At 69.7% G+C, this 57181-nt stretch carries 44 protein-coding genes and 5 pseudogenes; 23 read left to right on the forward strand and 26 right to left on the reverse strand.

Annotated features, from left to right (window positions below; translation table 11 throughout):
• Positions 1-423 precede the first annotated feature (423 nt).
• Positions 424-1299 (reverse strand): LysR family transcriptional regulator, encoded by an 876-nt coding sequence (locus GAS53_RS43380; RefSeq protein WP_151483292.1) that lies wholly within the window; start codon positions 1297-1299, stop codon positions 424-426.
• A 122-nt stretch (positions 1300-1421) separates the two neighbouring features.
• On the opposite strand from GAS53_RS43380, the gene GAS53_RS43385 reads away from it, so the two are divergent.
• Both GAS53_RS43385 and GAS53_RS43390 read left to right on the forward strand, forming a co-directional pair.
• Complete coding sequence (locus GAS53_RS43385) at positions 1422-2420, forward strand: NADP-dependent oxidoreductase (RefSeq protein WP_151483293.1); 999 nt, start codon at positions 1422-1424, stop codon at positions 2418-2420.
• Positions 2417-2818 (forward strand): nuclear transport factor 2 family protein, encoded by a 402-nt coding sequence (locus GAS53_RS43390; protein WP_151483294.1) that lies wholly within the window; start codon positions 2417-2419, stop codon positions 2816-2818. Before GAS53_RS43385 ends, GAS53_RS43390 begins: the two co-directional genes overlap by 4 nt.
• A 124-nt stretch (positions 2819-2942) precedes the next feature.
• Here GAS53_RS43390 and GAS53_RS43395 read toward each other — a convergent pair whose 3' ends face one another.
• Positions 2943-3782: an IS5 family transposase gene (locus GAS53_RS43395; protein WP_151483295.1), complete on the reverse strand. Its 840-nt coding sequence runs from the start codon at positions 3780-3782 to the stop codon at positions 2943-2945.
• Between the two features lie 506 nt (positions 3783-4288).
• On the opposite strand from GAS53_RS43395, the gene GAS53_RS43400 reads away from it, so the two are divergent.
• A complete protein-coding gene (locus GAS53_RS43400; RefSeq protein ID WP_151483296.1) occupies positions 4289-4822 on the forward strand; it encodes a hypothetical protein in 534 nt (177 codons plus the stop codon).
• A 65-nt stretch (positions 4823-4887) separates the two neighbouring features.
• Here GAS53_RS43400 and GAS53_RS43405 read toward each other — a convergent pair.
• Positions 4888-5088, reverse strand: a pseudogene (locus GAS53_RS43405) (IS701 family transposase); the annotation flags it as partial.
• 1064 nt (positions 5089-6152) lie between these two features.
• Here GAS53_RS43405 and GAS53_RS58580 point away from each other — a divergent pair.
• Positions 6153-6884, forward strand: a complete 732-nt coding sequence (locus GAS53_RS58580) for an endonuclease domain-containing protein (RefSeq protein ID WP_151483297.1) — start codon at positions 6153-6155, stop codon at positions 6882-6884.
• 591 nt (positions 6885-7475) lie between these two features.
• On the opposite strand, the pseudogene GAS53_RS58585 reads toward GAS53_RS58580, so the two are convergent.
• Together GAS53_RS58585 and GAS53_RS43420 are read right to left on the reverse strand one after the other, a co-directional pair.
• Positions 7476-7562, reverse strand: a pseudogene (locus GAS53_RS58585) (shikimate dehydrogenase); the annotation flags it as partial.
• The gene (locus GAS53_RS43420; RefSeq protein WP_151483298.1) at positions 7559-7756 is read right to left on the reverse strand and encodes a hypothetical protein; all 198 of its coding nucleotides are present in this window, start codon (positions 7754-7756) and stop codon (positions 7559-7561) included. The gene GAS53_RS43420 and the pseudogene GAS53_RS58585, both read right to left, overlap by 4 nt.
• 508 nt (positions 7757-8264) lie before the next feature.
• Here GAS53_RS43420 and GAS53_RS43425 point away from each other — a divergent pair.
• Positions 8265-8639, forward strand: a complete 375-nt coding sequence (locus GAS53_RS43425; RefSeq protein ID WP_151483299.1) for a hypothetical protein — start codon at positions 8265-8267, stop codon at positions 8637-8639.
• Here GAS53_RS43425 and GAS53_RS58130 read toward each other — a convergent pair.
• Together GAS53_RS58130 and GAS53_RS43435 are read right to left on the reverse strand one after the other, a co-directional pair.
• Positions 8636-8809, reverse strand: a complete 174-nt coding sequence (locus GAS53_RS58130; RefSeq protein WP_318723687.1) for an Rmf/CrpP fold protein — start codon at positions 8807-8809, stop codon at positions 8636-8638. The genes GAS53_RS43425 and GAS53_RS58130 overlap by 4 nt on opposite strands.
• Before the next feature lie 446 nt (positions 8810-9255).
• Positions 9256-9927: a Mu transposase domain-containing protein gene (locus GAS53_RS43435; RefSeq protein ID WP_225859448.1), complete on the reverse strand. Its 672-nt coding sequence runs from the start codon at positions 9925-9927 to the stop codon at positions 9256-9258.
• Between the two features lie 183 nt (positions 9928-10110).
• On the opposite strand from GAS53_RS43435, the gene GAS53_RS43440 reads away from it, so the two are divergent.
• Both GAS53_RS43440 and GAS53_RS43450 read left to right on the forward strand, forming a co-directional pair.
• Positions 10111-10845, forward strand: a complete 735-nt coding sequence (locus GAS53_RS43440; RefSeq protein WP_151483301.1) for an ASCH domain-containing protein — start codon at positions 10111-10113, stop codon at positions 10843-10845.
• Positions 10846-11168: 323 nt separating this feature from the next.
• Positions 11169-12083: pseudogene (locus tag GAS53_RS43450) on the forward strand (transposase family protein).
• Between the two features lie 54 nt (positions 12084-12137).
• Here the strand turns inward: GAS53_RS43450 and GAS53_RS43455 are convergent.
• The 7 genes from GAS53_RS43455 to GAS53_RS43485 are packed head-to-tail and all read right to left on the reverse strand — an operon-like array spanning position 12138 to position 21100.
• A complete protein-coding gene (locus tag GAS53_RS43455; protein ID WP_151483303.1) occupies positions 12138-12992 on the reverse strand; it encodes a shikimate dehydrogenase in 855 nt (284 codons plus the stop codon).
• Positions 12993-13017: 25 nt separating this feature from the next.
• Positions 13018-13764 (reverse strand): ABC transporter ATP-binding protein, encoded by a 747-nt coding sequence (locus GAS53_RS43460; protein WP_151483330.1) that lies wholly within the window; start codon positions 13762-13764, stop codon positions 13018-13020.
• 2 nt (positions 13765-13766) lie between these two features.
• The gene (locus tag GAS53_RS43465) at positions 13767-15620 is read right to left on the reverse strand and encodes a branched-chain amino acid ABC transporter ATP-binding protein/permease (protein WP_225859451.1); all 1854 of its coding nucleotides are present in this window, start codon (positions 15618-15620) and stop codon (positions 13767-13769) included.
• A 56-nt stretch (positions 15621-15676) separates the two neighbouring features.
• Entirely contained in the window at positions 15677-16546 is an 870-nt protein-coding gene (locus tag GAS53_RS43470; RefSeq protein ID WP_151483305.1) for a branched-chain amino acid ABC transporter permease, read from the reverse strand.
• 17 nt (positions 16547-16563) lie between these two features.
• Complete coding sequence (locus GAS53_RS43475; protein ID WP_151483306.1) at positions 16564-17745, reverse strand: ABC transporter substrate-binding protein; 1182 nt, start codon at positions 17743-17745, stop codon at positions 16564-16566.
• A 53-nt stretch (positions 17746-17798) separates the two neighbouring features.
• Positions 17799-19553 carry a thiamine pyrophosphate-binding protein gene (locus GAS53_RS43480; protein ID WP_151483307.1) on the reverse strand — a complete coding sequence of 585 codons (1755 nt, stop codon included), beginning with the start codon at positions 19551-19553 and terminating at the stop codon, positions 17799-17801.
• Complete coding sequence (locus GAS53_RS43485) at positions 19550-21100, reverse strand: aldehyde dehydrogenase family protein (RefSeq protein ID WP_192583533.1); 1551 nt, start codon at positions 21098-21100, stop codon at positions 19550-19552. Before GAS53_RS43485 ends, GAS53_RS43480 begins: the two co-directional genes overlap by 4 nt.
• 129 nt (positions 21101-21229) lie before the next feature.
• Here GAS53_RS43485 and GAS53_RS43490 point away from each other — a divergent pair, with 129 nt between their 5' ends.
• The 6 genes from GAS53_RS43490 (at position 21230) to GAS53_RS57100 (ending at position 29304) form a co-directional block, all read left to right on the forward strand.
• Positions 21230-22012, forward strand: coding sequence for an IclR family transcriptional regulator (locus tag GAS53_RS43490; RefSeq protein WP_225859449.1), 783 nt, complete (start codon positions 21230-21232; stop codon positions 22010-22012).
• Positions 22013-22081: 69 nt separating this feature from the next.
• A complete protein-coding gene (locus GAS53_RS43495) occupies positions 22082-23284 on the forward strand; it encodes a CaiB/BaiF CoA transferase family protein (RefSeq protein WP_151483309.1) in 1203 nt (400 codons plus the stop codon).
• On the forward strand, positions 23281-24111 hold the full coding sequence (locus GAS53_RS43500) for a citryl-CoA lyase (RefSeq protein ID WP_151483310.1): 831 nt from the start codon (positions 23281-23283) through the stop codon (positions 24109-24111). The genes GAS53_RS43495 and GAS53_RS43500 overlap by 4 nt, the downstream gene beginning before the upstream one ends.
• 153 nt (positions 24112-24264) lie before the next feature.
• A complete protein-coding gene (locus GAS53_RS43505) occupies positions 24265-26424 on the forward strand; it encodes an outer membrane protein assembly factor BamB family protein (protein WP_151483311.1) in 2160 nt (719 codons plus the stop codon).
• A 14-nt stretch (positions 26425-26438) separates the two neighbouring features.
• Positions 26439-27437, forward strand: coding sequence for a ThuA domain-containing protein (locus GAS53_RS43510; RefSeq protein WP_151483312.1), 999 nt, complete (start codon positions 26439-26441; stop codon positions 27435-27437).
• Positions 27438-28806: 1369 nt separating this feature from the next.
• Complete coding sequence (locus GAS53_RS57100) at positions 28807-29304, forward strand: DUF2637 domain-containing protein (RefSeq protein WP_263974221.1); 498 nt, start codon at positions 28807-28809, stop codon at positions 29302-29304.
• 257 nt (positions 29305-29561) lie between these two features.
• On the opposite strand, the gene GAS53_RS43530 is transcribed toward GAS53_RS57100, so the two are convergent.
• Positions 29562-30626, reverse strand: coding sequence for a recombinase family protein (locus GAS53_RS43530; RefSeq protein WP_192583534.1), 1065 nt, complete (start codon positions 30624-30626; stop codon positions 29562-29564).
• Between the two features lie 137 nt (positions 30627-30763).
• Positions 30764-31372: a hypothetical protein gene (locus GAS53_RS55610; protein ID WP_192583535.1), complete on the reverse strand. Its 609-nt coding sequence runs from the start codon at positions 31370-31372 to the stop codon at positions 30764-30766.
• A gap of 276 nt (positions 31373-31648) precedes the next feature.
• Here GAS53_RS55610 and GAS53_RS43540 point away from each other — a divergent pair, with 276 nt between their 5' ends.
• From GAS53_RS43540 to GAS53_RS43560, 6 genes are all read left to right on the forward strand, one after another.
• Positions 31649-38527: a type I polyketide synthase gene (locus GAS53_RS43540; RefSeq protein ID WP_151483316.1), complete on the forward strand. Its 6879-nt coding sequence runs from the start codon at positions 31649-31651 to the stop codon at positions 38525-38527.
• Between the two features lie 8 nt (positions 38528-38535).
• Positions 38536-43071 carry a type I polyketide synthase gene (locus GAS53_RS43545; RefSeq protein ID WP_151483317.1) on the forward strand — a complete coding sequence of 1512 codons (4536 nt, stop codon included), beginning with the start codon at positions 38536-38538 and terminating at the stop codon, positions 43069-43071.
• Positions 43068-43367: an acyl carrier protein gene (locus GAS53_RS55615; RefSeq protein ID WP_192583536.1), complete on the forward strand. Its 300-nt coding sequence runs from the start codon at positions 43068-43070 to the stop codon at positions 43365-43367. Before GAS53_RS43545 ends, GAS53_RS55615 begins: the two co-directional genes overlap by 4 nt.
• Positions 43364-44173 (forward strand): alpha/beta fold hydrolase, encoded by an 810-nt coding sequence (locus GAS53_RS43550; RefSeq protein ID WP_192583537.1) that lies wholly within the window; start codon positions 43364-43366, stop codon positions 44171-44173. The genes GAS53_RS55615 and GAS53_RS43550 overlap by 4 nt, the downstream gene beginning before the upstream one ends.
• On the forward strand, positions 44170-45327 hold the full coding sequence (locus GAS53_RS43555) for a glycosyltransferase (protein ID WP_151483319.1): 1158 nt from the start codon (positions 44170-44172) through the stop codon (positions 45325-45327). The genes GAS53_RS43550 and GAS53_RS43555 overlap by 4 nt, the downstream gene beginning before the upstream one ends.
• Positions 45328-45388: 61 nt before the next feature.
• Positions 45389-46495, forward strand: coding sequence for a class I SAM-dependent methyltransferase (locus tag GAS53_RS43560; protein ID WP_151483320.1), 1107 nt, complete (start codon positions 45389-45391; stop codon positions 46493-46495).
• Here the strand turns inward: GAS53_RS43560 and GAS53_RS57105 are convergent, their stop codons facing one another.
• Positions 46496-46837, reverse strand: a complete 342-nt coding sequence (locus tag GAS53_RS57105) for a hypothetical protein (RefSeq protein WP_225859454.1) — start codon at positions 46835-46837, stop codon at positions 46496-46498.
• Between GAS53_RS57105 and GAS53_RS58590 the strand changes: the two genes are divergently transcribed.
• The gene (locus GAS53_RS58590; RefSeq protein ID WP_404829409.1) at positions 46727-47281 is read left to right on the forward strand and encodes a nuclear transport factor 2 family protein; all 555 of its coding nucleotides are present in this window, start codon (positions 46727-46729) and stop codon (positions 47279-47281) included. The genes GAS53_RS57105 and GAS53_RS58590 overlap by 111 nt on opposite strands.
• 333 nt (positions 47282-47614) lie before the next feature.
• Here GAS53_RS58590 and GAS53_RS43570 read toward each other — a convergent pair whose 3' ends face one another.
• A complete protein-coding gene (locus GAS53_RS43570; RefSeq protein WP_151483322.1) occupies positions 47615-48139 on the reverse strand; it encodes a VOC family protein in 525 nt (174 codons plus the stop codon).
• Between the two features lie 77 nt (positions 48140-48216).
• Between GAS53_RS43570 and GAS53_RS43575 the strand changes: the two genes are divergently transcribed.
• Positions 48217-48651, forward strand: a complete 435-nt coding sequence (locus tag GAS53_RS43575; protein WP_151483323.1) for a winged helix-turn-helix transcriptional regulator — start codon at positions 48217-48219, stop codon at positions 48649-48651.
• 39 nt (positions 48652-48690) lie between these two features.
• Here the strand turns inward: GAS53_RS43575 and GAS53_RS43580 are convergent.
• Positions 48691-49349 (reverse strand): annotated as a pseudogene (locus tag GAS53_RS43580) (DUF4158 domain-containing protein); the annotation flags it as partial.
• Between the two features lie 309 nt (positions 49350-49658).
• On the opposite strand from GAS53_RS43580, the gene GAS53_RS55625 reads away from it, so the two are divergent.
• On the forward strand, positions 49659-49862 hold the full coding sequence (locus GAS53_RS55625) for a hypothetical protein (RefSeq protein WP_192583540.1): 204 nt from the start codon (positions 49659-49661) through the stop codon (positions 49860-49862).
• Here GAS53_RS55625 and GAS53_RS58595 read toward each other — a convergent pair.
• The 6 genes from GAS53_RS58595 to GAS53_RS43610 form a co-directional block, all read right to left on the reverse strand.
• Positions 49851-50102 (reverse strand): transposase, encoded by a 252-nt coding sequence (locus GAS53_RS58595; protein ID WP_151483324.1) that lies wholly within the window; start codon positions 50100-50102, stop codon positions 49851-49853. The genes GAS53_RS55625 and GAS53_RS58595 overlap by 12 nt on opposite strands.
• Before the next feature lie 272 nt (positions 50103-50374).
• Positions 50375-51016 (reverse strand): M24 family metallopeptidase, encoded by a 642-nt coding sequence (locus tag GAS53_RS43590; protein WP_151483325.1) that lies wholly within the window; start codon positions 51014-51016, stop codon positions 50375-50377.
• 64 nt (positions 51017-51080) lie between these two features.
• Positions 51081-51395 carry a hypothetical protein gene (locus GAS53_RS43595; protein WP_225859450.1) on the reverse strand — a complete coding sequence of 105 codons (315 nt, stop codon included), beginning with the start codon at positions 51393-51395 and terminating at the stop codon, positions 51081-51083.
• A gap of 84 nt (positions 51396-51479) precedes the next feature.
• Positions 51480-52103 (reverse strand): TetR/AcrR family transcriptional regulator, encoded by a 624-nt coding sequence (locus GAS53_RS43600; protein WP_151483326.1) that lies wholly within the window; start codon positions 52101-52103, stop codon positions 51480-51482.
• A gap of 4 nt (positions 52104-52107) precedes the next feature.
• Positions 52108-53235: a hypothetical protein gene (locus tag GAS53_RS43605; RefSeq protein ID WP_151483327.1), complete on the reverse strand. Its 1128-nt coding sequence runs from the start codon at positions 53233-53235 to the stop codon at positions 52108-52110.
• 15 nt (positions 53236-53250) lie between these two features.
• The gene (locus GAS53_RS43610; protein ID WP_151483328.1) at positions 53251-54759 is read right to left on the reverse strand and encodes an FAD-dependent oxidoreductase; all 1509 of its coding nucleotides are present in this window, start codon (positions 54757-54759) and stop codon (positions 53251-53253) included.
• Positions 54760-55073: 314 nt separating this feature from the next.
• On the opposite strand from GAS53_RS43610, the gene GAS53_RS58600 reads away from it, so the two are divergent.
• A complete protein-coding gene (locus GAS53_RS58600) occupies positions 55074-55850 on the forward strand; it encodes a transposase (RefSeq protein ID WP_404829408.1) in 777 nt (258 codons plus the stop codon).
• 213 nt (positions 55851-56063) lie between these two features.
• Here the strand turns inward: GAS53_RS58600 and GAS53_RS58840 are convergent.
• Positions 56064-57118: pseudogene (locus tag GAS53_RS58840) on the reverse strand (IS630 family transposase); the annotation flags it as partial.
• Positions 57119-57181 lie beyond the last annotated feature (63 nt).

The following is a 57181-nucleotide window of genomic DNA, read 5'->3' on the forward strand; positions in this document are numbered from 1 at the left end:
AGAAACGCGCCTACATCTACCTCGGCACCCTCACCCTCGCAACCCTCCTCATCTGGCTCCGCACATGATCCGAGAAACAGTGCCTAGGGCGCCCGGGAGCTTCCAGCGAAAAACAACGCTAGAGAGTTGATCTAGGCGTTGCCGGGCTGCCAATCGCGACAAGCAGCGCTCCGGAGCTCATCTCAACGACGACCCTGAACAATACGTGTGTGTTGACCTGGTCGGATCTGAAGCTTCCCTGCACCATCACGCGATACGGCAACGGTTCCTGGTCGAGACGGCGTGCTTGATCTCCGTTCCATAGGGTCGGACGCTGAGCCGGCACAACCTAACCCCGAGCGATACCGGCAGATGCGCGACGAACACGGCACGCGTGAGCGCCGCTTGATGCAGTTCAGCGCCAAGCGGGTCGGCTGGTCCCGGTCAGGCTGCCGGGGCGGTCAGGAGGGCCTTGGCCGCCAGCCGGAGATTCCTGATCATCGGATTCGGGTCGCCCTTGCGGCTGACCAGGACGACCTGGCTGGGGGGAGCGCCCTCGATCGGGACGGTGACGAGGCTGGGACGCAGTGAGCTACGCCGATCGCCGACCGGTAGCACGGCGATCGCCCTGCCACTCGCGACGAGTTCGAGCTTGTCCTCGTAGCTCTCGATCGGTGGCATGCCGACCCCGAGGATCCGGTAGGAAGTCCAGTCCGCGGTCTGCAACGCGCACGGCGCCGCCTCCTCGCCTGCCAGTTCTTCCGCGGTCACCGACGCGCGGTCGGCCAAGGGATGGCCGCGCGGGACCACGAGCATCCGGGGCTCCTCGTACAGCGGGGTGGTGAACACGTCGTCGGCGGCGAGCGGCAGCGGGGCCCGCGCGATCAGGGCGTCGACGCGCTTGTCGGACAGCGCCCCGACGTCGCGGCAGCTCAGGTACCGGGTGGCGATCTCGGCGTCCGGGTAACGGCGGCGCAGTTCCCGTACGGCGGCAGTGATCACCAGGTCTTCCACGTAGCCGATGGCGATTCGATTGGTCTCGGCTTGTTCACGCGCGGCCAACTCGGCCTGGCGGGCGGCCTGCAGCAGGGCTTGGGCCCGGGGGAGGAACCTCTGGCCGGCGGGAGTGAGCCGGGTGCCCTGGGGTACGCGGTCCAGCAGTCGTGTGCCGAGATACTTCTCAAGCCGTTGGATCTGGCGGCTCAGCGCCGGCTGGGCCACGTGCAAGTCGGCGGCGGCCCGGCCGAAGTGCTGGTGCGCCGCCACCACGGTGAAGTAGCGCACCAGCCGCAGTTCCAGGTCCTGTCCGAGATCGTTCACCCTTCCAGCGTACGCGTCATGCCGTTTCGGAATGATCAGGTTGCCGAACCGGTCTTGGACGGCCATGTCGTCCTGGGCCTTGACTGAAGGAGCAACGTTTCCCCAAGAAAGCGACAGGCGCGATGAAGGCGATCCAGTTCCACGAAGCGGGCGGGCCGGAAGTTCTGCAGTATGACGAGGTGCCGGTTCCCGAGATCGGCCCGGGCGAGGTGCTCGTCCGGGTGCACGCGGCGGGCATCAACCCACCGGACTGGTACCTGCGTGAGGGGATGAAGGTCATGCCGACCGAGATGAGGCCGGCGCTGGAGTTTCCCCTGATCCCCGGAACGGACATGTCGGGCGTGGTCCAGGCGGTCGCTCCGGACGTGCTGGGGTTCGCCGTCGGTGACGAGGTCTTCGGCATGCTGCGGTTCCCCGGATTCGACGGCCGGACGTACGCCGAGTACGTGGCCGCGCCGGCTTCGGACCTGGCTCACAAGCCGGCCGGCATCGACCACGTGCAGGCGGCTGGGGCGCCGATGGCCGTGCTTACGGCCTGGCAGTACCTGGTTGATCTCGGCCACGACGTGCCATCTCCATTCACCGGCCAGGTGCACCAGCCGGTGCCGATCACGCCAGGGATGACCGTGCTGGTCAACGGGGCCGCCGGTGGAGTGGGCCACTTCGCGATGCAGCTGGCGAAATGGAAGGGGGCACACGTAATCGCGGTGGCCTCGGGCCGGCACGAGCAGTTCCTGCGCAAGCTCGGCGCCGATGAGTTCATCGACTACACCAGGACGCAGGCCGCGGACGTGGTCAGCGGTGTCGATCTGGTGATCGACACCGTCGGTGGCCCGGACAGCTCACGCTTCCTGACAGTGCTCAAGCGCGGCGGCACCATGCTTCCGGTGTTCTTCGCTCAGTACGACCCGGAAGAGACGGCGAGTCTGGGCATCACAGTCTCGAACATTCAGGTGCGTTCCAACGGCCCCCAGCTCGCCGAGATCGGGCGCCTGCTCGACGAGGGCAAACTCCAGGTCGGGGTGGACAGCACCTACCCGCTGTCCGAGGCGGGCAGCGCACACTCGCGAGCCGCACAGGGCCACATCCAAGGCAAGATCGTGCTGACGGTGGTCTCGTGATCGCCGAACTCCAGCAGACGGTGGCGAACTACGCCCACGCCCTGGATGAGCTGAATGTGCCCGAGCTGGCAGCGGTCCTGACCGAAGACACCACCTGGACCTTCACGGTGCCCGGACAGGGAGTGCTCGGCCCGATCGCCGGACGCGTGGCGGTGCTCGACTTCATCCGTGACGGGCACACGGCCCAGACCGGAAGGGTGCGACACCACCTGGGCAATGTCGTGGTCACGACGACAGACGCCGCCACCGCTGAGGTGCGGGCCTATCTGGTGCAGACGAGGAACACCGGCGAGAGCATCCAGATGATCTCGACCGGGGTCTACACGTTCGGCCTGCGCCGGTCCGACGGTGGGTGGCGGATCGCCGAGCTCACCCTGACGCTGGACAACGCCTTTTAGAGGGCGTTTGGTGTGGGTGAAATGCCGTTTATTTCCTAGTAGGTTCCTCGCCAGGTGGGTGTGGTCTCGTCCGTTATGCGCTTGGCNAGAGGGCGTTTGGTGTGGGTGAAATGCCGTTTATTTCCTAGTAGGTTCCTCGCCAGGTGGGTGTGGTCTCGTCCGTTATGCGCTTGGCGAGGTTGTCGATCGAGGCGATGTGGATCATGGCCTCGGAGCTGCCGGGCAGGGTCTCATAGTCGCGGGCGAGACGGCGATGCGTCATGATCCATCCGATACTCCGCTCTACTACCCAGCGCCTTTTCACGACGTGAAAGCCACGGGATTCAGGGTTTCTGTTGACGACCTCGACGTCGATTCCAAGCTTCGCCCCGTGCTCGATGACGGAGTTCTTGAAGCCGGTGTCGACCCAGCTCTTGGAAATGGTCGGGTAGGTCTTCTTGGCCTGGTCGAGGAGTTGTATTCCTACGGCGTTTTCCGACAGGCTTGCGGCGGTGACGGTTACGGCGAGAAGTAGGCCGAGCGTGTCTGTGATGATGCCCCGCTTCCGGCCGACGATCTTCTTTGCGGCATCGGATCCCTGGCTGGTCAGGGGCACGTTCGTGGAGGTCTTCACGCTCTGGGTGTCGATCACGGAGGCGGTCGGTTCGGGCTTGCGCCCTTCCTTTGCGCGGGCCAGGCCCGTCAGGTCGTAGTTGAGCTGGGCGAGGATTTCTTCGTCGCGCCAGGCGGCGTAGTAGGCGTAGACGGTGCCGTGGTTCGGGAAGTCGTGCGGCAGGTATTTCCACGGGATTCCCGTGCGGTTGACGTACAGGAGTGCGTCGAAGACATCGCGCAGTTCAACCTGGGCCGGCTGGCCGGTGGGTCTGCGATCGAGTCGGGCTTTCCTCCAGGCGGATAAGGTCGGTTCGATCAACGCCCATCGGGCGTCGGACAGGTCGCTGGGGTACGGCTTCCGCTGGCTCACGAAAGGCTCCTACACGAACAGCGCCACCGACAGCGTTACTTGACCAGCTGGGCGTTTCCGTGACGTCCATAGACCAGACGGAATCTGGGTGCGAGACACGGAGTAAATGGGCGCCGAGGCCGGAGCCTGGAACGCCGTGAAGCTGCATGCAGGACGTAAAACACCACAAAGAGCACCAGCCGCAAGAGCGACGTAACGCCGCAAGNGGCCGGAGCCTGGAACGCCGTGAAGCTGCATGCAGGACGTAAAACACCACAAAGAGCACCAGCCGCAAGAGCGACGTAACGCCGCAAGGCATACCTAAATGCCCACTTAGGGCGGAGCCAGTACTCCAGCTGTAGATCGTGACCACCATCGACGAGTGGCTTGTCGTCGCTGGTGGTGGCAGTGGAGAGCGCACGATTGTTGGCGGCACTGCCCACTTGTCCCCGGCGTAGATAGCATCACCTGGCCAGTGCAAGACGTCCGCAACTGCGCCAGGCGTCCCGGGCCGGCAAGGAGGCCACATGAGCGAGGCGTACTCGCCAATCCCGGAGCTGAACCTACTCAAGGAGTTCGAGGACCGGATCGGTCCGGTCTACTACTCGGAGGGTTTCGAGCTGCGCGAGTACGGCGCAGACGCTGGCCTCCACACCTGGTCGGAGCATCCGGAGTTCCTGAGCCGGTTCATCCCCTTCGCGCAGGCCAACGGCTCCGGCTCCGACTACGCGCTGTGGCGGTGCGACGATCGGACCAATCTTGCCACTCTGCCCGTCGTCTTGGTCGGCGATGAAGGGCATCTCTATGTGATTGCGCGAAACCTGATGGAGCTGTTCCAGCTTCTGGCCATCGACAGCCAGCCTGTCGCTGACTTCGGGTTTCTTGCCTCTGGAGACGTTGAGGAACACAGCGATGGCCACCATGAGTTCCTCACCTGGTTGAACCAGAATTTCGGCCTTGAGCCACCGGAGGACCTGCACGCGCTCTGGACCGGGCGGAAGAAGTCTGACGATCGGTTCAGGGCATGGGTGAGCCAGTTCGTTGAGTTGGACGAACACTGACAGCCCATCGCAGTTCGTGATCTTCATGGCTGTGCGGCTTGTCGCCGGTAGTGGCTTACCTGGGCTCAGGCCTGGTGGCGGCGTCGCCAGTCGGACCAGCTGAGCCGGTGGGCCGTGTCGTGGACGGGCTGGACGACGAGGGTGATGAACAGGCGCTGGAATTCGTTGCAAGTGAGAGGTACGAGGGTACGGGGCGCGGGGCGGCGGGTGCGTTCATCGGCGCGGACGACGGCGAGGAAGGCATGGGCGAGCATGGCCAGGGTGAGGACCGGCGCATCGAGAGGCAGACCCGGCGAGTGGAGACCTCCCCGCACCACCGCGACCTGGAACTCGGAGCACACTACTTCCGGGGCGTTGGCGCCGGTTACGTTCTGCGCGTCGCCTCGGAACGGGGCTGGAACCTCCATCCCGTGCTGCGCTCGCACCTCCGGCGTCGGTTTCCACTGCGCCACATCGGGCGGCCGCGATCGGATTTGAGGAACTGACCGGCCCCGGACGATCCTCGGACCCTGTTGGCGAATCTGGGGGCGGCGCACTTCCAGGCATGCACTTCGCGAAAAACGGAAAACTTTCCGGGAAAGTGTTCACACTCTTCGCAGCTGGTGCCCTGGCAGAGGGGGTGTGGACTGTTGCCGAAGCGCCGAGCGTTAGTGAGTCCTCGTGAGCGTGAGTGAGCGCTGGGTTGGGCTGGTTTTCAGTCTGGCCGTACGGGCCGGTCGTCTCTGGATGTGATGTGCTCTGGGCCCCGCCGCGGGACGGGAACGAGAGTTCTTGGGTCGAATGGGTGACCTTTGCCGATGGTCCTCGTTGACTGCCGTGACGGGGGTCTTCGGCCAGGCGGGGGTGAACGAGTGGGCGGGCTGCGCGAGTTGGCGGTGTTGTTCGTGGTGCCCGGTCCCGCCGGGGTGGCCATCCGGGACCGACTGCGGGTGTCGGAGACAGATGCGGCGGTGCTGGCCGAGGTCGGAGTCTTCCTAGGGTCGCTGGCGGCCGGTGATCTCGCGGAACGCTCCCGGCCGGGTGCGTGCCTGGCGCCGCGCGAACCGGCGATCTCGCATCCCTGTCGGCCCCGGAACCGATCGCCATGTTCAAAGCCAAAGGCGCCCTACCTTCGCAGTGGCTTCCCCGGCTACGTACCCAGTCACGACATTGGTGCCACGGCGCCGTCGGCTTAAGGGCCAACGACCTCGACCGGCGACGAAGAAGAGCGGCGTTCGCGAATCGGGCACAGTAACGGAACACTGCACGAAATCTTTGAGGTGCGTCCCGCTGACCTGCGGCAACGGCGGGATCGGACGCCGCTGTCGGTGACGGCTGATAGATGTAAGGCATGCCTGATGCCGTGCCCAGCGCCCTCGAACCGGCATGTCACCGATGGAAGTCACCGACCCAACTGGACCCGAAATTACCGTCACTGGGGAAGCTGATCGCGTGGCAGCGTGACCGGTGCGCGATATGCGGGGGATCCGCCACCGTGTGTGTGGTGGACCATGACCACGCCACGGGGCTCGTGCGAGGGTTGCTGTGCTCCACCTGCAACATGACGGAGGGCATGATGGGGCCTGGAACGGAGCCGTTCGTCTCCTATCGCCGTCGGCCGCCCACGGCGATCGTCGGTGTCACGCTTCCGTACCGCTCGGGCGATCGTGCGTACTCCTACCGATGCGATCGCCACCTCGGCTACCTGAGCATTCCCTCCGCCTGGTGTCCCGGGGTCAGCGACCTCATCCTGCTTGACGATCCGTCGGATCCCACGGCCATGACGCGTGCCGTGGACGAACACGAGCGTCAGAACCCGGGAATGGGAGACATGGCTCGGATCGAGCTGATCGCGTTCGAATGCGTGGGCGATCTCCGGCCGGATGGCATCTGCCGCGATCAGAGGATGCACCTGGAAGGTGAGCCTCCGCCGGGCGCGCCGGTCTTTGCGCCTACTCGCGCCGCCCGGGCACAGAGTCTGACTGGGACTCTGGCTGCTGGTCGGGTCTTGGATATGCGTAACCGGCCGCGCGGGCTGCCGCGCCGCGGATCAGCCCCTTTATGGAGGCGCGTCGACCGTTGAGACGGAGTGATCACTAATTCTCCGATGCTCCCAGGGGGTCGGCTGACCCGCTTCCTCAGCCGTCTGTGGCAGGTGCAGCGCAGGTTGCAGGCCGGGAATGCATGCCGCAGGTTCCTCATTGGCCGGCCGCCGGTACTGCGAGACCCCACAGATGGCACCGGACAGTTCGCGTGCGGTAGACAGGAAAGATCTCGAAAGGACTGGCCCCAGGAATCGGCCCGGGCCCCGGGGCCTCGCGCATGCCTCGTTGTGTGAGCGTCGGTTGGCGTGCGCTGCAGCTTTGCTAGCGCCGCGGTCAGGAATTGCCAGGGGCGGCAGAGCGGGTTGTGAGTGCGGCTGCGGCGGCGCTCAGCATTTCTGTGACGGGCACGTGGGAGTGCCCCGTCTGGAGGACGATTTGTTGGGCGGCTTGGTGTATCAGCATCGGTAGCCCTCCCACGACACGCCGTCCGGCTTCCTTGGCAGCCTGAGCGAAACAGTTTGGCCACGGACGGTAGACGACATCCATGAGCGCTCCAGCGCCACGCGGTCAGAGCGGTGCGAGGGCGTCAGCTGCGTGCGGCGGAAGAGCGGACACGACGAGTTCCAGGCCAGTCCCATCGCCGCGTAGGCCGCCCGGTGCAGGACGGGTGACAGCGCGCCGTCGACGGGTGATCCGAGCAACGCCAGCCGGTTCATGGAGTGTGGTGAAGCATCGCGGCCACGCCTTCGTCGCTGTGCTCGTACGCGATTCCGCGCAGCACGGCCACGGGAGCGCCGCGCCCGCGCTGTCCGAGGATCAGCCCGGCTGCCGCGGCCACCAGGTCGGTCAGCGTTTCCTCCTGCCGCTTGGTCTTCCCGCCCTGCGGGTCGATGTACAGCCCTCGGTCCATGTCGGCCTGTACCTTCGCAGCGAACCGGTCTGCGTCCACCTTCCGGCGGAAGCTCTTGCTGGGCTGCTTCGCGCCCTCGTGCCAGCGTGCGCGCCACTGGATGCCCTTGCCGTGGTCGGCGGCCGGGTACGGCAGGGCACCCGCCTCGGCATCTACCGGTGGGTGGTCGAGCGCACCTTGTGCGCCACGAGGCGCTCTGTTTGTATCCCCGGTTCAACCGGGAGGAACTCGGAAGGAGGTTCCTGGGCCCGATGACTTACCTGGATCCGAAAGGTGAAGGGGACAAAAGCATGTCAGAAAACCAGTGACCGGGTCCAGTTGTCAGGGTGAGCTGGGTGGCCCGCGCGATATGGCGAAGACGGAGAGTGCGGCTTGCCAGGGCGTATTCTTCGCGGGCATGGTCATCCTTCGATCGCGGTGAGGACGACAGCAGTCACTTCCACATCACCGACAACCTACCGACGCCCGACGGGACCGGTCCCGGCCCAGCGCCAATATTCTCCGTGACATGCCTTCAGGTGAGATGCACAGACCACCGGCGCCGATCATCGCAGCGGTTGCCCTCAATGGGTTGCTGGCCGCCTTCCCGCTCGTCGGGGCGATCTTGTTTGTCACAGGCGGAGAACCGGCCGGTGCCGTGGTTGCCCTCTTCGCTCTCCTGCCTGGCCTGGCGGCCTACGGACTGTGGCAAGGCAACCGCGGCGCCCGGGTCGTGGCGATCGGCGAGGGCGTAGTGATTGGCTTGCTAGGGCTCCGCGCCGCTGACGTGGCTGGGCTGGGCGCGTTGCTGTTCGGGGCGGTGGTCATCGTGCTGCTTGCAGGAACGGACTCATCTCGCGCGTGGTTTACCCCAGGCCCTTCCTCCGATGAAGAACTAATTTAGTCGGCGCGCTCCGGCTGCGCGGATACGGGGCGGGTCTCGGCGTAGCCGCGAATCCACGCGGTACGCAGCGTTGACGTGCTCGGGTACGGGCATGACTTCGGCGGGTCTCCCCGCTCGCCTGGCTGGAGATCCGGCGCTGCAAGACCGTCCGCATCCGTCGGCGTACGCAGGGATCACAAACCGTCACGACCCGCGAGACACCGCGGATTCAACTGAGTAACGTACAGACCCGTACGGGGAAGTTAAGCGACGGGCGCCCGAGCGGAGGTATGGATAGATGGGGATATGGTGGAGATTCATTGGACGACCTCTTCTTGAGCGTTGCCCAAGGTGCAAAGGAAGGAGGCAGATTGGCAGTTATCAGTCCCGGGTTGTCATCCGCGAGGAACGTCGTGCTGATGGCCTCTATCGGACCTCCAAGATGGTCACCTTCTACAGCTGTGGAAAGTGCGGGGAATCCTTCGACAAGTACGGCGATCCGAGGGAGAAGAGGCACTACTGGCTGGACAGCGCGGGAAATCCTATGCGGCATCCGTGGGGGAACGATGATGACCGGTAGTTGGTTAAACCCGGCAGTACTCAGGTTGAATCCGCGTTGTCCGGTGTCTCGATCAGGCTATTGAGGCTCAGGCCCGTGGGTGGCAGGCAGCCGGTGATCAGGTGCGGCCGGTACTGGATCTTCTTGAGCTTCCGCTTGATGACCTGGGTCAGGTACGCCAGGTCGGCGGGGCGAAGTCGGCCAGGCCCGCTCGGGCTCCACATCTAACAACCGGGCACCGGCAGCGGCGAGATGAGCCGCTTCCTGGTCGTTGGCGATCAGCCTCTCGTGCCGGGCCACTTCCACGTTCTGGTCGTAAACCACCAGGTGAGAAGCATGCAAGACGACCCGCACCCGCTTGCCGATCAACCGGATCGGCACCGAGTAGCGGTTGGTGCGGACCGGGATCTGGCCGTAGCGGTCGACACGCGGGGTGAACAGCCGGCCCGTCTCGAACGGTTCCTCAGGCAGCGGCATTAGCAGCGGCTGCTCGAGTGCAAAGTACCCGGCGACGGTCTTGGGCCGGGTGCCGATGCGGCGTGCGTCGTCCTGCCGGTCCCACTGCTCGACCATCTCGTTCAGTTCGGCGAGCGAGGAGACCTCAGGGACGGGAACGAAGTGGTTGCGGCGGAAGTAGCCGATCTGCCCTTCGACGCCGCCCTTCTCGTGGGCGCCTTCGATGCCCGGACGGCAGTAGAAGCTCTCAATGCCGAAGTGCGACTCGAAGGCAATCCACCGTTCGGCTTCCACCCTGGCCCGACTGAGTCCCAGCACCCGCGCGACGGCGGCCTTGAGGTTGTCGTAGCGGACCTTGCTCCGCGGGACGCCTCTAATATGCGGGTCTCGATGTCAAGCCGCCGACCTCGCTGAGGGCGAGGTTCATGAGAACAATTGTGTCGAGGAGTCCGGCTGGGCCGATCTAGGGTCGGCGCCATGGTCTCCATGAAGCTCTTCGACTCCGAGCGCCGCGTCATCGAGGCTGCGGAACGGCTCGCTGCTGCCCTCGGAAGCGACCCGAACCACACCGTGGCCGCAGCGGCGATGGACACGGCCGGCAGGATCCATGAGGCGGTCAACGTCTACCACTTCACCGGCGGACCGTGCGCCGAGCTCGCCGTGCTCGGTGCTGCCGCAGCAGCGGGAGCCGGACCGCTCGTCACAATCGCTGCCGCGGGAGATCGGGGTCGCGGCCTGATCCCGCCGTGCGGCCGCTGCCGCCAAGCGCTTCTCGACCTCCATCCCGACGTCTTCCGCACCGTACCGACCGACGACGGACCGGCACTGCGCCCGATCCGGAGGCTTCTGCCGGATACCTACTTCTACCCCGATGCGGATGCGCGTCGAATTGTTCGGTTCAACAAGCGCTACTACGAAGACATTGCTACCGCACGGAAGACCTCCACCGTCCGCTATGAAGATCCGATCGCGCCGGGTCCCGCAATCTTCCTCTTCGAGGACGACGAAGCCCCCCGCACGTTGGAGGGCACCGTCACCGGCGTCGAACGCCACCGGCTCGATCGCCTCACCGCCGAACAGGCTCGGCTCGATGGCTTCACGAGCATCGACCAGCTCAAGAAGGGCCTCCAGGGCCACTATCCCGGCCTGCCCTCTGATGCCGAAATCGAATTTGTGACGTTTACGGTCGAAGCGCCTGACGCCGTGGAGTGATGCAGCGTGGATAACTCCATGCCCGATGGGATCGCAGTGCGGACGCCTTGCGATCCCATCGGGCGCCCTTTTGTTGATATCGGCGTCACATCACATCTGGCCGGATCGTTCAGCTTGAATGGGGCCGTCAGGACGCTTCTCCATCGAGTCTGCTGAGGAGTCCGTCGAAGATCTGCTCGCGTGTGACTTGTCCCTTCGCTGCCGCGTCGTCTCGCTGGCGTTCGAGGGTGGGCCGGAACTCGATCGTGGTGACTAACGAGTTGGTGCGTGGTAGCGGGTGAGGTGTCGTTGCTGGTAGGTGGCATGATCCGGCTGTGGCGATCATGGTCAATCGGGCGGTTCTTGCGCATCGGCTGTTCACGGGGATCTCGCGGCGTCATCTGGCTTGTCTGATAGAGGAGTTGGCCGTGCCGTGGCAGGCCGGAGTCGAAGGCCGCCGCCATGCTGCGCGAGGCGGGGCCAGAAAGCGGGCCGAAGGAGCCGGGGCCCGCCACCAACTGGTCTTCGTCGACCGGCTGACGGCCACGCTCATTCATCTGCGGCACGATCTTCCGCACGCCACCCTGGGGTTGCTGTTCGGTGTCGACCGCTCCACCATCACCCGCGCGATCGGGGAGGTACGCACCCTGCTGGCCGAGCGGGGGTGTGCGGTCCCCAGCAGTCCTGGCCTGCGTCTTCGGACCCTGGCGGACGTGTTCGCCTATGCCCAGGCCGAAGGCATCGAGCTGCGGCTGGACGCCACCGAGATCCAGGTCCGCAGGCCACCGGCTGGCCGCGGCGGACGGCGCGCGTTCGTCTCCGGGAAGAAGAAACAGAACACCATGAAGGCCACCGTCATCGCGGACTGGCGTGGCCGCACGTTATGGACCGATGCCCTGCGGCCCGGACGCATGCACGACGCCACCGCCGCCCGCAATGAAGGCATCGCCATCTGCTTCCAGCACTTCCCTGAAGTGGAAGTCCTCCTGGACGACGGCTACCTGGGCCTCAGTCGTGACCATCCCGGCCAGGCCATCACCCCGCCGAGAAAGCCGCGTCCCGGAGCTCTGCCCGGGAGAGTCGAACAGTGAGAACGTGACCGTCACGGGCACTCGTCCGACCGCATCACCGTCGAACACGCCCTGGCAGATCACGAACGCTGGAAGCAGCTGACCCGCTTCACCCACCGCCGCGACCGCCTGCCCGATACCTACCGGGTCATCGCCGGCCTTGTCTCCGACCGCACCGCCCAAACCTGAACCACAGTCCTCAAGCGGGCCAGCACACCTCACCCGCTATCACGCACCAACTCGTTAGACGAGCTCGCCGGCATCGGCGAGCATCCGTGCGCTGTCCGGTTCCCGGCCGGTGAACAGTCGAAAGGCGTCGGCGGCCTGGAAGACGATCATGCCGAGACCGTTGAGGACGGTGCAACCGCGTGCGCTTGCGGTGCGCAGCAGCGCGGTTTCCAGCGGCCGGTAGACCACGTCGGCGACCCATAGGCGGGGGTGCAGCAGTTCGTCGGGAAGGGGCATTCCGGGGTGGGCGGCCATTCCGGTGGGGGTGGCGTGCAGGAGGCCGTCCGCACGGGCCAGTAACGCGGGGAGGAGGTCCGCGGTTTCCGCGGATGCGCGCCCTGCGCCGTAGTGCCGGTTCAGGGAGGCCGAGAGATGGGCTGCGCGGTGGGGGAGCACGTCGAGGACCGTGAGGTGTCCGGCGCCGCGGGCGAGTACCGCGTGGGCGACGGCTGCCCCGGCTCCTCCGGCGCCGAGCAACACCACCTGCTCCAGGCGGGCCTCGGGCAGTGTGCGGGCGAACGAGGCCGCGAACCCGGTGACGTCCGTGTTGTGGCCGGTCGCCCGCCCTTCCCCGAAGACGACGGTGTTGACCGCGCCGACCGCCTCGGCCTGCTCGGAGAGGGCATCGAGATGCTCGATGACGAGCTGCTTGCAAGGGTGGGTGATGTTGAGGCCGGTGAAGCCCGTGTCCTGGGCGGCGTCCAACAGTTCACCCACCTTCTCGGGAGCGGTACCGAGAGTGTCGAGGTCGATCAGGCGGTAGAGGTAGCGCAGGCCGTGCCGGTCCGCCTCGCGTTCGTGGAGTGCGGGGCTGAGCGAGGTGCCTATGCCGGAGCCGATCAGGCCGATCAGATACGAGTCCTGGTCCATCGCCGCACTCCCTTCCGTAGACCATTCACAGCCCGAGGTAGATCTGGCGCACCCGGATATCCCGGCTCAGCGCGTCGGAGGTGCCGGTCATGGCGACGCTGCCGTTCTCCATGACCAGGCAGTGGCTGGTCGCGCCGAAGGTGAGTTTGGCGTTCTGCTCCACGAGGAGCAGGCTCATCCCCTCTTCGCGCAGCCGTTTCAGCGCGCTCAGGATCTCGCCGACGAGCTTGGGCGAGAGTCCCATGGACGGTTCGTCGAGCAGCAGGATGCGCGGCTTGGCCATCAGGGCGCGGCCGATGGAGAGCATCTGCTGCTGTCCGCCGGAGAGCGCGCCGGCCAGTCGCTGGCTCATCTCGCCCAGTACCGGGAAAAGTTCGTGCACCTCGACCAGGGTGCCTCGGGTCTCGGCGTCCCAGCGGCGGGCGTACGCGCCGAGCAGCAGGTTCTTCTCCACGGTCAGGCCGGGGAACACATGCCGGCCCTCCGGTACGTAACCGATGCCGTGCCGCACCATGTCGCGGGCCCGCACGCGGGTCAGGTCGCGTTCGCCGAGCATGATGCGTCCGCCGCCGCGCGGGACCAGGCCCATCAGGGCCTTGAGCGTGGAGGTCTTGCCCGCACCGTTGGCGCCGATGATGCCCACCGATGCCCCGGGCTGCACGCTGAAGCTGATCGAACGGACCGCGCGGACTCCGCCGTAGTGCACGGACAGGTCGTCGACGGCGAGTGTGGCGGCGGTTTCGGTACGAGCGACACGGGGAGCGGGGAGCATCCTCACCGGGTTGCCTCCTTCGAAGCAGGTGCCTCGGTTGAAGCGGGTTCCTCGGCCGGAGCCGCAGGGGCCTGGGTCGGCGTCGGCGGCGGGGCCGGTTCCGGGCGCGGAACGTCGGCCATCGCGGAATCCCCGAGATACGCCTCGATCACCTCGGGAGCGGCGACCACCTCGGCGGGCGTGCCCTCCGCGATGACCCCGCCGCTGGAGAGCACCGTGACGTGCTCGCACAGCGACATGACCAGGCCCATGTTGTGCTCGATCAGGACGACCGTGGTGCCGCTGTCGCGGATGGAGCGCACGATGCGGGCGAGTTGCTGCACCTCTTCGCCGTTCAGCCCGGCGGCGGGCTCGTCGAGCAGCAGCAGCCGGGGCCGGGCGGCCATGGCGCGGGCGATCTCGATGCGCCGCTGGATGCCGTACGGGAGGGAGCCGGGGGAGGCCTCGGCGAAGTCGGCGAGGCCGAAGCGCTCCAGAAGGTCCTGGGCCTGGCGGCGCAGCTGCCGCTCGCGGCGTACGACACCGGGCTGCCACACCGCATACTGCCAGATGGTGTACGTCCGGGTGCGGTCGAGCGCGACGAGGATGTTCTCGCGGACCGTCAACTGGCCGAACAAACGCAGGTTCTGGAAGGTGCGGGCCACGCCGAGAAGGGAGAGCGCGTACGGCCGGGCGGTGGTGGTGTCGCGGCCGGCGAACCGCACCTGACCCGAACTGGCCCGGTAGAAGCCGCTGATCACGTTGAACAGGGTGGTCTTGCCTGAGCCGTTGGGCCCGACGATGCCGCGGATCTCGCCGGGCTCGACCGTGAGGGAGACATCATCCAGGGCACGCAACCCGCGGAAGTCCTTGGTGACGGACCGGATTTCAAGGAGGGGCTCGCCCGCGGCATCGGGTACCTCGACCGCCTCGTACGGCTGGAAGGGACGCAGCCGCGCACGGTCTTCCCCCTTCCCCCGTCGCCGACGGTTCACGAAGTCCCGTACCCGGCAGGGAATTCCGGCGAGTCCGGTCGGTGCGAAGACGACCATGAGGACGACCACCACGCCGTATCCGAGCTGTGCGTACGTCGAGAAGTCGGAGAGCCACTCGCGGATCAGGGTCAGCCCGATCGCGCCGACCACACAGCCGACGAGGGAGCGCCGGCCACCGATGATGACCATGGCGAGCAGGATGAACATGTTGCCGATGGAGAAGGTCTCCGGGGCGACATAACGGATGAGGCCCGCGTACAGCACCCCGGCGAGGCCTCCGTACAGGCTGGCGAGCAGGAACGCGGTCATCCGCAGCAGCGGGATCTCCGCGCCCATCGCGCCCGCGGCCAGGGAGTCGTCGCGCATCGCGCGCAACCGTCGGCCCAGGGACGTACGGACGACGAAGAGTCCGAAGCCGAGGCCGAGCGCGCAGACCACCAACTCCAGGTAGTAGTAGAGGTATTCGCTGGACAGGTCGATGCCGGGCAGGGTGGGCAGCGGGATTCCGGAGATGCCGTCGGCGCCTCCGGTGATCGAGGCGTTGGTGATCCAGTTGATGAAGCCGAGTGCCAGGCCGAGCGTGACGATCCCCAGGTAGTGGGACTGCATGCGCAGGGCCGGTATGCCGACGAACAGGCCTGTGGCCACGGTCGCGAGCAGGGCGAGGATCGCCGCCGCCCAGAACCCGTAGCCGGAGTCGGTGGTCAGGATGGCGAGGGTGTACGCGCCGACGCCGAAGAACGCGACCTGGGCGAGGTTGATCTGCCCGGAGATGCCCATGGCCAGGCCCATGCCGATGGCCAACAGGGCATAGATGATCGCGATGTTGACGACATGGATGGAGTAGCTGCCCAGGCCGTACGGCAGCAGCCAGGCGGCCACTGCCAAGGCACCGAGTCCTCCGACACGGGTGACTGAGTGCCCTCCGACACGGAACTTCACGCGCGGCTCACCGTCCTCTCGCCGAAGACGCCCATCGGGCGGATCATGATGGCGGCGGTGAAGACCAGGAAGGTCACGAGCACCGAGTAGCCCTGGAAGTGGCCGGCCGCGTAGGAGTCGAGGACGCCGATCGCGAGTCCGCCGACGACCGCTCCGGGGATGGAGCCGAAGCCGCCGAGCATCGCCGCGGCGAAGCCCTTGATGCCGAGTGCGCCGCCGAGTGAGGCGTCGACGTACAGCATGGGTCCGACGAGACCGCCGGCCAGGGCGGCGAGGCCCGCTCCGATGGAGAAGGCCAGGGCGTTGCTGCGGCCGACGTTGATGCCGACGGCGGTGGCCGCCTCGTGGTCCATGGCGACGGCCTGCATGGCCGCCCCGCGCTTGGTGCGCGCGAGGAACCAGGCGAGGCCGGTCACGGCGAGGGCCGCGACGGCCATCACCAGCAGGTCGTACGTGCGCACGCGCACCCCGAACAGGTCGAGCGGGGCCGCCTGGACGGGGGAGCGGACCGCCCGTCCGGTGGTGCCCCAGATCAGGATGGCGACGGCCTGGAGGACGATGCCGAAGCCGATCGTGCCGATCAGCATCAGGTCGAAGTCCTTGTTCTCCAGCGGCCGCAGCACCCGCTCGATGACCAGACCGATCGCGGCGGTGACCGCGATGGCCACGAGCATGGCCACGGCGAAGGGCAGCTTGGAGGTCAGGTAGAAGGTGGAGGCCGCATACGCGCCGATCATGGCGATGTCGGCGTGGGCGAAGTTGACCAGGCCCATGGTGCGGTAGACCAGGGAGAACCCCATGGCGACCAGGGCGTAGACCGCTCCGAGGCTCAGGCCTCCGACGAGTGTCTGCAGTGTCTCTTGCACGTCAGCGCTCCTGTGGCCTACTGCTGCGGGACGAGTTTGCCGTCGCGGATGACGCCGATGGTGGTCTTGGTGATCCCGACCCCGGTCTCGTCGTACTGGAAGTCACCGAGCAGGCCCTGGTACCGGGTGGCGCGGATCGCGTCGGCGAGTTCCTCGCCGGTCGCACCGTTGCTGGTCTTGAGCGCGGTCAGCAGGATGTTCGCGCCGTCGTAGGCCTTGGCTCCGTGCAGCTCCGCCTCCTTGCCGTACGCGGCCTCGTAGGCGGCGGCGAACTTCTTCGTGGCGTCGCTGACGTCGTTGCTCAGATAGGGCGAGCTGACGATGGTGCCCTCGGCGGCGGCCTTGCCGGCGGTGTCGATAAAGACGGGGGTGCCCTGCGGCGCGGCGCCCGCGAAGGGGGCGGTGATGCCCAGGTCCCGGGCCTGCTTGACGATCAGCCCGGCCTCGACCTCCTCCGAGCCGATGAAGATCACCTCGGGCTTCTGGGCCCGGATCTTCGTCAGCGCGGCGCTGAAGTCCTTCTGGTCGGTGGTGACGACCTGGTCGGTGGAGGGGGCCACGCCGAGCCCCTTCACGGCCTTGAGGAAGGCGTCGTGCTCGCCCTTCCCGAAGGAGCCGTTGTTCGTGATCATGGCGATCTTCTTGTAGCCCTTGTCGTTCACCAGGTGCTGGGCGAGCGTCGAGTCGTAGGTGGTGCTGGTCGGCCCGTTGAGGAAGAGGTACGGGCTCTTCAGCGCGACCAGGCCGTCGGACTGGCCGGAGGTGATGTTCGGGATCTTCGCCTGCTGGAGCACCGGACCCATGGCGATGGTCACCGCGCTCTCCGCCGTGCCGATCATGGCGACGTACTTGTCACTGACCAGCCTGCGGGCGATGTTGGTGCCGGTGGTCGGGTCGCCCTGGTCGTCGAAGAGCTTCAGCTGGATCTTGCGGCCGTCGATGCCGCCCTTCTTGTTCCACTCGTCGACGGCGAGCTTGGCGCCCTTGTACTCCCAGTCGCCCAGTGAACTGAGCTGTCCGCTCTGCGCGTTGACCACGGCGACCTTGATGGGTCCGGATGACGCCTTGGCATCGGAGTCCGCGGATTCGCCGGGTGCGCTGCACGCGGTGAGGGCGGCGGCGAGCGCGGCGGCCGTGCAGAGAGCGGCGCGAGTGGTGGTGCGGGTGGTGGCGCGTGGTCGTGGGGTGCTGCGGGTCATGAGGTCACCTCGTTGTGAGCGGAAGGCGGGGAGTCGTAGGACGTCCGGAACGGTCAGTCGGCGAAGGACCCGCGGTAGATGTCCGTGATGTTCCAGTGGCCCGGTGTCGGCACGGGTTCGTTGACCATCGGTACGTCGATGACGGCGGGCCTGCGCCGCGCGACCGCGTCGGCGAGGGCCTTGGACAGGTCGGCGGGGGCGGCGATGGTGTACCCGTCGGCGCCGCAGGACTGTCCGAGGGCCGCGAAGTCCGGGCTGTACGGCCGTCCTTCGGCGTCCGTGAACTCGCAGCCGTAGGACCGGCCGAACGACGAGGTCTGGAGGTCGGCGATGGTGCCGTGGGCCCGGTTGTTCATCACCACGAAGATGACGGGCAGGCCCTGTTCGACGGCCATCGGCACGGCGGGCAGCTGCGCGCTCATTCCGCCGTCGCCGACCAGCGCAACTACCGCGCGGTCCGGCTGGGCCATCTGCACACCGACTGCGGCGGCCGGGCCGAAGCCCATGGTGGAGGCTCCGCCGGGGGTGATGAACCGCCCGCCTTCGGGGAGTTCGTAGCACTGGGCGACGCCGTTCTTGTTCCAGCCGACGTCGGTGACGAGCACCGCATCGTTGGGCAGCGCCTCACGCAGGTCGGCGAGGATGCGCTGCGGGCGCAGCGGGAAGTTGTCGCTGCGGCCGTCCTCGCGGGCGGTGTCGAATACGGTCCGGCGGGCGGCGGCGATGGTCTCGCGCAGCCCGGTGCGCACCAGCGGCTCGGGGTGGGCGAACCGTACGGACCGGCCGATGGCCCGTACCGCGTCGCCGACGTCCGCGACGGCACCGATCTCGACGGGGTAGTTGCGGCCGATCTCGGCGGGGTCGATGTCGATCTGGATGAGCTTGCTGGGCGGGCTGTGCTTGTCACCGAAGGTCCAGGTGTACGCCGGATTCCACGAACTGGCGTCGGTCTCCGCGAATCGGGTGGCCAGCGCGAGGACCACATCGGCGCCCCTGGTGTACTCGTGGGTGGTCTCCAGGCCCCAGAAGCCGGGCATGCCGAGCAGCAGCGGGTGGCTGTCGGGCAGGACGCCCTTGCCCATCAGGGAGTGGGCGAGCGGGATGTCGAGGTGCTCGGCGAGGGCCAACAGCGCCCGGCGGGCGGCCGGTTCACGCAGTCCGCCGCCGAAGTAGATCAGCGGTCGCTCGGCGCGCAGCAACGTCTCGGCGATGCGCTCGGCGGTGGCCCGGTCGAGACCAGGGGGCGTGGCGCAGCCGGGAAGCGGGTACTCACCGGCGTACTCCTCGACCCGCCGGTTGAACAGGTCCATCGGTACGCTGACGAGCACGGCCCCCGGCCGCCCGGAGGTGGCAGTCCAGAACGCCCGCTCTGTCGTACGGGCCAGATCCTGGACGCGGTGCACGGTCCAGGCGCGCTTGGTGAACGGCCGGTAGATCGCGCTCTGGTCGGCGTCCGCGTGGAGGTTGACCTCCTGGTGCGGGTGGCGGCCGGCGTAGTAGGAGGGGATGTCGCCGGAGATGACGATCAGCGGGATCGAGTCGAGGGCGGCGGTGGCCACCCCGGTGACCGCGTTCATCATGCCGGGGCCGACGTGGGTGAGCAGGACGCCGGGCTTTCCGGAGGCGCGGGCGTAGCCGTCGGCGGCGTGTGCGGCGGCCTGCTCGTGGCGGGCGATCACGAAGTCGATCGAGCTGGGGCCGAGTGCGTCGAGCAGGGCGATGTTGGTGTGGCCGCAGGTGCCGAAGACGTACTCGATTCCATACGACTCCAGTTGGCCGACCAGGGCTTCGGCGGCGGTCACGGTCATGCGTCGGTCTCCCTGTCGGTGGAGGTCGTATCGGTGGACGTCGTATCCATGGCGGCTGCGTCGATGGCGGTCGTGTCGCCCCACACGGACAGCCCGCGCAGCATGAGGGTCTTGACGACCGTGTAGTCGTCGATCATCGAGCGAGGTGTCTCGCGTCCGAAGCCGGAGTCCTTGACCCCGCCGAAGGGGACATGGTCGAGGCGGTAGTTGGAGCTGCCGCCGGCGATCAGCGCGCCGGTCTCCAGCTCGCGCCAGGCGGTCATGATGCGACCCATGTCGCGGGTGAACAGGCCGGCCTGCAAGCCGTAGCGGCTGGTGTTGCAGGCGTCGATGACCGCGGCGAAGTCGTCGTACGGGAGCACCGCGACCAGCGCCCCGAAGACCTCGTGGACCACGACCGAGGCGTCCGGCGCCGGGTCCGCCACCACGGTGGGGGCGGCGGTGGCGCCGTCCCGGGTGCCACCGCGCAGCACCCGGGCGCCGGAGCCGGCGGCCTCGGCCGACCAGCGCACCACGCGTTCGGCGGCCTCCTCGTCGACCATCGCGCCCACGTCGGTGGCCGGGTCGAGCGGGTCGCCGACCTTCAGGGTGTCGACGGCGGCGGTGAAGGCATCGAGGAAGGCGTCGTAGCGGGAGCGGTGGACGTAGACGCGCTGGACGGAGATGCAGCTCTGGCCGGAGTTGCTGTATCCGGTGCGGGCGCACTCCTTCGCGGCCTGCGCGATGTCGGCGTCCTCGCAGACGATCGTGGCGGCGTTCCCGCCCAGTTCGAGGACCAGGCGCTTGGCCCCGGCCGCGCGGGCGACGGCCTGACCGGTCGCCGCACTGCCGGTGAAGCTGATGACGGCTACCTCGTCGGCCGCGCACAACAGCGCGCCCACCTCGGCGCCACCGTGCAGCAACTGCACCGCCTGCGGGGGCATGCCCGCCTCCAGGAGCAGCGCCACGATCGCGGCGGTGGCGGCCGGGGCCTGCGGTGGGGCCTTGACGAGTGTGGTGTTGCCCGCGGCGAAGGAGGCCCCGAGCTTGTGCGCCAGGAGGTTCGCAGGGGCGTTGAAGGGGGTGATGGCGAGGGCCACCCCGGCCGGTGCGCGGTAGGTGAAGGCGGTGTTGCCGATGCCGCGTTGCCAGCCCGCGACGGGCAGTGTCTCGCCGCCGATGTGACGCGCCTCCGAGGCGCACACCGCGAAGGTGTCCGCCACCCGGTCGATCTCGCCGAGGCCGTCCTTGAGCGGTTTGCCCAATTCCAGGGCGAGGAGGCGGGCCAGCCCCTCGCGGTGGGCCGAGGCGGCGCGGGATGCTCGGTCCAGGATGTCCGCGCGCAGAGCGGGGGCGAGCCCGGCCACTGTGCGGGCAGAGGAACGGGCGTAGGCGAGAGCACTGGCGATCTCGTCCCCGGTCGCCGTGGTCGTCCGACTGACAACTCGGCGCAGGTACGGGCCTGTTCGGGTCACCGCGGGACCGTTGCCACCCCACTGGCCGGCGACGTAGGGAGGCGCTTCGGCCACTGCCGCGTCCGCTCCGGCCTTGAGAAGGGAATCGAGCATGAGATCTCCCAGGAAACCGCTAAGTGGTACTGGTGGACTGCTCTGTGGGTCGGCGTGTAACGTACGGGCGCCAACTCGCGGTGGCAAGAGGGCCGTTCGAGGAAGTTTCGAAGCGGAGGGAGAAGGCGCGTGAGCGAGACCGACCATGAGCGGGCGGCCGAGGCGACCGGGGTGCGCAGTGTGCGCAGGGCTCTGGACATCCTGGGACTGCTGACCGAGGATCAGCCGACGGTCACGCTGAGGGAGATCGTCGACGCCACCGGCCTGGCCAAGACCACCGTGGTCCGCCTGGTGCAGACCCTTGAGCAGTGCGGTCTGCTCTGGGACACCCCGGCCGGCTACACCGCGGGTCCCGGTCTGTGGCGCTGGGCGCATCTCGCGCACACCAGCTGGGAACTGCCCCGTGAAACCCGTAAGTTGATGCGTGAGCTGGCCGAGGAGCAGCAAGAGACGGTCAACCTCTTCATGCTGCGCGGTCTGTCCCGCGTCTGCGTGGCCCAGCAGGAGAGCCCGCAGCCGCTGCGCCATGTCGTACGGGTCGGCGATGAACTCCCGCTGTGGGCGGGCGCCTCGTCCAAGATCCTGCTGCGGACGGCCCCCGACGCCCTGCTGCGCCGGATCGCCGCGGGCTCCCCGCACGGCGAGGGACATGCCAGGCAGCTGCGGGTGTGGGCGGACCTGGCGGCGGAGCGTGGCTTCGCGGTCAGCCGGGGCGAGCGCGACGAGGGGCTGACGGCCGTGGCCGTACCCGTCGTCGGCCGCAGCGGGGCCGTCGTCGCCTCGCTCTCGCTCAGCGGACCCAGCCACCGCTTCCCCGAGTCCGTCATCGAGCGGTTCGCCACCGCGCTCAAGGACGTTGCCCGGCAGATGTCGGAACAGGGCTTCGACCACCCGCTCAGCCCGACGAAATGAGCCCACCGCAGCAGCCACACATGCCAGAGCAGTAACTGAAGCCGCAGGAACCGCAGAAGGAGCCGGTGCATGCCCGAACGACCGCTCTCAGGAATCCGCGTACTCGATCTCACCAATGTGCTGGCAGGGCCGTACTGCAGTTACCACCTCATGCTCCTCGGCGCCGAGGTCGTCAAGGTCGAACAGCCGGGCAGGGGCGATCTCGCGCGGAGTCTCGGCCCTGATCCGGAGCTCAACCGGGCCGGCATCGGCGCCTCCTTCCTCGCCCAGAACGCCGGCAAGAAATCCCTCGTCCTCGACCTCAAGGACCCCGGCGACCGGGCCGACTTCGAGGAGCTGGTGCGTGGCGCGGACGTCCTCCTGGAGAACTTCCGGGCCGGGGTGCTGGCCCGGATGGGATACAGCGCCGACCGGCTGCGGGAGCTCAATCCGCGCCTGGTCAGCTGCGCGATCACCGGCTTCGGGCAGTCGGGACCGATGAGCGCCGCCCCCGCCTACGACCAGATCATCCAGGGCCTGTCCGGCATGATGAGCATCACCGGCACCACCGACACCGCACCGCTCAGGGTGGGCTTCCCCGTGTGTGACTCGCTCGGCGGTCTCGGCGCAGCCCTCGCGATCAGCGCGGCCCTGCTGGGACGGGAGAAGACCGGGCGAGGGGCGCGCCTCGACGTCTCCATGCTGGAGGTCTCCCTCTCCGCGATGGGCTGGGCCGTCTCCAACTACCTGATCAGCGGCGTCGATCCGGAACCGATGGGTGACCAGAACGCCACTGCGGCCCCGTCCGGGACCTTCGAGACCGCCGACGGAGGGCTGAACATCGCGGCCAACCGCCAGGAGCAGTTCATCACGCTCTGCCGCCTCGCCGGGCTGCCCCACCTGATCGACGACCCGAGGTTCGCCGAGCGCGAGGCACGCAAACTGCACCGCGCGGAACTCAATACCGAGCTGAACGCGGCACTGCGCCAGAAGACCGCTCTGGAGTGGGAGGCGACACTGTCCGCGGCCGGGGTCCCGGCGGCCCGCGTCCTCACGGTCCCCGAAGCCGTGGAGCTGGAACAGCTGGCGCACCGCGGCTTCTTCACCGACCTGCCCTACCCGGACGGCTCCGGCCGCACGCTGCGGGCCAGCGGCAACGGCGTGCTGGTGGACGGCGAACCCCTCTCCCCGGACTCCCCGCCCCCGCTTCTCGACCAGCACGGCGAGGAGCGAGAGCGGCTGATCGCCCGCTGGCGGGCGCACCGCCAGGCCGCCGAGGCGCCGGCCTCATGACGGCCGGGCCGCAGGACGGCCTCGTCGCCCAGTGGTGGGCGACCGCCGTCAGCCGGGTCGAACCCGGCATTATCGAACTGCGTGAGCATCCCGTACAGGATCTGATCGGCCACGCGACCTTCGTCGAGACGATCTGGCTGATGCTCCGGGGGGAACTGCCCCGTCCCGAGCAGGCCAGGCTCCTGGAGGCGGCCCTGGTGGCAGGCGTCGACCACGGGCCGCAGGCCCCGTCGATCGCTGCCGCCCGGATGGCAGCCACCTGCGGGATCGGGCTCAACAGCGCCGTCGCCACCGGGGTGAACATGCTCGGCGATGTGCACGGCGGGGCGGGTCAGCAGTGCGTGCAGCTACTGAGCGACATCATCGAACGAGTCGAACGGCACGACCAGGGCCGGGAGTTCGACCTCGCCGTGGCGGAGGTCGTCGCCGAGTGGCGGGCCCGCTCGCGCTATCTGCCCGGCTTCGGCCACCGCTTCCACCCCCGCGACCCGCGCCGCGACCCGCTGCTCGCCCTGGTGGACCGGGCTGTGGCGGACGGCCTGGTGACGGGCGCTCACCTGCAGGCGGCCCGCGCCGTGGAGACGTACCTCAACCGGGGGCGCGAGGGAAGGAAACCCGTGCCCATGAACATCGACGGTGCCACCGCCGTCATCTACGCCGAGTTGGGCTTCGCCGCCCCGCTGGCCCGGGGCCTGTTCGTGCTCAGCCGCAGCGTCGGCATCCTCGCGCACGCGTGGGAGGAGACCGGGCAGGGGCGCCGCAACAAGAGTCCCATGCCGCCCTCCATGGTGCCGGTCCACCTGGCGGCACCAACACCGCGCTCCTGACGCACGGTTGACGCCCGTCGCTCGAAAATCCCCTGCCGCGTGTCTTGTCACGGACGCACAGCCGTCCCTAACGTGACCCTCCATCACGCGAACCCATTCTGTGGATTGCGCAGACCATCTAGCGGACCTTGATCGAATCGAGGGAACTGAACGATGGAAAGACGCACCTTCCTCCTGACAGCCGCGGCGGGCAGCGCGGCCACCGTCTCCATCCTGGCGCCCACCGCCGAGGCGGCCCCCAACGCCGCGCCAGGCCTCGCGCTCCCGGTGCCCCCGCAGTCGGCCGCACTCGGCACCACCGGCGCCAACTGGCCCAAGGTCGGCGGCAATTACGGCAACCAGAACCACTCCACGCTGCGTGACATCACCCCGCAGAACATCAAGAGGCTCGGCGGGGCCTGGCACATCAACCTGGAGGGCGGCTCCACCAGCGCGTACCAGCAGTGCACGATCGTCGTGCAGAACGGTGTGCTGTACGTCGAGACCACCCAGCAGAACGTCTTCGCCGTCAACGGCCGGACCGGCGAGGTGATCTGGAAGACCAACCTCGGCACCGAGAGCACCAACATGCGCGGCGTCGCCGTGGCGGAGGGCAAGGTCTTCACCATCTCGGGCGCCAACATCGTCTACGCCCTCGACCAGAAGACCGGGGCGATCGTCTGGCAGAAGCCGTTGATCGTCGACGACAACGGCGGCGACGACGGCTGCGACAACGACAGCGGCCAATGCGGCGGCAACAGTGGGGGACTGGCGGGCGCGGTCGTGCACTGGGACGGCCTGATCTACGTCGGCACGGAGGGCTCGACCGCCGGCGCACGCGGCCGCGGATACGCGCTCGACGCCACGAGCGGCGATGTCGTGTGGACCTTCTGGGGCCCGCCGGGACCCGGAGAGTTCGGCCACGACACCTGGGAGGGTGACTCCTGGAAGACCGGTGGCGCGGTCCCCTGGATCCACCCGGCTGTCGATCCCGAACTCGGCCTGGTCTACTGGACGTTCGGCAACCCGTATCCCCGTACGGACGGATCCTCGCGAGGCGGCGACAACCTCTTCGCCAACTCGATCGTCGCCATCGACGCCAAGACCGGCAAGCGGCGCTGGCACTTCCAGTCGGTCCATCACGACATCTGGGACGCGGACAACGTCATGGCACCGGTGCTCGCCGACCTCCTCATCGACGGCAAGCGGCGCAAGGTCGTCGTCTACGGCTCGAAGACCTGCTGGTACTACATCCTCGACCGCCGCACCGGCGAGGCCGTCCACGGCATGGAAGAGCGACCGGTCCCGCAGCACGCCCTGCAGAAGACCTCGCCCACCCAGCCGTTCCCCGGCGGCGAGCCGTTCGTATCCCCGTATCCGGAGTACGACAAGACGACCCGGCCCGTGCCCTTCTACCCGGCCGGCGGCCTCTACACCGTCTTCTGGGACCGGGCCACCATCATCTTCCCGGGCGCGGGCGGCGGAGCCGACTGGGGCTTCCCCTCCTTCAGCCCCAAGACCGGACACATCTACGTCGGCTACGGCCTCGTCAACTCCTCCTACTCCAACACCCGCGGCGGCCGCGTCAACACCGCCCGGCCCCTCGGTGAACTGTTCGGCGGAGGTCTGGTCGCGGTGGACCCCCGCACCAACACGGTCGCCTGGCGCAAGGAGGGCCCCTGGTCACTGGCCCACGGCAACGGCATCCTCACCACCGCGGGCCGCGTCCTCTTCCAGGGCCGCCCGGACGGCGTCCTCGAAGCGATGGACGACACCGACGGAAAGAGCCTGTGGACCTGGCAGTGCGGCGCCGGGGTCAACACCATCCCCGTCTCGTACGAGATCGATGGCGAGCAGTACGTCGCCGTGCTCGCCGGCGGGAACGGGCTCCCCTTCCCCGACATCCCGCGGGGCGACCACCTCTGGGCGTTCAAGCTCGGCGGCAAGGTGGAACAGGCCCCCGCACCCATCCCGCCGTCCCGCCGCAACCAGATCCGTACCGCCGCCGTCACCGGTGCGACAGCGGGGAACACCGTCACCCTCGGCCGCGTCTGGAACGCTGCCACGGGCGCTCCCGGCGCGACCGAGAACACCGTTGCCCAGAACGCCATGGCCCCCCAGCACCTGACGGTCCCGGCCGGCACGACCGTGACCTTCACCAATCCCACCGACAACAAGCAGGCACACGGCGCGGTGGCCTTCTTCGACGCGGAGTTCGACACCGGGCTGCTGATGCCGGGCCAGTCGTACACGCACACCTTCGGCAAGCCCGGCGAGTACTTCTACAACGACCCGGTCTTCCCCCAGTCCACCGGCAAGATCGTCGTCCAGTGAGAGGGTCGGCCGCCATGACGTCCACAGCACGTACAACCCGTACGACGGTGTCCGTACTGGCCGCGGTCAGCGCCACACTCCTGATCGCCCTGGCGGCCTTCTTCGGCCTCCAGTATCAGGCAGCCGCAGGAGGCGACGGCAGACCCACCGGAGCCCAGGAGTTGGGCGACCCCGACTACGGTGTCTGCCGCGGCACCAGCGCCAGGTGCTACCACGACTGGGGCAACTTCTCCCCGGCCGCCGACGGCTACCGAGTGCTCCTCTACACGCGCACCGCGGGCCCCCGCCACGCGAACCTCGGTCCCACACTCGGCGCCGGGCTCAACCCCACGCTCGCCGACACCAACGTCGTACAGAACGCGTTGGTCAAGATGGGCACGAAGAACGGTTTCACCGTCGACTGGACCGAAGACGTCACGCAACTCTCCTCCCCTGCACGGCTCTTCCGGTACAACGCGGTCGTCTTCTACTCCACCAGCCGCGACACCCTCGACGACGCCGCGCAGACCTCCCTGCGCCAGTACATCCGCGGCGGCGGAGGCTTCGTCGGCATCCACAACGCCTTCGGCACGGAGTACAACTGGCCTTGGTACGAGGGCCTGTTGGGGCGCGCGAACTTCTACGACCACGGCCCCAACCAGCGTGGCACGGTCATTGTGCAGGACCGCCACGACTCCTCCACCTCGGATCTCCCGACGCGCTGGGACTTCACCGACGAGTGGTACAACCTCGTCCCGGCGCCCTCGAAGGTCCGTGTCCTGGCCTCCGTCGACGCGTCCACGCTCGCCGAGGGCGTCACGGGCAACCAAGGCCACCCCGGACACGGCAGGCACCACCCGGTCGCCTGGTGCCAGTACTACGACGGCGGACGCGCCTGGCTCACCACACTCGGCCACGACGCAAAGGCCTTCTCGACCGACGGCTCGTTCCCCGGGGCCGAACAGTTCCAGAACCTGATCCTCGGCGGCATCGAGTCCGCCATGGGCAGGGCTCCGTTCTGCCGGGCAAGCTGAACCGCTCCACGGGGCGGACTGAATCGCGCAGGCCGGCAGGCCAAGGGGCCCTTGTCGGTGCTGCGCTGGGCGCGCGAGCCTCCTCAACACCGGGCAGAAAGGTTGCCTTGCCCGCAAGGAGAAGGCAGCCGGGATGAGATCGCCGCGTGTGTGTCCCGGGCCAGGACACCCCGGATTGTGGTCGAACTGTGAGCCGTGCGACATCCCTGTCCGCTCTGGTGACCCGGCCGGCCAAGGCGAGCTGAGCGCGGGCGACGCGATCGTCGGCGCGCCGAGGCGGCTCGACCGTGTGGCGCTGGACGTACGGGCATGGGCACGGGGTGACCGGGACGGCGCCGTCTGTGCCGCCCGGGTGGCCGATGCGGCGCCGACGCACGGGCCACTGCGCGGTGGCCCGTTCGGGGCAAGGACATCATTGATGTACGCGGTCTGCCCACCGAGTGCGGATCACGGCTGCGGCGGGGCCGGATCGCCGAATCCGACGCGCCACTGGTCGCCCGGCTCCGGCAAGACCTGTCCCTCCCGCTGGAGGCGGGCCGCGAACTGGCCATCTGGAGTTGCGCTTCGAGCGCCGAGATGAGGTACCAGCGGAGCCGCCCGGTCGGTGACCTGGACCGACAGGACGGAAGCCATGGATCACTCGTTACCCACCAACCCGGCAGATCCAGCCGAGATGTTCGCCGGCCTGGACTGGGACAAGGTCGCCAAGGCACTCAAGCCCGTCTACACCGCGCCGACCGAGGCCGACGCGGCCGAGCGATTCCTGGAGTTCGACCCGAGGCGTCGACATGGAGCAGGGTTCCTGACTCCTTCCGTCGCGCAAGCAAGACCAGTAGCCGGCAAAGGGCTGCGAGGGGGAAAGAAAGGACCTCGTTGCAGAGCGTGACCCGATGCTTGCTGCAGTTCAAACCCCGGGCTCGAACCTGCGGGACGTGCAAAGGTCCTAAACCATATCTACCTGGGACGATGCTCAGCAGACCGGTGGAGGTCTTGACCGGCCCAGCGTGCAGCGAGCTGCCATTGGAAGGACCATCGGTAGGCCTATTGGCCTATCTGACCTGCGGAAACACGGAGTGTAGCTGAGCGCCCCCGGGGTGGCACCGACAGCATCTGTAGGGTCTCGTACCCGCGGTGAGCTGGTGCTTTCCGCGACGGTGGCGGTGCCGAGGGTGTCCCGGCGGCGCCGTCGTGGGAGTGGCTCCCGGTGAGGGCCCCGGGCGAAACACCGCGCGATGAGTCTGTAGACCTTCGTGACGCCTCTTCAAATGCCGGTGCCGGTGCCGGTGCCGGTGCTGGTGTCGGGTTTGAGGTGTGGGTGCGGCGTGGTTGTGCGCTGGTGGTGGCGTCGGTGGCTGCGTATGCCTCGTACGTGCACCAGCGGGCGTTTGCTCTGCAGGGTGGGGCGGATGCGGTGAGCGCCACGCTGTGGCCGTTGTCGGTGGACGGGCTTTTGTTGCTGGCGACGGTTGGCCTGTTGAACTCGGCCCGTGGCGCGGAGCGTCGGGTGCGGGCGGTGGTGTGGCTGGCTTTCCTGCTTGGTATCGCGGTGTCGTTCTTGGTATCGCGGTGTCGTTGGCGGCGAATGTGGCGGCTGCGCCTGCGTTGGAGTGGAAGCCGGTGTTGGTGGCGGGCTGGCCTCCGGTTGCTCTGCTGCTCTCGGTGGAACTGCTCGCGCAGCGCGGCGGTCGAGAGCGCGCCGAGAGTGCGGGTGGTTCGGCGACGGCTGCCGCCGAGACTCCCAACGGCGGTGGGCCGACGCGTGGCCGAGACGAGAGGGTGGACGCCCCGCGAGAGGAAGACGGGGCGGATCGAGACGAGACAACGGTGGGTCGGCGAGAGGCGAGCGAGAGCAGTCGAGAGTCGGTAAATGGCGAAGAGCCGCGGAAGGCACAGGCTCTGTCGTCGAGGGGGGATCGGTCTCGGCCGGGCGAGGTGACGGCGGAGGAAGTGATGTGGGATCACTTCGAGCGGCAGTTGGCTTTCGGGCGTGTGCCCAGTGGCGCGGAGTTGGACCGGGTGGCGGGGACGAACAACTACGGCCGGGCTGTCCTGGCCCGCTGGCGACGCGCAGGCCGGATCCCGAGCACAGCGGACCAGGCTCATCCGAACGGAAGCCGTGGTCACTCATGAGCACGATCCGGATCCTTTGGCGCGGCCGGGCAGGTGGTGCTGGTCCGGCAGGGTGATGTGGAAGGAGATGTCGCTGTCGGCGTGGAGGCGGACGGTGAGCTGGGTGGTCTCGAACAGCCGTCGTTGCAGCTGCTCGGGCGCGTCCGCGAGATGGCGGGCCAGGTAGGGGAGGGCGTCGAGGAGTGCGGCGATGGCGCCGGCTTGTCCGACGGGGCCAGCGGCGGTGGTGGCCGTGTCGAGGCTGCCGAGGGCGGTGAGCGTGCGGGTCCGCTGTGCTTCCAGGTCGTTGTAGGTGCGGCGCAGGGCCTGGGCGTAGGGGTCGTCGGCGGGGCAGTTCTGGGCCTGCTGGAGGAGGTTGTCCTGGCGGCGCGTGCAGTCCTCCAGCAGGCGTTGCAGCTCGTCCCGTTGGGCTTGTTGCTGGATGGCGCTGCGGTGCCTGGCGCGTGCGAGGGCGCCGGCCAGCAGGTCCGGCTGGTCGGGGCGGAGCACCTGATCGGTGTAGAACGCGGCGAGCGCCTCGAGCAGGAGGTCTTCGCGGAGGTACACGGTCGTGGGGTGACCGGTGTAGGTGTCGGGGCGGCCGCGGTTGTTGGCCTGGGGTTGGCAGCTGTAGTTGGTGATGCCGTCGCGGTGTTTGCCGAACATGCGTCGGTTGCAGGCGTGCAGCAGCATCCCGCGCAGCACATACGTGCGCCGGGTTTGCGGATGGGGGTTGGGGGTGTTGCCGGGGCGGGAGCCGCGGTTGGCGTGCCGTTGTGCGGTGAGGGCGTCGTGCATCCACTTCGGGATGAGCGGCTCGTGTACGGGGTGTGGTGACCAGACCCACAGGGCGGGGTCGTTGTGGGCGCCGCTGCGGGAGCGGCTGGCGCGCCGGTTGAAGACCTGGTAGCCGGTGTATTTGGGGTTGCGCAGCAGGTCGGCGACGGCGGACTTGCCCCACGCGCCGCGGGCCCGAGATGCGCCGCCGGGCGGCACCGGCGGAGGAAACAGGACAGGACTGGCGTTGAGGTGGTCGACGATCGCGGCGTAGCCGAGCCGGTCGTGCGATGTCCGGGACACCGTGCCCAACCGCGCCGCGTTCGGTCGGCTCCCGGCCGCAGCAACGGATCCGGGCCGCTGCCCGCAGATCCGCGTGCTGACCCTGATCGCGTGCGGCACCCGAGCCATCCTCGACGCGGCATGGGGCGGCCGCTCGATCAGCGAGGGAGCTCTGCTGCGCAAGCTGTGTGTCCTCGTTGGGTCGGGAAGCCCAGGTGGCGGAGCCGAAGTTCCAGAGTGTCTGGGCTCATGGGTTGTCCGGCCCTGCGGCCGGGGAAGAGCCATCGGGCGTCGGGGTTGGTCGCCGTCATGGTGTTCGGCCGCTGCCCCAGGTAGTCCAGCAGCATCCCAGCGAAAGGGGCCGGGACGGGCGACGGTGGGTCGCCGAGGCGGACGAGAACTTCGCCGTCCTTGTGCTGGACGTCGTCGGTGCCGAGCCTGGCGATCCGTGTGAGCGGCTGCGCGTAGAGGAGGACAAGCGCGGCGGCCACGCGATCCTGGAGCTGGACGTCGTCGCAGCTCGCGAGCTGTCGCAGCAGCGCGAGCCGCTGGTGTTGGGCAATCGGCGCGGGGTAACTCGTCGAGCGGTGCGGAACGGTGACGGCGGGCATGTGCTTGGACCGCATTGCCCAGCGGAGGAAAGCGTGAGTAGGACGCCGGGCGGTGTAGCCGCCTGCGTACCAGGTGTCGACATCGGCCTGGGTGCAGTCGGCGAGAGCGTGTCCGCGCTGGGCGCGGTGGTCGTCCATGGTCAGTGGTCCTGCCATGAGCCACATCTGATCCTCCGTCAAATTCCTTTGCGTTTAGGGGAGAAGCTCAATCTGACGGTTCGTTATTATCTGACGGTCCGTTAGTCTTGGGGTGTAGCGAGTTACGTGATGCGACGTATCGACTCCAGAGTGTCATTGATCTGGGTAATGCCTTACATGCGCTTCTGTATCGGATTGCCGTATCGCAGGGCCGCGTGAGCGGCGTGCGCCGAATCTGCTCGTCCCGATCGCCCAGCCACCGCCCCGATCGCACAGAACAGAGGAGCCTCTCCCGTGACGCACACCGTTATCGGCGTCAGCCCGTTCGGTGCACCGGACCCCCGCCTCGCCGCCGCCGTCTGCCGGGCCGGCGGGCTAGGTGTCCTCGACCTCGGCTCCGGCGCCCGCGGCACCCGCGCCGCCCTGACCCTCGCGCGGCGCTGGACCCTCGGCCGCCACGGCGTGCGGGTTCCCGCCGACTGTGCGCTGCGCCCCGAAGAGCTGTGGACCCCGGCGCTCGCCGGAGCGCGGCGCACCGCACAGTCGGCCGCGGACCCCGCCGCCGCCGGACCGTGCGCCGTGCTCCTCGCCTGCGACGCGCCCTGGACCATCGCCGGGGTCCGGGCCGCCGCCCGGGCCGCCGCCGCGGACCCCGCCGTGCTCGCCGAGGTCCGCGGCGCCGGCGAGGCTGCCCGTGCCGTGGCCGACGGCGCCACCGGGCTCGTGGTGCGTGGCGATGAGTCCGGCGGCCCCTGCGGCGAACTCTCCACCTTCGTGCTGCTCCAGTGCGTCCTCGACGCTGTCCCGGACGACCTGCCGGTGTGGGCCTGCGGCGGCATCGGCCCGCACACCGCGGCCGCCGCCGTGCTCGCGGGCGCCCGCGGTGTCGTCCTCGACGTTCAGCTCGCACTGCTCGACGAGGCCGACACGGACCCCGCCGCCGCCGGTCTGCTACGCACCGCTGACGGCTCCGAGACTGTCGTTGCCGACGGCCACCGGGTGCTCGACCGGAGCCGTCCCGGCCTCCTCGCCGCCCTGCGCGACCAGCCCCTGCCGCTGGGTCAGGACGCCTTCCTCGCCGCCCGGTTCGCCGAGCGGTACGGCACCGTGGCGCGGGCCCTCGCCGCCGTCATGGACGGCATCGACGCGGCGGTGGCGGCCGACGGCGCGGTGCTGCGGGGCGGCTCGCGGATGTGCCGGGCGCTCGGCACGGCGCTGCCGGTCGCCCAGGGCCCGATGACCCGGGTCAGCGACCAGCCGCGGTTCGCGGCGGCCGTCGCGGACGGCGGCGGACTGCCGTTCATTGCGCTCGCCTTGGCCGGGCCCGAGCAGACCCGCACCCTCCTTGAACAGACCAAGTCCGCGCTCGGCGACCGCCCCTGGGGCGTCGGCGTCCTGGGCTTCGCCCCGGAAGAGGTACGCACCGCCCAGCTGGAGGCCGTCCGTGAGCTGCGCCCCAGCCACGTCGTCGTGGCGGGCGGCCGTCCTTCCCAGGCAGCCGCTCTGGAGGCCGAGGGCATCCGCACCTTTCTGCACGTGCCGTCGCCTGGGCTGCTCGGCCAGTTCCTGGCGGCCGGCGCCCGGCGTTTCGTCTTCGAGGGCGCCGAGTGCGGCGGGCACATCGGGCCGCGCAACAGCTTCCCGCTGTGGGAGGCCCAACTGGCCGTCCTGGAGGACTTCCTCGACACCGTGGCCGCCGACGGTGACGCCGTCGACCCGCAGGATGTACATGTTCTGTTCGCGGGCGGCATCCACGACGAGCGCTCCGCCGCCATGGTCGCCGCGCTCGCCGCCCCGCTCACCGCCCGCGGCGCCGCCGTCGGCGTTCTGATGGGTACCGCCTACCTCTTCACCGAGGAGGCCGTCGAGTGCGGCGCCATCCGGCCGCTGTTCCAGCGCGCAATCCTGGACGCCGAGTCGACCGCGCTCCTGCACACCGCGCCCGGCCACGCCACCCGCTGTGTGCCCAGTGCGTTCAGCGATATGTACCAGGAGGTCAAGGACGAGTTGCGGGCCCAGGGTATACCCGAGCGGCAGGCCTGGCAGGAGCTAGAGCGGCTCAACGTCGGCCGCCTGCGCATCGCCACCAAGGGCGTCGAGCGGGTCGGCGACGAACTCCTCGACGTCGACGAGGAGCGCCAGTGTGAAGCGGGCGTGTTCATGGCCGGCGAGGTCGCCGTACTCCGCTCCGCCGTCACCACCGTCGTCGAACTGCACCACGCGGTCGCCGACCGGGCCGCCGACTTCTACGAGCGCCGCACCGTCGAACTCGCCGCCTGCGCCCGCGACGCCGACGGCACGGTGCCCGCAGAGAGCCCGGCCCCCGTTCCCGAGCCGCTCGACATCGCCGTCGTCGGCATGGCCGGCATGTTCCCCGGCGCCGCTGACCTGCCCGCTTACTGGGCCCAGGTGCTCGCCGGGGCTGACGCGGTCACCGAGATCCCAGACACCCGCTGGGACCCCGCGCTGCACTTCGGTGCGGACGCCGGTGCGGACGACGTGTCCACGTCCAAGTGGGGCGGTTTCCTGCCCCCGATCCCCTTCGACCCACTGGCGTACGGCATCCCACCTGCCTCGCTGGCCTCCATCGAACCCGTGCAGCTCCTCGCCCTGGAGGCGGCCCGGCGGGCGCTCGCCGACGCCGGGCTCGACCGCCGCCCCTTCCCGCGCGAGCGCACCTGTGTCGTGTTCGGCGCCGAGGCCGGCAGCGACACCTCGGGTGCGACGACGCTGCGCACCGTGCTGCCGTCGTACGTCGGAAGGCTGCCCGAGGACCTGGAGGAGCAGCTTCCGAAGCTCACCGAGGACTCCTTCCCCGGCATGCTCGCCAACGTCATCTCCGGCCGGATCGCCAACCGGCTCGACCTCGGCGGCGCCAACTTCACCGTCGACGCCGCCTGCGCCTCCTCCCTGGCCGCCGTGGATGTCGCCTGCAAGGAACTGGCCGGCGGCGCCGCCGACATGGCGCTGTGCGGCGGCGCCGACCTGCACAACGGCATCAACGACTACCTGCTCTTCTCCTCCGTGCACGCCCTGTCGCCCACCGGCCGCTGCCGCCCCTTCGCAGCCGACGCCGATGGCATCGCGCTCGGCGAGGGCGTCGCCTGCGTCGTCCTCAAGCGCCGCGCCGACGCCGAGCGGGACGGCGACCGGATCTACGCCGTGATCAAGGGCGTCGGCAGCGCCAGCGACGGACGCTCGCTCGGCCTGACCGCGCCACGGCCCGAGGGCCAGCGCGCCGCCCTGGAACGCGCCTACGCCCAGGCCCGCGTCTCACCCGCCGATGTCGGCCTGATCGAGGCCCACGGCACCGGCACGGTCGTCGGCGACCGCACCGAACTCGGCACGCTCACCAGGCTGTTGGAGGAGGCCGGGGCCGCGCCAGGCGCCTGCGTCGTGGGTTCCGTCAAGTCCCAGATCGGGCACACCAAGTGCGCCGCCGGGCTGGCCGGACTGATCAAGACTGCGCTCGCCCTGCATACCGGGGTGCGCCCGCCCACCCTGCATATCGACGTACCCAACCCCGCCTGGACCGGTCCCGCCAGCCCGCTCGCCTTCCACCGCGAGGCCCGGCCCTGGGCCGAGTCCGCCGGCCGCCGGGTCGCCGGGGTGAGTGCCTTCGGCTTCGGCGGCACCAACTTCCACGTGGTGCTGCGGGCCCACGCCGGCGCTGGGGCGCCGCCCCGCCAGGGCCACGACGCCTGGCCCGCCGAACTGTTCGTCTTCCGCGCCCGCACCGCCGTCGAGGAGATCGCCGACCTCGCGGTGCGCGGCCACTGGCGCCTGCGGGACTTGGCGCGCACCGCCGCACGGCGCGCGGAGACCGGCGCAGGCCCGCTCCTCGGCGCCGTGGTCGCCGAGTCCGTCGCCGAACTCCCACAGCTGTTACGGGACTTACTCGACGGCGCGACCGGGAAGAAGGGGGTGTTCCCGGCCGTGGGCACTCCCGCCGGGGTGGCCGACGGTGACCGGAAGGTCGCGGTCCTTTTCCCCGGTCAGGGCAGCCAGCGCCCCGGCATGTTCGCCGAGCTTTTCACGGCCTTCCCCGAACTCGGCCGCCACCTGCGCCACACCCCGGCCGCTGCCCTCTACCCGCCCGCCGCCTTCAACGCCGCCGAGCGCGCCGCACAGGCCGCCCAGCTCACCGACACCCGCTGCGCCCAGCCCGCGCTCGGCGCGGTCGGCCTCGCCGCGTACGACACCCTCACCGCGGTCGGCGTCCGCCCCGACATGGCCGCAGGGCACTCCTACGGCGAACTCGTCGCGCTCTGCGCCGCGGGCGCCCTCGACCCTGACACGCTCGGCGACCTCAGCCGGGAGCGGGCCGAGGCGATCCTCGCCGCGACCGGCGCGCACGGGCAGGACCCCGGCACCATGGCCGCCACCATGGCCTCCGCCGAGCAGGTGACCCGGGTGCTCGCCGAGACCGGCCTCGCCGACCGGGTCGTCACCGCCAACCACAACGCGCCCACACAGAGCGTACTTTCGGGCCCGACGGATGCCGTCGCCGAAGCCGTCGATGCGCTCACCGGAGCCGGGTTCGCCGTCCGCCCGCTGCCCGTCGCCTGCGCCTTCCACAGCCCCCTGGTCGCCGGGGCCGTGCCTCGCTTCGCCCAGGCCCTGGCGACATACCCGGTGCGCGGCCCCGAGTTCCCGGTCTGGGCCAACCTCACCGGCACCCGCTACGCCGAGGACCCCGCGGAGGTACGGGTCAACCTCACCGAGCAGATCGCCGCCCCCGTTCGCTTCGCTGAGCAGATCGAGGCGATGTACGACGCCGGGGCGCGGATCTTCGTCGAGTGCGGGCCCGGCACCGTGCTCACCGGCCTGGTCGGCCAGATCCTCGGCGACCGGCCGCACCTGGCCGTCCCGTTCGAGCCCCGCCCCGACGCGGGCCTGCGCGGTCACCTGGAGGCCCTGGCCCGGCTCGCCGCGGCCGGCGTTCCGGTGGCACCCGGACGGCTTTTCGCCGGACGCGACGCGGCCCTTGCCGATCCGGCCGCTGTGCCCGGGCGGCCCGGCTGGACAGTCGACGGCCACCTCGTCCGCACGGCGGACGGGGAGCCGGTGCCCGGGGCGCTGCGGCCGGCCCGGCGCACCACAGGCATCTCGCGCACCAGGGAGGCGACGATGATGGGCGAGCGGGAAGAACTGCTCCGGGAGTTCCTGCGCAACAGCCGGGAGATGCTGGCCGCACAACGGGACGTGCTCCTCGGCTACTTCGGGGCCCCCGACGCGCCGCAGCCGGCGCCGCGGGCCGCCGAGCCCCTACCGGCTCCTGCCTCCGCTCACGCTCCCGCTCCGGTGGGGGTGGATGTGCTGGCCGAGGTGGTGGCGGTGATTGCGGAGCGTACGGGTTATCCGGCGGAGATGGTGGGGGCGGAGCTGGATCTTGAGGCGGATCTGAGCGTGGATTCGATCAAGCGGATGGAGATTGCGGGGGAGCTGGGGCAGCGGTTGCTGGGTTCGGGTGCGGATCTGCGGTCGTTGTCGGATGCGGAGCTGGAGGAGCTGACCCGGGCACGCACCGCCGCTGGGATCGCCGACTGGCTGCGGGCCCGCATGAAGGTGCCCGCCGCCCCGGACCCGGCGCCCGCCTCCCTGGCGGTGCCGGAACCCGTCGCGCCCGAGACCGCCTCTGGGCCCGGAACGGCCCCCGCCCCCGCGGCCGTCGTCGAGGAGTCCTCCGCCCCTTTCATCAGCCGGGCTCCCAAGCGCTACCTGCTGCGGCCCGCTCCGCTCGACCCGGCGCCCGCGCCCGGTGCCGACGCGGCCGCTCAGCTGCGCGGGAAGCGGTTCCTGATCGTCGCGGGCAGCACGCCGCTCGCGCAGGCACTCGTCACCCGGCTCACCGCACTCGGCGCGCTCGCCGCCTGCGGCGGCCCGGATGCCGCGGAACTCGCCGGGCACACCGGCTCGATCGACGGAGTGCTGCACCTCGGCGCCGTCCCGGGTACGGACCAGCAACTGCTGCCCGCCGGGTTCACCGCGCTCCAGGAGCTGCTGCTGCGCGGCCCGCGGTGGCTGCTCTGCCCCCGCCACCCCGAGGACACCAGCGGCCTCGACGGCTTCGTGCGCACCGCGGCCCGCGAACACCCCGACACCGTGGTCCGCACCGTGGAGCTCGACCCGGACTGGCCCGCCGCGGTGCAGGCCGAGGCACTCGTCGGGGAACTGCTGGCGCCCGACCGGGAGCCCGTCGTGCTGCACACCGGCGGCACCCGCCGCGCCCCGGTGCCGTACGAGAAACCGCTCGGCCTGCTCGCCTCCTCCGGCGCCGGGCCCGCTGCCTCCGGCGCCGCCGAGGCCGCAGCGCTCGGGCTCGGTCCGGAATCGATCGTCGTTCTCGCGGGCGGCGCGCGCGGCATCACCGCTCGGTTCGCCATCGCCCTTGCCGGCGCCGCGCGCTGCCGGGTCGAACTGCTCGGGCGTACCCCGCTCGACGAGGGCCCGGCCGGTTGCCACGAGTTCACCGGGGCCACCGACCGGCCCGCGCTGCGCGCCGCGCTCGCTGCACGCGGCGGCCTGCGGCCCGCCGAGATCGACCGCGAGGCGGGCCGCATCCTGGCCCGCCGCGAGGTCGCCGCGACCCTGGCCGAGGTACACGACGCGGGCGGCCAGGCCGGCTACCGGGCCGTCGACCTGCGGGACGCGGAGGCCGTGCAGCAGGCGGTCAAGGAGATATACGCGACGTACGGCCGTATCGACGGGATCGTGCACGCCGCCGGAGTGATCGAGGACCGGCTGCTTGCCGAGAAGGACCAGGAGTCCTTCGCACGGGTCTACGGCACCAAGGTGGACGGCGCCCGCACGCTGCTCGCGGCTCTTCGCCGGTTGCCCCAACTGCCTTGCTTCACCGTCCTGTTCGGCTCCGTCGCGGCGGTGTACGGCAATCGCGGACAGGCCGACTACGCCGCCGCCAACGACGCCCTCGCCCGTCTGGGCCGCCGCTGGCGCACCACCACCGGCAGCCGTACCGTCACCGTGCACTGGGGCCCGTGGGCGCCGACCGGGGCGCACGGCGGCATGATCGGCCCTGAGCTCGGCCGGGAATACGCGCGCCGCGGCATCGAGCTGATCGACCCGGAGGAGGGCGTGCTCGCGCTGCTGCGGGAGCTGGCCTGGGGCGAGCCCGAGACCGACGAGGTCATCCTGACGGCATCGGGCTGGTGAGCGCCACTATGCGACCGATCGCCCTGCAGCGGCAGCAGCCCGTCGCTATCGTCGGCATGGCGGTGACCCTGCCCGGCGCCGCCGACCTGGCCACGTACTGGCACAACCTCGTCACCGGCACGGACGCCATCTCCGAGGTGCCGAAAGCCCGTTGGGACGCGGACACCTACTACGATCCGGACGGTCGGCGCGGCATCGAGGGGGTCTACTGTCGCCGCGGCGGCTTCGTCGACGGGCTCGACGCGCTCGCCACCTTCGACCCGACCGCCTTCGGACTCATGCCGGACTCCGTGCCCGGCACCGAGCCCGACCAGCTGATCGCGCTGCGCACCGCCGCGGCCGCGCTTGCCGATGCAGGGGAGGCCGCCCTGCCCGAAGACCGCTCCCGGGTCGGTATCGTGCTCGGCCGCGGCGGCTATCTGACCGACGGGCTCGCCCGCCTCGACCAGCGGATGCGTACGTCCGCCCAACTGGTCCGCACCCTGCGCGAGTTACTGCCCGAGCTGGACGGCGAGCGGCTCGACTCGGTGCGGACGGCGTTCACGGCCGCGCTCGGCGGGGAGCAGAGCCCCGAGTCGGTGATCGGGCTCGTGCCCAACTTCGCGGCCTCCCGGGTCGCCAACCGGCTCGACCTGCGCGGCCCTGCGTACACCGTGGACGCGGCCTGCGCCTCCTCGCTCGTCGCCCTCGACCAGGCCGTCGGCTCACTGGCCGCGGGCCGCTGCGACGTGATGCTCGCCGGCGGCGTGCACCATTGCCACGACATCACGCTCTGGTCGGTCTTCAGCCGCCTGCGGGCGCTGTCGCCGTCCCAGCGGATCCGCCCGTTCCACCGGGACGCGGACGGCGTCCTGATGGGCGAGGGCACCGGCGTGGTCGTCCTCAAACGGCTCGCGGACGCACGGCGCGACGGCGACCGGATCTACGCCGTCGTCCGTGGCGTCGGCGTGGCCAGCGACGGCCGGGCCGCCTCCCTCGTCAACCCGGACCCGGGCGGTCAGGCCCGCGCCATCCGGCTCGCCTGGGCGGCGGCGGGGCTCGACCCGGCGGCACCGGGGTCGCTCGGCCTCCTGGAGGCCCACGGCACCGGCACCCCCAACGGCGACCGAGCTGAACTGGCCACGCTGGCCGAGGTGTTCGGGCCGCCGGACCCGGACGCCAGGCCCGACGCCGTGATCGGCTCCGTGAAGTCGATGATAGGCCACACGATGCCCGCGGCGGGCGTGGCGGGCCTCGTCAAGGCGGCCCTGGCGGTGCACCACAGCACGCTCCTGCCGACCCTGCACTGCGACGACCCGCACCCAGCGCTCCGCGCCACCCGCTTCGCCCCGGCCCAGCGGGCCCGGACCTGGCACGGGGACGTCCGCCGCGCCGCAGTCAACGCCTTCGGCTTCGGCGGGATCAACGCCCACGTCGTCCTGGAATCGGCACCGGCCCCGGCCGCCTCCACCGCGCCTGCCGCGCCCGCCGCCCGTGCCGAAGTGGCCGAGCCACCCCGGCTGTTGCGGCTCGCCGCCGCGACCCCGCAGGCACTCGCCGAACTGCTCGACGCCGACGACGCCGCGCTGCGCGCGGCCGCCGCCGAGGGCGGAGCGAGTGGAACCGGGGGCGCCCGCGTCGCCATCCTCGACCCCACCGACCGCCGCCTCGCCCTAGCCCGCAAGGCAGCCGCCCGCGCCCGGACCTGGGGCGGCCGGAGCGACGTGTGGTGTGCGCCGCGACCGGTGCTCGGCCCGAGCGGCGGGAAGATCGCCTTCCTCTGCCCCGGCCTGGAGGCCGAGTTCGAGCCGCGGGCCGAGGACGTCGCCCGCCACTTCGGCCTGCCGGCCCCGCACTGGCCGGACGCCCGGGTGGGCGACGTCGCCCAGCACGGCGCGGCCGTCGTCGGCCTGGGCCGGCTGTTTGCCGGAGCGCTTGACCGGATCGGCGTCCGGCCGGATGCGCTGGCCGGGCACAGTGTGGGGGAGTGGACGGCGATGGCGGTCGGCGGGATGTACGCGGACGCCGAGGTCGACGCCTTCCTACGGGACTTCGACCCAGCCACGCTGAGCGTCCCCGGCCTTGCCTTCGCCGCGTTCGGCACCGGTGCGGCCCAGGTGACGGCCGAGCTCGCGGCGTACCCCGGAGTCGTCCTCTCACACGACAACGCGCCCCACCAGACAATCGTCTGCGGGCCTCGCGACCAGATCGAGGCCCTCACCGGGCGGCTGCGCGGCGCGGGCGTGCTCGGCCGGCTGCTGCCCTTCGAGTCCGGCTTCCACACGCCGATGCTGGCCCCGTACCTCACTCCCATCGAGAAGGCCGCGCGCAGCTTCACGCTGCACCCGCCCCGGGTGCCCGTCTGGTCCGCCACGACCGCCGCCCCCTTCCCGGCCGACGAGGCCGCGGTACGCGCACTCTTCCTACGCCACTTACTCGAACCGGTCCGCTTCCGGCAGCTCACCACGGCCCTGTACGACGCCGGGTTCCGGGCCTTCGTACAGCTGGGCGCGGGCCAGCTGCCGGCCCTGGTGGACGACACCCTCACCGGCCGCGAGTGCCTGTCACTCACCACCAACACGCCCCGGCACAGCGGGCTTTCACAGCTGTACCGGGTGGCGGCCGGACTTTGGTCCCACGGTGCCGAGCCGGACTTCGCGGCCCTGCGGGCGGGGACGGCACTCCGGTCCCCGGCGGCCCCCGCCCGTACGGCCAAGACCGCCCGCACGGCCGCGGACAGCCCGCGAGCCGCCCTCGTCACCGTCTCCCTCACCCTCGGCTCCGGACTCGTCTCGCTCGATGCTGCCACCCGGGACCGGCTCCGCACCGTCCTGCGCGAGGTACCCGCACCCGGGGTGGACCGGCTCGCGGCTGTGGCCGCGCGGAGCCCCGCGGCGGCCGAACTGCGCTCGCTGCTCGGCGAGACAGCGGACGCGGCGGCGCAACTGTTCGCCGCGGCAACAGCCCCGCCCCGCACCGCGCCCCCCGCGCCGCCTGCCGCGACCACGGTGTCCCCGCCCGCCGCCGGCCCCCGCGCCACCCCCCTGCGCATCGCCCTTGACACCATGCCGTACCTCGCCGACCACTGCTTCTTCCGACAGCCCGCACACTGGCCCGAGATAGCCGACCGCTGGCCCGTGGTGCCCGCCACCACCGTGGTGCAGCACATGATCGACGCCGTGCCCGGCCCCAGGACGGCCGTGGCCGTGCACGACGCCCGGTTCGTGGAGTGGACCGTGGCCGCCCCACCGATCGACGTCACGGTCACGACCCGGCCCGAGAAACAGGGGCGGTATGCCGTGGAGTTCGGACGCTATGCCCGCGCCACGGTCGAGACCGCCCCCGGCCACGGCACCGCGCCCCGCCCGCGGCGGTGGCAGACCGACGCCCCGGAGAGTCGGCCGGCCGTCTCCGCACAGCAGATGTACGACGAGCACTGGATGTTCCACGGGCCGCGATTCCGCGGCGTCATCGAGATCGGCGCGCTCGGCGAGCGGCACGTCCGCGGCGTCCTGACCACCCCGCCCGCGCCCGGCGCGCTCCTCGACAACGTCGGTCAGCTGCTCGGCTACTGGCTGATGGCCACGCACACCGACCGCACCATCGTCTTCCCGGCGGGCATCCAGGAGATCCGTTTCCACGGCCCGCCCCCCGAGCCAGGCAGTGACCTCGACTGCCACATCAAGGTCACCGCCCTGACGGACACCGCCTTGGTGGCCGACGCGCAGCTCTCCCGCGACGGTGAGGTCTGGGCCGAGATCCGCGGCTGGCGGGACCGGCGCTTCGACTCGCCGCCCGAGATCGATCCGGTCAAACGATGGCCCGAACACAACACCCTGTCGGCCACCCAGGAAGGCGGCTGGCAGCTGGTCTTCGAACGCTGGCCCGACCCCGCGTCCCGCGAGCTGTTCATGCGCAACCAGCTCGCGGGCCCCGAGCGCGAGCAGTACGCCGGGCACCCCCCGCGCGGCCGGCGCCAGTGGCTGCTCGGCCGGATCGCCGCCAAGGACGCCGTACGCCGCCACCTGTGGGCACACGGCGAGGGCCCCGTCTTCCCCGCCGAGATCCGGATCACCAACGAGCCCGGCGGCGGACCATGCCCCGAGGGCGTGCACGGCAGAGAACTCCCGCCCCTGGAGCTGTCGTTGGCGCACTGCAGGGAGGCCGCCGTCGCACTCGTCCACCCCGCTGCCGACTGTCCCGGCACCGGCACCGGCACCGGCACCGGCATCGACATCGAGGAGATCACCGAGCGCCCCGAAACGACCTACGACGCCATCCTCGCCGCGGACGAGCGCGCGCTCTTCACCCGGCTCGGCGGCGGCCCCGCCTGGCTGACCCGGTTCTGGGCCGCCAAGGAAGCCGTGGCCAAGGCCGAGGGCACCGGGTTCGGCGGCCGACCGCGGGAGTTCACGGCGGTCACGGTCGAGGAAGGAGCCGGCGCCATCGCCGTCCGGGCACCCTCCGGCCGGCTCTGGCGGATCCGGCTCACCGAGGTAACCAACCCGCCAGGACTGCCCACCCGCACCTATGCAGTCGCTTGGACCGAGGAGAACGCCCCATGACGAGCCCCGCCACCACGGACCCCACGCAGGCCGCCGTCCTCGCCGAGGTCACCGACGCCCTGCACACGGTCCTCGCCGACCTCGAACTGGACGACACCCCGATCACCCCCGACACCCGCTTCGTGGAGGACCTCGACCTGGAGTCCATCGACCTGGTCACGCTCACCGGCGAGCTACGCGGGCGCTACGGCGACCGGGTCGACTTCCCCGCCTGGTTCGCCTCGCTCGAACTCTCCGAAATCATCGGCCTGACCGTCGGACAACTCGTCCGGTACATCGCGGGGTGCCTGCGGTGAGCGCGGTCGAGGCGGGCGGGATCCGGCTCAACGTGGAGCGGCTGAGCGGCGCCCCCACCCCGGCACCGGGCCCGCCCGAGACGGTCGTCCTCGTACACGGCATCGCCACCGACAACCTGGCCAGCTACTACTTCACCGTCGCGCCCGCAATCGCGGCCGCCGGACACGACGTCGTGATGTACGACCAGCGCGGCCACGGGCGCAGCTCCCGCCCGCCGCGCGGCTACGGCATCGAGGACTTCAGCGGCGACCTGGACGCGCTGCTCGACGCCCTCGCCCTGGACCGGCCCGTCCACCTGGTCGGCAACTCCTTCGGCGGCACCGTCGCCCTCGCCTACGCGCTGCGCCGCCCCGAGCGGGTCGCTGGCATCCTGATGGTCGAGTCCGAGCCGCCGACCGCCGCCTGGGCCAAGAAGATGAGCGGCATCCTGGCCGGCTCCGCCCGCCAGCTCCACGACGAGAGCACCCTGCCGCAGATCGAGGAGGCCTACGGCCGCCACGAGGCCCGCCTGGTCCGCTGGGCCACCCGCCTGCTGCACGGCACCTCCATCGCCGAGGACATCGCCTCCTGCCCCGTCCCCGCCGAGGAGTCCTGGCGGAGCCTGCACGTGCCGGTCTGCGCGGTGTACGGCGCCAACTCCGACCTCGCCGACACGGCGCCCTGGCTGGAATCGCTGCTGCCCCGCTGCCGCACCCTGACAGTGCGCGGGCACGGACACTCCCTGCTCACCGGCACCCCCGAGACGCTCGGCCCGATCCTGCTCGACTGGGTCCGGGACGGCCACCGGGAGCTGGTCGCGCCGTGAGCCGCTTTCTGATCGTCGTGCCGCCCCTGGTCGGACACGTTAACCCGGCGGTCAGCGTGGCCGCGGAACTGACCGGGCGCGGGCACCGGGCCGCCTGGGCCGCGCTGCCCCGGTTCGTCGAGGAGCTGGCCGGGCCCGACGCCGAGGTGTACCCGTGCGACGTGCCCACGCTCCCGGAGCGGCCGGCTGCCCTGCGTGGGGCCGCCGCCTTGCGCTTCCTGTGGCAGGAGTTCCTCGTGCCACTTGCCGGGGCGATGGCGCCCGGTGTGCGCCGCGCGGTCGAGGAGTTCCGGCCCGATGTCGTCGTCGCCGACCAGCAGACCCTCGCCGGCGCCCTGGTCGCCGAGCGCCTCCGGGTGCCGTACGCCACCTCGTCGACCACCCCGGCGGAATTCAGCGATGCCCTGGACGGCATGCCGAAGGTGGCGGAGTGGACCGCCGGGCTCGTCGCGGAGCTGCGCGCCCGCCTCGGCGACCCGGGGCGCACCCACGATCCGCGCTTCTCCCCCGACCTGGTGCTCGCCTTCACCACCCCCGAACTCGCGGGCCCGGGCCCGGAGCTGCCGCAACTGCGGTACGTCGGCCCGGCGCTCACCCGGCGCCCGGCCGCCGCCTTCCCCTGGGAGTGGCTCGACGAGGACCGGGCCACCGTCCTGGTCTCCCTCGGCACCGCCAACACCGACCTGGGGGCGCGTTTCCTCACCGAGTGCGCGGCAGCCGTCCGGGAGCGCGGGCAGCGGCTGCAGGCGATACTCGCCGACCCCGGGGGCATCCTCGACGGCGAGTCCGACGCCGACATCCTGGTGCTGCCCCGGATCCCCCAACTCCCGCTCCTGCGCCGGGCGTCCGCGATGGTCAGCCACGCCGGGCACAACACTGTCGCCGAGTGTCTGTGGCACGGCGTACCGCTGGTGGTCGCGCCCATCCGGGACGACCAGCCACTGATCGCCGGCCAGGTCACCGGCGCCGGAGCCGGCGTACGGGTGCGCTTCGGGCGCGGCGATCGGCGACGGATCGGTGCCGCCCTCGACACCGTCCTCGACGAGCCCGCCTACCGCGCGGCGGCCCGGCGAATCGGGGACTCCTTCCGCGCAGCGGGCGGGGCGGCGGCCGCGGCGGCGCACCTGGAGAAATTCGCGGCACGGGAGCGGTGAGCGACCGACCGGCAGGGCGACCGCCGTGCCGAAGAGTGGGAACGAGAAGGAGACCACGGACATGGCCACCACGAACCAGCCCCCCGACACACCCGCCCCACCGCCCCCCGCTTCCGATGCTGAACGCGTCGCCCGGCTGCGCCCCGCGTACCAGGCCGAGCTGGCCGACGGCATCGCACGGTTCTTCGAGCCGCGCCGCACAGACTGCCCCTGGTGCGGCGCGCGGCAGCTGCGCCTGCGCCTGCGCACCAAGGACCACCTGCAGCGAAAGCCCGGCACCTTCACCCTGGACCAGTGCCGCGACTGCGGTCACACATTCCAGAACCCGCAGCTCAGCGCGGCCGGACTGGCCTTCTACTACCGGGACTTCTACGACGGCCTGTACGCCGAAAAGATCGGCGACGCCCTGGACAGCGACGCCTCCAGGAAACGCAACCGCGACCGGGCCATGGCCGTGCGGCGGCACGCCCGGCCGAAGCGCTGGCTGGACGTCGGCACGGCGGCCGCCGACTTCTGCCTGGCGGCCAAGAAAGCGCTGCCCGGCACCACCTTCGACGGGCTCGACATCGGCGCCCATGTGCTCCAAGCGCAGCACGAGGAACGCATCGAGCGGGCCTACCAGGGCTTTCTGCCCGACCTCGCGGACGAACTCGCCGACCAGTACGACGCGGTGAGCATGTTCCACTGCCTGGAGCACACCACGGACCCGCGGGCTCAACTGGCCGCTGTCCGCACCGTGCTCCGCCCCGGCGGCCACCTGATCATCGAGGTACCCAACCCGGAGTCGCCCTTCGGCCGCCTCTTCGGCCGGTACTGGCTGCCGTGGTTCCAGCCCCAGCACCAGCACTTCGTGACCATGAGGAACCTGTGCCAGGCCCTCACCGGGCTCGGCTTCACGGTGGTGGCGACGGACCGCGAGAAGTCCCATATCCCCGTGGACTTCACCGCCCTCGTAGGGCTGTACGTGCTGCGGCTGCTGCCGTTCCGCGACGAGCCCTGGCTGCCAAAGCCCCCGGGTCGCCTCGGCACCACGGTCACCAAGACGATCTTCTGGGTGGGCATACCGTTCTGCCTCCCGATGTTCGCCCTGGACCAGCTCCTCGCCCCACTGATCCGCCGTAGCCGCTTCTCCAACGCCTTCCGGGTGGTCGCCCGCCGCGAGGGGTGATCAGCCCGCGCCACCCGCGAACCGCACCCGGGTCACCGCGTGAGCGAACGACCGGTACACCGAAATCCGGTGCTGCCGCCCGATCACCCGCCCGAGCAGCCGCAGCGCCCGCACCTCGACGACCCCGGGGTGCGCGATGCGCAGCTCGGCCCGCTCGTCCGGGGCCATGGACCAGCGCGGCCCGACGAGCACCGCCCGACTGCCGTGCTGGAGCGTTTCGTCGCGGCCGAGGTGCGGTACTTCGAGGCTGGCGGAACCGCCGACTTCCCCGCTGAGGCGTTCCTTCACCCGAAGTTCGTTCTCGACGAACCGGAATCGATGCCGTACGGAGGCGAGTGGCACGGGCCGGATGGCTTCCGGAAGTTCCTCAAGGTCATGACGGAGACCTGGAGCGCGATGGGGCCGAAGACGGCACCGGAGCTGATCGAGTTCGAGGACACCGTTGTGGTGGTGACCACGCTGGAAGCCCGTAGTCGTGCCACGGGACAGGTCGTCAACCCGCCGGTGTGTCAGGTGGTGCGAGTTCGCGAGGGGTTGCTTACCGAGGTCCGGATGTTCTATTGGGACACCGTCGCCATCAATCAGGCCCTCGGACGGCGGGCGCCGCTGCCGACGCTGGAGCGTCTTCCAGGTCCGCGTGGCAGGGACCTACCCGCTCGAGGACGCCGCCGCCACCCACGCCCGGATGGCCGAAGGCAGCCTGCGCGGACGCCTCGTCCTGCTTCCCGATACACCGAGGTAAGGGCACCCGGCTGCACGATGGGCGTAGCCGCAATGCCCCTCTGATCCTCTACGTTGCCGGCTCGCGTGCACCGACCCCCATCGCCCCCGCTCACCGGCGCTGACCAGGCGCCGCCGATCTCCTGGACCTGATCCGCCGGACAGGCCCTCGTCGTGAGCCTGGTTCACAGGGAGGTCCTTGCGGTACGTCAAGCTGTCCTTGCCCGCGAAGGAGCCCCTGTCTGCGCCCTCGAGGCAGCGTCGATGCGGACGGGGCCGCCGGTGGTGTGGACAGTCAGCGCGTAAGCGTGAATGAGCTCGTCAAGGTCAGCGAACGGGTAGAGGGGCCCCGGCGGGCCGGGCATGATGGCCCGCCGGGGAAAGACGGTGTTTGCTGGTTCAGTGGCGGGCCGGAGCGGAGATGCCGGTCCCGCCTGGGAGGTCGGCGCCGAATTGTGCGATGACCGCGTCCAGGTCGAGCGGTGCAAAGGCCTCGCGGGTCACCTCGTTGATCCTGTCGGCGGGCACCAGCCAGCACACTTCGAACTGCAGGTCGTCCGGGTCGTTGGCGTACAGCGACTTGGTGGTGCCGTGGTCGATCTCGTGGGTCAGCGCACCTGCCTGCAGCAGCTTGCCGCGGATCTGCTGGAGCTCGGCCAGGGTGTCCACCTCCCACGCCAGGTGCGCGAGCCCGGGACGTCGGTCCGGGCTCCGCGGGGAAGCCGGGCTCTCGATCTGCATGAAGGCCAGGTCGTGGTCGTTGGTCGATTCCTCGGCCTTCAGGAACGCGGCCTCGGGCACCTTGTCGCCGTCGGCGTGGAGGCGGTGGTCGAGGCGGAAGTTCAGCAGGTCGGTGTAGAAGGCGACGCTGCGTTCGACGTCGCGGACGTAGAGCACGGCGTGGTTGAGACGCTGGACTGGCATGTCACTCCTGGCTTAGTTACGATTAGTGCGTAGCCCCACCATAGGGATGTAGCGAGGACCTCACAAAAGGCACATTGATGTACGTAAAGCACACCACTGACCCTGACCGTGCCGCCGCCCCGCACCCGGGTGACGCCTGGCCTGCCGATGCCCCCCACCCGTGCGAGAGCTGGCCGGACAACGGCCAAAGGTTCCGGGAGACCCTCGACCGGATCGGCGACAAGTGGTCGGTCCTGGTCATCGGCATCCTCAGCCGCGGTCCCTTGCGGTTCGGCGCCCTGCACCAGCGGGTTCCAGGCGTCTCCCAGCGCATGCTCACCCTCACCCTGCGCCACCTGGAACGCGACGGGGTCGTCTCCCGCACCGTCTACGCCGAGGTGCCCCCGCGCGTCGAGTACCAACTGACGCCACTGGGCGAGAGCCTGCGCACCATCGTCCACGCGCTCGCCCAGTGGGTCACGGACCACCATGGAGAGATCGAGAGCGCGCGCCACCGCTACGACGCTGGATGACACTCGTGCCCCAGCTCGCCTTCACCGGCGGGGGACGCAGCGCTCCAGCTCCGAGACCCGCCTGCCCTCCGGCACGACCAGCAGCATCTTCAGCGCCGGCGCAAGCTGCGGGTCCACGCGGTGCGCGGCCCGCGCCACCGACTGGTACAGGCGCCGCTCGGCCGCCGTACGGGCCTCCGAAACCTGCCGGGCCAGCACCGAGACACCCGGCAGCAGCACCCGGTGTCGGCGCAGCCACGTCACCGCATGGTTGAACAGCGCCACCGGCCCCTCGGCGTGTGTCCACGCCCGCCCGTACAGGAAGGCCCGGAACTCCCGCCCCCACCTGCGGTCGCCGAAGTCCCGGTACTGGAACCGCTCCTGGATCTCCCGCGCGTGCTCGTACGGCGTCCTCCGGCGCTCGGCATACCGCTTCACGCACGAGGTGTCCTCGATGCCGAGCTGCCCGGCCAGGTACTCCACGACCTCCCACGGCACCGCCAGCGGATCATCCCCGAGGAACCGGCCGATGCAGCGGACGGTGCCGATCTGCATCGCCATGCCCAAGCGGTGCCCGTCCGAGCGGCGCAGCGCGATCAGGTCCCGGTCCGCGTCGTCCAGGAAGAAGAAGCGCTCCAGCTCCAGGCGTGGGGCCGGGCCACCTCGGCGAAGGCGCCGTACGCCTCCGCCTGTTCGTCAGTCAGAAACTCCACCGGCACGGCCGGACCGTAGCCACCCGCGGGAACCACCCGGCAGGCCTTGCGCGAAGTCCTGCGGAGCCCACCGCCGGTCTGCTAGCTGACCATGATCAATCTCAGCGGCACTTCCTGTACCGCAACTACTCGGCCCCGGGAACCCACCCGGCCCGGCCCGGGCCGGGCCGGCCAGCCAGCTCGAAGAACCGCCGAGCGACAGCACGGCACGACGTCGGACGTGTCCGGGCCACCGGTGAGGCATACGCCCGCCCAGCCCACCACCAAAATGGAACGAAGCCTGCTCCGGGATGGGCACTTGTCGCTGGCCGCCCGGTGGCCGACGTTCTTGCCTGGGACGACCAGCAGCGCCCCACCCGGATCAAATCCGTGAGCCCGTACTCCTTCTTCGACTCCTCGATCCACGGCTGGCGCAGTTGGGCGGACAAAGTGGAGTACGACATCGACTGGCGTGTTCCCGAGCGCCCGCTGCTGCGAGAACCCGCCCCGGAGGCAGCGGCGCACTCCCTACAGGACTGACCGCCGGCGGCGCCGCAGGTCCACCTGCCAGAGACCGGCCGTGTCGACGCAGGTACACCAGACCGACCAGGGCACGTTGGTGCGGGCCCGGAACAGCACCCCGTTGACCACTGTGCGGTGATCGGACCACTGTCCACCAGGCCGGCCGTTGGCCGGTAGCAAGGGCTCGATCTTCCGCCACTTTGCATCGGTCAGTTCATGTCGCCGCACCATGCCCGACGCCTGCCCGGCCCAAGTCATGGTCCACCCAGACAGCCATTAGAGAAGCCCTGAATCCTTGGAGGGCTTCGGAGCAGGGCCTCCCGCTCCTCGCGGGGCTCGACTCCCCGAGCTGCCAAGAGACCGTTCTTCCGTGCATCCGCACCGGCGCACTCACCCGGACCAGGCCCCTGTTGGAACCTCGCCGACCACGGACGGTCAGAGAACAGCCAGTCACGCACGCAACTCCGGCTTGTCCGCCCGCTCGCAGCCAGCGCACCGATTGCCCACACCGCAGGTCCCGGCCGGCCGGCTCAACGTGGCTGCCCGGCTCCTGCCGCGTGCAGCAGTTGTGCCGAGTACGGGTTGAGTTCGATCGGCGCGTCTTCGCCGACCACCACCGTGCCTCCGAGGTGGGCTAGATGGCGGCCGAACGCGTAGTTCGGCTCGAAGGCGAAACTCATTCCGGGCGCCAGTTCCATGCTGGGCAGGAACGTGGGGTGGTCGGATACGCGGGGATACCCTTCGGTGCCGGGGATGCGGCTGAAGAGTCCGCGGCCCTTGCCCACGGAGAGCCCGGGGTTGAGTGAGTGCACCGCGATCAGGAACGGCCAGCCGTCGGCGGCGTCGATCGGCTCGTGCATGGCGTCGACGAGTTCGCCTAACGTGTGCCCCGGGCGAAGCGCCTTGAGGCCGGCGTCGTAGGACGCGCGGCACACGTCCGCGGCACGGTGGAAGTCCTCGTGCACGTCACCGACGGCGATGGTGACCTGGTTCTGGGCGTGGCGTCCGCCGAACCTCGAGAACACCTCGGCGTAGATGACATCGCCGTCCTCCAGGACACGGGGAGCCTGCGCGCGCTGGCCCCAGGCCGGCGGCCCCGCCGCCACCACGTCCGGCCCCGACCACAGGTGCATGGCAGGGGGCAGCGACCCGTGGCTGTATCCCGCGGCCATACTGTGACGAGGATTTTTAGTTGGCACAAAAGAGGGATAGTTGGCACCAAGCTCACGGGCGTTCTCAGAGGTGACGGCGCATCACCTCGATGCACGTGGCCCGGGCCGCGTTCGATCGGTCCCGGGGGTACGGGATTCCGAGGTTCATGCCGGTGTCGGTGGTGATCGGTGACTGCCGCCAAGCGAGGCTCATCTGTGCGCTGGCTTCCGCGCGGGCCGTGGCCACGAGGGTTGCGTAGGGGCCCGCGACCGTCGTGGCTTCGATATGGAGCCATGCCTGGTGGAAGGCCATGCGTGCCAGCAGACCGCTGACCTCGTCGGTGAGTTGTTGTCGTATGGCGGGCGAGGACTCCGGCCGGCACCGTATGCGGTACGGCATCTCCACGTACTCCTCAACCGCCGTCAGGGCCTCTGCGCAGGTCTTGGCCCGGCGTTCCTGCCTCTTACGTCACCGGGTGAGTGTTCAAGAACGTGGGTGCGCGGATGCTGATGTCCGGGACAGCGCCGGGGCCAGCCAGCGGTTGAGGAAGGTGCGGAGCCGGGTTTCGTCCTGCGGTGGCTCGCTGGGGTGCTGCAGCAGCGACGTCAGGAGTCGCATGATGATCTCGGCGAGGCCGTTGAGGTCGTCCTCGTCGATGCCGGCGGCGGCCCAGTCGACGGGGAAGCGCTGCAGCATCTTGGCGCCGTAGGCGATGGTTTCCCTGGTGGTGGCGCCGCGACCGAAGGCGGTGGTGTCTCCGAGTTGCAGCAGAAGGCTCAGGCGTGGCTCGGTGGGGATGGTCCGTACGCAGAAGACCATGCCTTCGACCACGGCTTCGGCCGGGTCGGTGATCCCTTGCAGGTGCGCGATCATCAGGTCGACGAACGACTCGGCGCCCTGGGCCGCCACCTCGCCGATGATGTCGCTGATACGGCCGAAGTGGCGGTAGACGGTCTGGCGGGTGACGCCGAGCTCGCCGGCGACGTCGGACAGGGTCGTCTTCGTGACGCCGTGCCTGTCGATGCAGCGGGCGGTCGCGTCGATGATGCGCTGCCGGGCCTCCGCGTCCGATGCGGGAGGCCGGCCTCCCCAGCCGTGATGCCCCATGGGCTTAGGATCGCACAGGCTCTGCGGTCCGTCGGGACATGGTCGCGCGCAGTACGGCCACGATGAGCCCGGTTGCGGCTACGGTGCACAGCACGGTGTACCACAGGCTGCCGATCGGCGTGCCCTGCTCGGTGATGCCATTGGCCGCCGCGAAGTAGGCCGGCAATGCGACCAGCCAGAGGACGATGTGGACGCCGAGGTACAGCGCCGGATAGATCCGCGCGAACAGCGGCGACGCCACCGGAGCCCGATCTGTTCGCCGCGCGCGCCAGGCGTCCGCGAGAAGGTAGAGGCCGACGATCCAGACCAGGGCGAGCTCGGCACCGAGGATGGCCTGCTGGATCCCAAGCTGGTCCCCACCGCGGAAGACGTTGCTGGGCACGCCGGCGACCGTCATCGCGAGCGGTGTCAGGGCGCCGGCGACCACGGTGCGCAGGCTGATCTGCCCGCCGGTGAGCGTGCCTCGGCCGTCCTGCGCGCCGACCAGCCGGACGACGAGATAGGTCATCGCGCCGAAGGACACCGAGGCGAACAGGAACATGCTGTTCATCGGAACCGAGGCGAGCGCCGGCTCATTGATCATCTCGTTGCCGGGGTTCCAGGCCCACCACTTCAGCTGAGGTCCGAGCTGATCGAAGATCTCGTAGAACGCCTGGCAGACGAACGCGACCGCCAGCGAACCGAGAAGGAGTCCACGTCGCGCGAAGACGCCGAGAACGCGGACCACCTCGTAGGCGAGCTGCGACAGCGCCGGATAGAAGGCCACGATGTAGAGCGGCAGCCGGTCGTACATGAACTGCACGGTGAACACGTTGTGGGAGAAAATGAACCCGACGTGCTCCTCCAGGCCGAACCAGCCCGGGAAGTAGAGCGGCGGCTCGATCACCGCCAGGTAGACGAGCGAGGCGAACCACAGAGAGATGTTGACCGGGTCGCCGTCGCGCCGCCACCGCTGCCACGCATGGACGAGGGCGAACACCGCACCGCCGATGATGAGCAGCTCAAGGAACGGCATGGTGCCGTTCTCGAGACCGAACGGGTTGCGGAAGTCCACGACGGGATCGGCGTCATGGCAGGAGAAACCGAGCCTTCCAGCGAGGCGCTCGGCCGCTGAGTCGCATGAAAAGCTCATTCCCTGCTCCTCGGGTCAGTCATTGACGAGGTCGGTCTCGGCGTACGGCGAGCTGCCGGCGCGGGTCTGGCCGGTGAAGTCGGTGCCGGGCGGATCCTGCTGGTCGTCGAACCCGCCGGGCACGACCGTGCGTCCGAGCCGCTGACGCACCTTGTAGCGCGCGATGCCGAACCAGAACCGCACATCGGTGGTCATCTCCCTCAGTGACATGTCGAGGTTGAAGACCTGGGCGAACGTCCGCTCGACGTAGGCGTCCTCGCGGCTCGTGGCGTTGATGGCGTTGAAGACCGGCCAGCTGAGGCGCGCGGCCAGCTTGCGGCGCCAGGGAGCGACGACCTCACTCCCGGTCGCGAAGTCATATGCCTGGTCACGGGCCATCGCGAGCATCCAGGGCACGTCGAGTGACTTCTTCTGCCGGGCGAGGAACTCGCGGAAGAAGGCGAGGTCGAGGACGTCGTGGCCGTGCAACATCTCGGCGAGGATGAGCGCGGAGCGGCCCGCCGAGCTCATCCCCTGGGCGTAGAACGGGTTGAACGCGCAGATCGAGTCACCGACGCAGATCAGCCCGAGCGGGGGCTGGTCGAGCAGGTCGAAGCGGCGCCACTTGTTGCCGGTCGAGCGAGTGAGGTGCACCCCGGAGGTCGGAGTGCAGGCACGCGTCGCCTGCCCGAAGGACCTGGCCCGCACGCGGTCCACCGCGGCCTCGAAGGTGTCGACCTCGCGCGGCATCCGGATGCCCCACGCCCCCATGCACACGATGGCGCGGTCACCCTCGATCGGGAAGAAGTTGCTGAGGAACTCGTGTTCCTCGGGATGGTCGCCGGTGTCCTGCGTCGGAGTGACGACCAGGTGCTTCCACCACCACGCCTGCGGACGCCGGTCGGCGGGCGGCAGGTCGTACCACCGCGACGTGTAGGTGACCTTGGCGTCAAGGGTCTTCTCCGGCGGCGCCGGCCATCCCGCCGCGCTCAGCCAGTCGGCGACGGAGGAGCCGCGCCCCAGCGCGTCGACGACCAGGTCGGCGGACAGGTGGCCCGAGTCGTCGCCCGCGCGGTACTCGACTCCCTCGACGCGCCCGCGCGCGGTGCCGCCCCCGGTGGAACGAAGTCCGGTGACGGTCACGCCCTCGCGGATCTCGATGGCCGGGAGCTCGCGGACCTTGTCGCGCAGGACCCGCTCGATGAGCACGCGGGAGCTGTAGACCATCGTCATCGACCCAGCCTTGCGCGGGGCCCAGCCGGCGTTCTCGCAGTACGCCGCGTCCATCGACGGCATCAGGCACATCCCGCCCGCGGCGATCAGCGCCTCCTCGAAGCCAGGAAAGATCTCGCCAATCGCGCGACGCCCGGAGTTGAGGAGGAAGTGCGGGTGCTTGCTCTGCGGCACGCCCCGCCGATGCTGCGCGTCCGGCGGGAGCCGGTCCCGCTCCAGGACGATCACCTCGTCGAAATGCCTCGCGAGCACTCCCGCGGCGCACAGCCCCGCCACGCTGCCGCCGAGCACCACGGCCGTCTTTCCCCGCATGCTGCCTCCATTCATACATGTCATGACTGAATGTATGAGCGGAGGGGAAGGTAACAGGTACGGTCTGAACATGCCACCCTTCCCGCGAGACGTCGGGTCCGGCGGAGTGACCTCCCACGGTCCAGCCGGGGCAACGGCCGGCTGGGACGCCCACGTGGCCTTTGGTGTAGGGAGTCCCGCCGCTCCGCTTCCGGTCGATGCCCATGACCGGTGTCAGTTCTCATCGAGCGTGTTTCAACCTGAAGTTGCACTTACTGATCTCTTCGGGGTGTTGTCGGGTGACGCGTGGTGATCCCTGCGGTAGGGCCGGTGGTATGCGGCATGCGCAAGGTGGCGGGCTGACCACGGAGCGGCGGCGGTTTCGGGAGCGGATCCGGTATGAGGCGGGTGAGCGGTTCGCTCGCGGCGAGAAGAACGCGGTGATCGCGAAGGATCTGCGGGTCAGTGACCGGTCGGCGGAGCGCTGGCGGCGGGCCTGGCGGCAGGGCGGGATGGATGCCCTGGCTTCCGCGGGGCCGCCGAAACTGCCGAAGCTGTCGGATGGCCAGTTCGCCGAACTAGAGAAGGAGTTGGCGCTCGGGCCGGCCGAGCACGGCTGGGAAGACCAGCGGTGTACCGTGGCGCGGATCAGAGCGGTGATCGCCTGGAAGTTCCAGGTCGACTGCTCGATGGCGGCGGTGTGGCGGTTGCTGCACCGCCATGACTGGTCCTGGCAGTCTGTGTCGCGCCTGATCTACCGGCTCCGCCGGCACCGCAAGTGCCGGGGCAAGGGGCGCAACAGCTTCGCTTGGAGCGACTACCGCGACCTGGTCGTGCGTGCTCACATACAGCTCAAGGCCCCCATCGTCCTCGTCTGGGACAATCTCACCACCCACCGGGCCGCCGGGATGCGCGAGTACGCGGTCGAGCATGACGGGCTTACCATCGTGCAACTGCCTTCTTATGCACCGGACTTGAACCCGGTTGAGGGCATCTGGTCGCTGTTACGGCGCGGCCCGCTGGCCAATGTCGCCTTCACCGACGGCGACCGATGGTTGCGGCATGGACCAGGAGTTGGAGCGTGCCGCGCTCGTCGCAGCCGAGGGGGCTAGTTGGATTGGATGCCCAAGTGCGGCGGCACCCCTTGTGACCTGCGCTGTACCAAAGTGCCAACTATCTCTCTGATTCCGGGCCTCCGGTTGCTGAAGTTACTGACCTTGCTGGCGCGATGTCGTCGAGGTGAGGCCGGTTTCAGCGAGACATCCATCGATGAGGTTGCTGCGGTACTGGATCTTNTACTGACCTTGCTGGCGCGATGTCGTCGAGGTGAGGCCGGTTTCAGCGAGACATCCATCGATGAGGTTGCTGCGGTACTGGATCTTGCGGAGGCCGTGCCGCAGTGAACACATGAGGTGCTCAGGGTGGGTGAAGGCGGTGTTGGCCTGGCTGCTGCGTCGCAGCAGTGACCAGATGCCCTCGACGGGGTTGAGGTCAGGTGCATAGGCCGGCAGGAAGTAGCAGGTGATCCAGTCGTGGGCGTCGATGAACTCCCTCAGCCGTCTGTCCCTGTGCACGTTCAAGTTGTCCCATACGAGCACGATCGGCGCGTCGAGCTGTTGGTGGGCGGTGGTCAGCAGGTCGCGATAGTCGGTCCAGGTGAAACTGCGTCTGCCGGCCCGTTTGTGATCGAGATGTCGCTTGGGCCGGTAGATCAGACGGGAACGTTCGCCCTGCTTGTAGCAGGCCAAAGCGGCAACGGAGAAGCGGCGTTGGGAGCGTCCCCGCACTCGGATGATGGGTGTCTGTCCGCGCCTGGCCCAGGTGCGGGCCGTGGGCGGCGTCATCGAGAACCCGGCCTCGTCTTCGAAGCAGAGCCAGGCCCCGAGCGCCGCCACGGCGTTTCCACCTGCGGCCATGTCTCCTTCACCCACCCGGTGACAGCTTCTTCATCGCGCTCGATCGCGCGACGGGCCGGGACCTGGTGGCTGAAGCCGTGCCGGTGCAGCATCTGCGCGATCGCCGACAGCGTCATGCTCTTGTGGAACCGACGCCCGATCAGCGTCTTGATCCGCGCCAGTGTCCACGTCTGGTCCGGCCAGCCGTGTGCTACCGGCCCCTTGGCCAGCTCCTGCTCGAGCACCTCAAACAGTGCCTCACTCAGCTTGGGCCTGGACGCCGGCCCCTTCGACTCCAAGGCCGGCCTTCCGCCGTGTTCCCATGCCTGGTGCCATCGCTGTACCGACCGGACACTGACACGTAACTGCTTGGCGACCGCGACGCTGTCGTGTCCAAGGGTGAATAACTCGGCCGCCTGCATCCGGATGTGCTCGCGAAACGCCCGTCGCTCCGCAGTCAGCCCGCCTCCTTGCGGATATCTCATGCAACCGGCCTACCGCGCCAACTACCACTTGTCAGCCACGACATCACGCCAACAAGGTCAGTA

The organism is Streptomyces albicerus (genome assembly GCF_008905045.1).
Taxonomy (GTDB): Bacteria; Actinomycetota; Actinomycetes; order Streptomycetales; family Streptomycetaceae; genus Streptomyces; species Streptomyces albicerus.

Bases quoted from the DNA above. Each gene is read 5' to 3' on its own strand.
- GAS53_RS43480 (WP_151483307.1), bottom strand. From the start codon at position 19,553: ATGACCGTGACCGCCGCCGAAGCCCTGGTCGGCCAACTGGAGTCGTAT.
- GAS53_RS43600 (WP_151483326.1), bottom strand. From the start codon at position 52,103: ATGGGGCATCACGGCTGGGGAGGCCGGCCTCCCGCATCGGACGCGGAG.
- GAS53_RS43575 (WP_151483323.1), top strand. From the start codon at position 48,217: ATGTACGTAAAGCACACCACTGACCCTGACCGTGCCGCCGCCCCGCAC.
- GAS53_RS43610 (WP_151483328.1), bottom strand. From the start codon at position 54,759: ATGCGGGGAAAGACGGCCGTGGTGCTCGGCGGCAGCGTGGCGGGGCTG.
- GAS53_RS43495 (WP_151483309.1), top strand. From the start codon at position 22,082: ATGCCCGAACGACCGCTCTCAGGAATCCGCGTACTCGATCTCACCAAT.
- GAS53_RS43485 (WP_192583533.1), bottom strand. From the start codon at position 21,100: ATGCTCGATTCCCTTCTCAAGGCCGGAGCGGACGCGGCAGTGGCCGAA.
- GAS53_RS43590 (WP_151483325.1), bottom strand. From the start codon at position 51,016: ATGGCCGCGGGATACAGCCACGGGTCGCTGCCCCCTGCCATGCACCTG.
- GAS53_RS43400 (WP_151483296.1), top strand. From the start codon at position 4,289: ATGAGCGAGGCGTACTCGCCAATCCCGGAGCTGAACCTACTCAAGGAG.
- GAS53_RS43505 (WP_151483311.1), top strand. From the start codon at position 24,265: ATGGAAAGACGCACCTTCCTCCTGACAGCCGCGGCGGGCAGCGCGGCC.
- GAS53_RS43455 (WP_151483303.1), bottom strand. From the start codon at position 12,992: ATGGACCAGGACTCGTATCTGATCGGCCTGATCGGCTCCGGCATAGGC.
- GAS53_RS43385 (WP_151483293.1), top strand. From the start codon at position 1,422: ATGAAGGCGATCCAGTTCCACGAAGCGGGCGGGCCGGAAGTTCTGCAG.
- GAS53_RS43440 (WP_151483301.1), top strand. From the start codon at position 10,111: ATGGTCTCCATGAAGCTCTTCGACTCCGAGCGCCGCGTCATCGAGGCT.
- GAS53_RS58580 (WP_151483297.1), top strand. From the start codon at position 6,153: ATGCCTGATGCCGTGCCCAGCGCCCTCGAACCGGCATGTCACCGATGG.
- GAS53_RS43510 (WP_151483312.1), top strand. From the start codon at position 26,439: ATGACGTCCACAGCACGTACAACCCGTACGACGGTGTCCGTACTGGCC.
- GAS53_RS43570 (WP_151483322.1), bottom strand. From the start codon at position 48,139: ATGCCAGTCCAGCGTCTCAACCACGCCGTGCTCTACGTCCGCGACGTC.
- GAS53_RS43500 (WP_151483310.1), top strand. From the start codon at position 23,281: ATGACGGCCGGGCCGCAGGACGGCCTCGTCGCCCAGTGGTGGGCGACC.
- GAS53_RS58600 (WP_404829408.1), top strand. From the start codon at position 55,074: ATGCGGCATGCGCAAGGTGGCGGGCTGACCACGGAGCGGCGGCGGTTT.
- GAS53_RS43545 (WP_151483317.1), top strand. From the start codon at position 38,536: ATGCGACCGATCGCCCTGCAGCGGCAGCAGCCCGTCGCTATCGTCGGC.
- GAS53_RS43475 (WP_151483306.1), bottom strand. From the start codon at position 17,745: ATGACCCGCAGCACCCCACGACCACGCGCCACCACCCGCACCACCACT.
- GAS53_RS43460 (WP_151483330.1), bottom strand. From the start codon at position 13,764: ATGCTCCCCGCTCCCCGTGTCGCTCGTACCGAAACCGCCGCCACACTC.
- GAS53_RS55615 (WP_192583536.1), top strand. From the start codon at position 43,068: ATGACGAGCCCCGCCACCACGGACCCCACGCAGGCCGCCGTCCTCGCC.
- GAS53_RS58595 (WP_151483324.1), bottom strand. From the start codon at position 50,102: ATGACTTGGGCCGGGCAGGCGTCGGGCATGGTGCGGCGACATGAACTG.
- GAS53_RS43425 (WP_151483299.1), top strand. From the start codon at position 8,265: ATGCCTTCAGGTGAGATGCACAGACCACCGGCGCCGATCATCGCAGCG.
- GAS53_RS55610 (WP_192583535.1), bottom strand. From the start codon at position 31,372: ATGGCAGGACCACTGACCATGGACGACCACCGCGCCCAGCGCGGACAC.
- GAS53_RS43560 (WP_151483320.1), top strand. From the start codon at position 45,389: ATGGCCACCACGAACCAGCCCCCCGACACACCCGCCCCACCGCCCCCC.
- GAS53_RS43595 (WP_225859450.1), bottom strand. From the start codon at position 51,395: ATGCCGTACCGCATACGGTGCCGGCCGGAGTCCTCGCCCGCCATACGA.
- GAS53_RS43420 (WP_151483298.1), bottom strand. From the start codon at position 7,756: ATGGACCGAGGGCTGTACATCGACCCGCAGGGCGGGAAGACCAAGCGG.
- GAS53_RS43605 (WP_151483327.1), bottom strand. From the start codon at position 53,235: ATGAGCTTTTCATGCGACTCAGCGGCCGAGCGCCTCGCTGGAAGGCTC.